This window comes from Jeotgalibacillus soli (genome assembly GCF_000829435.1).
Lineage (GTDB): Bacteria > Bacillota > Bacilli > Bacillales > Jeotgalibacillaceae > Jeotgalibacillus > Jeotgalibacillus soli.
In genome coordinates this window covers 115343-173013 of sequence record NZ_JXRP01000009.1, presented here as the reverse complement: position 1 = coordinate 173013, position 57671 = coordinate 115343, and the positions used below count along the sequence as shown (strand labels likewise).

48 protein-coding genes and 2 pseudogenes (1 of these 50 cut by a window edge) are annotated in these 57671 nt (G+C 40.2%); 8 read left to right on the top strand and 42 right to left on the bottom strand.

Going from position 1 to position 57671, the window contains the following annotated elements:
• The 14 genes from KP78_RS03905 to KP78_RS19530 form a co-directional block, all read right to left on the bottom strand.
• Positions 1 to 968 carry the 5' portion of a DegT/DnrJ/EryC1/StrS family aminotransferase gene (locus KP78_RS03905; RefSeq protein ID WP_041086478.1) on the bottom strand. 199 nt of this gene lie to the left of the window's left edge, so the window shows 968 of its 1167 coding nt (coding positions 1–968); the start codon lies at positions 966 to 968; its stop codon lies beyond the left edge, outside the window.
• 15 nt (positions 969 to 983) lie between these two features.
• Positions 984 to 1631 (bottom strand): acetyltransferase, encoded by a 648-nt coding sequence (locus KP78_RS03900; protein ID WP_041086476.1) that lies wholly within the window; start codon positions 1629 to 1631, stop codon positions 984 to 986.
• 1 nt (position 1632) lies between these two features.
• A complete protein-coding gene (locus KP78_RS03895; RefSeq protein WP_041086474.1) occupies positions 1633 to 2232 on the bottom strand; it encodes a sugar transferase in 600 nt (199 codons plus the stop codon).
• Positions 2233 to 2247: 15 nt separating this feature from the next.
• A complete protein-coding gene (galE, locus tag KP78_RS03890; RefSeq protein ID WP_052474530.1) occupies positions 2248 to 3330 on the bottom strand; it encodes a UDP-glucose 4-epimerase GalE in 1083 nt (360 codons plus the stop codon).
• A 260-nt stretch (positions 3331 to 3590) separates the two neighbouring features.
• On the bottom strand, positions 3591 to 4673 hold the full coding sequence (locus tag KP78_RS03885) for an EpsG family protein (protein WP_041086472.1): 1083 nt from the start codon (positions 4671 to 4673) through the stop codon (positions 3591 to 3593).
• A gap of 51 nt (positions 4674 to 4724) precedes the next feature.
• Positions 4725 to 5609, bottom strand: coding sequence for a glycosyltransferase family 2 protein (locus KP78_RS03880; protein WP_041086470.1), 885 nt, complete (start codon positions 5607 to 5609; stop codon positions 4725 to 4727).
• Entirely contained in the window at positions 5575 to 6723 is a 1149-nt protein-coding gene (locus tag KP78_RS03875; protein ID WP_052474528.1) for a glycosyltransferase family 1 protein, read from the bottom strand. Before KP78_RS03875 ends, KP78_RS03880 begins: the two co-directional genes overlap by 35 nt.
• Positions 6708 to 7859 (bottom strand): glycosyltransferase family 4 protein, encoded by a 1152-nt coding sequence (locus tag KP78_RS03870; protein ID WP_041086468.1) that lies wholly within the window; start codon positions 7857 to 7859, stop codon positions 6708 to 6710. The genes KP78_RS03875 and KP78_RS03870 overlap by 16 nt, the downstream gene beginning before the upstream one ends.
• Positions 7860 to 8016: 157 nt before the next feature.
• A complete protein-coding gene (locus KP78_RS03865; protein WP_041086467.1) occupies positions 8017 to 9849 on the bottom strand; it encodes a polysaccharide biosynthesis protein in 1833 nt (610 codons plus the stop codon).
• A 26-nt stretch (positions 9850 to 9875) separates the two neighbouring features.
• Entirely contained in the window at positions 9876 to 10025 is a 150-nt protein-coding gene (locus KP78_RS20260) for a hypothetical protein (RefSeq protein WP_162835570.1), read from the bottom strand.
• Between the two features lie 264 nt (positions 10026 to 10289).
• Entirely contained in the window at positions 10290 to 10877 is a 588-nt protein-coding gene (locus KP78_RS03860; RefSeq protein ID WP_235420830.1) for a CpsD/CapB family tyrosine-protein kinase, read from the bottom strand.
• A gap of 58 nt (positions 10878 to 10935) precedes the next feature.
• Complete coding sequence (locus KP78_RS03855; RefSeq protein WP_052474526.1) at positions 10936 to 11670, bottom strand: YveK family protein; 735 nt, start codon at positions 11668 to 11670, stop codon at positions 10936 to 10938.
• A 324-nt stretch (positions 11671 to 11994) separates the two neighbouring features.
• Complete coding sequence (locus KP78_RS03850; protein WP_041086463.1) at positions 11995 to 12621, bottom strand: hypothetical protein; 627 nt, start codon at positions 12619 to 12621, stop codon at positions 11995 to 11997.
• A 110-nt stretch (positions 12622 to 12731) separates the two neighbouring features.
• Positions 12732 to 12872, bottom strand: coding sequence for a paeninodin family lasso peptide (locus KP78_RS19530; RefSeq protein ID WP_106388527.1), 141 nt, complete (start codon positions 12870 to 12872; stop codon positions 12732 to 12734).
• 364 nt (positions 12873 to 13236) lie between these two features.
• Between KP78_RS19530 and gdhA the strand changes: the two genes are divergently transcribed.
• Both gdhA and KP78_RS03840 read left to right on the top strand, forming a co-directional pair.
• Positions 13237 to 14616, top strand: a complete 1380-nt coding sequence (gene gdhA / locus KP78_RS03845; protein ID WP_041086461.1) for an NADP-specific glutamate dehydrogenase — start codon at positions 13237 to 13239, stop codon at positions 14614 to 14616.
• A gap of 170 nt (positions 14617 to 14786) precedes the next feature.
• Positions 14787 to 15341 carry a biotin transporter BioY gene (locus KP78_RS03840; RefSeq protein WP_041086460.1) on the top strand — a complete coding sequence of 185 codons (555 nt, stop codon included), beginning with the start codon at positions 14787 to 14789 and terminating at the stop codon, positions 15339 to 15341.
• 78 nt (positions 15342 to 15419) lie between these two features.
• Here KP78_RS03840 and KP78_RS03835 read toward each other — a convergent pair whose 3' ends face one another.
• The 7 genes and pseudogenes from KP78_RS03835 to KP78_RS03810 form a co-directional block, all read right to left on the bottom strand.
• Complete coding sequence (locus tag KP78_RS03835) at positions 15420 to 15725, bottom strand: hypothetical protein (RefSeq protein ID WP_041086459.1); 306 nt, start codon at positions 15723 to 15725, stop codon at positions 15420 to 15422.
• Positions 15726 to 15964: 239 nt separating this feature from the next.
• Positions 15965 to 16120 (bottom strand): annotated as a pseudogene (locus KP78_RS19525) (MFS transporter); the annotation flags it as partial.
• A gap of 124 nt (positions 16121 to 16244) precedes the next feature.
• The gene (cobA, locus tag KP78_RS03830) at positions 16245 to 17018 is read right to left on the bottom strand and encodes a uroporphyrinogen-III C-methyltransferase (protein WP_041087450.1); all 774 of its coding nucleotides are present in this window, start codon (positions 17016 to 17018) and stop codon (positions 16245 to 16247) included.
• A 175-nt stretch (positions 17019 to 17193) separates the two neighbouring features.
• Entirely contained in the window at positions 17194 to 17514 is a 321-nt protein-coding gene (gene nirD, locus KP78_RS03825) for a nitrite reductase small subunit NirD (protein WP_041086458.1), read from the bottom strand.
• A 198-nt stretch (positions 17515 to 17712) separates the two neighbouring features.
• Positions 17713 to 17955 (bottom strand): annotated as a pseudogene (locus KP78_RS03820) (FAD-dependent oxidoreductase); the annotation flags it as partial.
• A gap of 569 nt (positions 17956 to 18524) precedes the next feature.
• Positions 18525 to 19496 carry a UV DNA damage repair endonuclease UvsE gene (gene uvsE / locus KP78_RS03815; RefSeq protein WP_041086454.1) on the bottom strand — a complete coding sequence of 324 codons (972 nt, stop codon included), beginning with the start codon at positions 19494 to 19496 and terminating at the stop codon, positions 18525 to 18527.
• 125 nt (positions 19497 to 19621) lie between these two features.
• Positions 19622 to 20722, bottom strand: a complete 1101-nt coding sequence (locus KP78_RS03810) for an NAD(P)-dependent alcohol dehydrogenase (RefSeq protein WP_041086453.1) — start codon at positions 20720 to 20722, stop codon at positions 19622 to 19624.
• A gap of 130 nt (positions 20723 to 20852) precedes the next feature.
• Here KP78_RS03810 and KP78_RS03805 point away from each other — a divergent pair, with 130 nt between their 5' ends.
• From KP78_RS03805 to KP78_RS03795, 3 genes are all read left to right on the top strand, one after another.
• Positions 20853 to 21035 (top strand): hypothetical protein, encoded by a 183-nt coding sequence (locus KP78_RS03805; RefSeq protein ID WP_041086451.1) that lies wholly within the window; start codon positions 20853 to 20855, stop codon positions 21033 to 21035.
• A 137-nt stretch (positions 21036 to 21172) separates the two neighbouring features.
• Positions 21173 to 23227: a methyl-accepting chemotaxis protein gene (locus tag KP78_RS18460; protein ID WP_052474524.1), complete on the top strand. Its 2055-nt coding sequence runs from the start codon at positions 21173 to 21175 to the stop codon at positions 23225 to 23227.
• Positions 23228 to 23474: 247 nt separating this feature from the next.
• On the top strand, positions 23475 to 24668 hold the full coding sequence (locus KP78_RS03795; RefSeq protein ID WP_041086450.1) for a DHH family phosphoesterase: 1194 nt from the start codon (positions 23475 to 23477) through the stop codon (positions 24666 to 24668).
• A 67-nt stretch (positions 24669 to 24735) separates the two neighbouring features.
• On the opposite strand, the gene KP78_RS03790 is transcribed toward KP78_RS03795, so the two are convergent.
• A complete protein-coding gene (locus tag KP78_RS03790; RefSeq protein WP_041086448.1) occupies positions 24736 to 26214 on the bottom strand; it encodes a BCCT family transporter in 1479 nt (492 codons plus the stop codon).
• 260 nt (positions 26215 to 26474) lie between these two features.
• Here KP78_RS03790 and KP78_RS03785 point away from each other — a divergent pair, with 260 nt between their 5' ends.
• The 3 genes from KP78_RS03785 to KP78_RS03775 all read left to right on the top strand — a co-directional run bounded on the left by KP78_RS03785 (position 26475) and on the right by KP78_RS03775 (position 28665).
• Positions 26475 to 26861 carry a VOC family protein gene (locus KP78_RS03785; RefSeq protein ID WP_041086446.1) on the top strand — a complete coding sequence of 129 codons (387 nt, stop codon included), beginning with the start codon at positions 26475 to 26477 and terminating at the stop codon, positions 26859 to 26861.
• A 179-nt stretch (positions 26862 to 27040) separates the two neighbouring features.
• Positions 27041 to 28003 carry a D-2-hydroxyacid dehydrogenase gene (locus tag KP78_RS03780; protein WP_106388537.1) on the top strand — a complete coding sequence of 321 codons (963 nt, stop codon included), beginning with the start codon at positions 27041 to 27043 and terminating at the stop codon, positions 28001 to 28003.
• Between the two features lie 302 nt (positions 28004 to 28305).
• Positions 28306 to 28665, top strand: a complete 360-nt coding sequence (locus KP78_RS03775; protein ID WP_157841437.1) for a PDC sensor domain-containing protein — start codon at positions 28306 to 28308, stop codon at positions 28663 to 28665.
• Between the two features lie 367 nt (positions 28666 to 29032).
• Here KP78_RS03775 and KP78_RS03770 read toward each other — a convergent pair whose 3' ends face one another.
• The 20 genes from KP78_RS03770 to codB form a co-directional block, all read right to left on the bottom strand.
• Positions 29033 to 29659, bottom strand: coding sequence for a hypothetical protein (locus KP78_RS03770; RefSeq protein ID WP_041086440.1), 627 nt, complete (start codon positions 29657 to 29659; stop codon positions 29033 to 29035).
• A gap of 12 nt (positions 29660 to 29671) precedes the next feature.
• On the bottom strand, positions 29672 to 30856 hold the full coding sequence (locus tag KP78_RS03765; RefSeq protein WP_106388525.1) for a ParM/StbA family protein: 1185 nt from the start codon (positions 30854 to 30856) through the stop codon (positions 29672 to 29674).
• 964 nt (positions 30857 to 31820) lie between these two features.
• Positions 31821 to 32066 carry a hypothetical protein gene (locus KP78_RS03760; protein ID WP_041086439.1) on the bottom strand — a complete coding sequence of 82 codons (246 nt, stop codon included), beginning with the start codon at positions 32064 to 32066 and terminating at the stop codon, positions 31821 to 31823.
• Between the two features lie 479 nt (positions 32067 to 32545).
• Complete coding sequence (gene pepT / locus KP78_RS03755; protein ID WP_041087444.1) at positions 32546 to 33769, bottom strand: peptidase T; 1224 nt, start codon at positions 33767 to 33769, stop codon at positions 32546 to 32548.
• Positions 33770 to 33941: 172 nt separating this feature from the next.
• Positions 33942 to 34739: an ABC transporter ATP-binding protein gene (locus KP78_RS03750; protein ID WP_041086436.1), complete on the bottom strand. Its 798-nt coding sequence runs from the start codon at positions 34737 to 34739 to the stop codon at positions 33942 to 33944.
• Positions 34740 to 34752: 13 nt separating this feature from the next.
• Positions 34753 to 35724, bottom strand: coding sequence for an ABC transporter permease (locus KP78_RS03745; protein ID WP_041086434.1), 972 nt, complete (start codon positions 35722 to 35724; stop codon positions 34753 to 34755).
• A 93-nt stretch (positions 35725 to 35817) separates the two neighbouring features.
• Positions 35818 to 36825, bottom strand: coding sequence for an ABC transporter substrate-binding protein (locus KP78_RS03740; RefSeq protein ID WP_041086433.1), 1008 nt, complete (start codon positions 36823 to 36825; stop codon positions 35818 to 35820).
• A 390-nt stretch (positions 36826 to 37215) separates the two neighbouring features.
• On the bottom strand, positions 37216 to 37878 hold the full coding sequence (locus KP78_RS03735) for a sulfite oxidase-like oxidoreductase (protein WP_084219689.1): 663 nt from the start codon (positions 37876 to 37878) through the stop codon (positions 37216 to 37218).
• A 204-nt stretch (positions 37879 to 38082) separates the two neighbouring features.
• Entirely contained in the window at positions 38083 to 41748 is a 3666-nt protein-coding gene (locus KP78_RS18455) for a chitobiase/beta-hexosaminidase C-terminal domain-containing protein (protein WP_052474522.1), read from the bottom strand.
• Positions 41749 to 41982: 234 nt separating this feature from the next.
• Positions 41983 to 42156 carry a hypothetical protein gene (locus tag KP78_RS20255; RefSeq protein WP_162835569.1) on the bottom strand — a complete coding sequence of 58 codons (174 nt, stop codon included), beginning with the start codon at positions 42154 to 42156 and terminating at the stop codon, positions 41983 to 41985.
• A gap of 103 nt (positions 42157 to 42259) precedes the next feature.
• Entirely contained in the window at positions 42260 to 44041 is a 1782-nt protein-coding gene (locus KP78_RS03725; RefSeq protein ID WP_041086431.1) for a S9 family peptidase, read from the bottom strand.
• 106 nt (positions 44042 to 44147) lie between these two features.
• Complete coding sequence (locus KP78_RS18960; RefSeq protein WP_268747506.1) at positions 44148 to 44474, bottom strand: STAS domain-containing protein; 327 nt, start codon at positions 44472 to 44474, stop codon at positions 44148 to 44150.
• Positions 44475 to 44693: 219 nt separating this feature from the next.
• Positions 44694 to 47360, bottom strand: coding sequence for an alpha-amylase family glycosyl hydrolase (locus tag KP78_RS03715; RefSeq protein ID WP_041087438.1), 2667 nt, complete (start codon positions 47358 to 47360; stop codon positions 44694 to 44696).
• A 309-nt stretch (positions 47361 to 47669) separates the two neighbouring features.
• Complete coding sequence (locus KP78_RS03710) at positions 47670 to 48590, bottom strand: AraC family transcriptional regulator (RefSeq protein WP_041086429.1); 921 nt, start codon at positions 48588 to 48590, stop codon at positions 47670 to 47672.
• 61 nt (positions 48591 to 48651) lie between these two features.
• Entirely contained in the window at positions 48652 to 49323 is a 672-nt protein-coding gene (locus tag KP78_RS03705) for a hypothetical protein (protein ID WP_041086428.1), read from the bottom strand.
• A 50-nt stretch (positions 49324 to 49373) separates the two neighbouring features.
• Positions 49374 to 50300: a carbon-nitrogen hydrolase family protein gene (locus KP78_RS03700; RefSeq protein WP_084219685.1), complete on the bottom strand. Its 927-nt coding sequence runs from the start codon at positions 50298 to 50300 to the stop codon at positions 49374 to 49376.
• A gap of 193 nt (positions 50301 to 50493) precedes the next feature.
• Positions 50494 to 53610 (bottom strand): MMPL family transporter, encoded by a 3117-nt coding sequence (locus KP78_RS03695; RefSeq protein WP_041086426.1) that lies wholly within the window; start codon positions 53608 to 53610, stop codon positions 50494 to 50496.
• Positions 53611 to 53778: 168 nt separating this feature from the next.
• Complete coding sequence (locus KP78_RS03690; RefSeq protein WP_041086425.1) at positions 53779 to 54348, bottom strand: TetR/AcrR family transcriptional regulator; 570 nt, start codon at positions 54346 to 54348, stop codon at positions 53779 to 53781.
• A 360-nt stretch (positions 54349 to 54708) separates the two neighbouring features.
• A complete protein-coding gene (gene codA / locus KP78_RS03685; RefSeq protein ID WP_041086424.1) occupies positions 54709 to 55977 on the bottom strand; it encodes a cytosine deaminase in 1269 nt (422 codons plus the stop codon).
• Positions 55978 to 55980: 3 nt separating this feature from the next.
• Positions 55981 to 57243, bottom strand: coding sequence for a cytosine permease (codB, locus tag KP78_RS03680; protein ID WP_041086422.1), 1263 nt, complete (start codon positions 57241 to 57243; stop codon positions 55981 to 55983).
• Between the last annotated feature and the right edge of the window lie 428 nt (positions 57244 to 57671).

Genomic DNA, 57671 nt, shown 5'->3' with positions numbered 1-57671 from the left:
TTCCATACTGGTCGTGCTTCGATATTGTTTTCATTGAGCACATCCAAAAGCTCCTTCACTGTTACCCCTGCTGTTTCTTCATTTAAGGTAAAGGCAGTCAACCAGCGATTTGTTCGCGTATTTTCCAATTCCGGCATAAATGTAACTCCCGGCATTTGGGCGAGTTCCTCGTAATAACGTTTAAAGATCACTCTTCTTCTCTCTACCCGGTCCTGCAATACCATCAATTGTGCTCTTCCAACCCCCGCCAAAATATTGCTCAGACGGTAGTTGTACCCTAGCTTGCTGTGCTGATAATGTGGCGCTGGATCACGCGCCTGAGCAGCTAGGAAGCGCGCTCTTTGAATGGCCACTGCATCATTTGAGATCAGCATCCCTCCGCCGGAGGTTGTAATAATTTTGTTGCCATTAAAGGAGTAGATGCCAAACCGGCCGAATGTCCCGCTTGCCTTTTCTTTATAAGTAGAACCGAGGGATTCCGCTGCATCCTCAATCATCGGAATGTTATACAAATTACAAAGAGCAACAATCTCATCCATCTTTGCACTTTGCCCATATAGATTAACGACAATGATTGCTTTTGGCAGGTTTCCTTCCAATTTCGCCTCTTGTAAGGCTCTCTCCAATGCCCCCGGTGACATATTCCATGTCTGCGGCTCTGAATCGATAAAAACCGGCTCGGCTCCCTGATAAATAATAGGGCTGGCACTTGCCACAAACGTTAGCGTGGAACAAAATACTTTGTCTCCTTTTTTGACATCCAACAAAGAAAGAGCCAAATGAATCGCTGCCGTTCCTGAACTGACGGCAATGGCTTCATTGACTCCTGCGTATGCGGAAAGCTCTTTTTCAAAAGCATCTACATTTGGTCCTAGAGGGGCAATCCAGTTTGATTCAAACGCTTCTTTTATATAACGCTGTTCCTCGCCGCTCATATGTGGTGCAGATAAATAGATTCTGGATGTCATCAAAAAACCACCGCCTTAAATAATAAATTTATCTTGTATCACGATTTTCTCAATAATTCTTGTTGGTGATCCTACCGCCGTGCAGTTTGCCGGGATCGATTGAATGACGGTTGAACCGGCTCCAATTACCGACCATCGGCCAATAGTGATATTAGGAATAACAGTAGCTGCTGCTCCGATATGCACGCCTTCACTAACCGTTACATTTCCGGTTAGCGTGACATTTGGTGAGAGATGGGTATAATGACCAATTTGATTTTCATGCTCGACAATGGCGCTGCTGTTAATAATGCAATGCTCCCCAATTTGTGCCTCTGTATTAATCACTGCATTCGGCATGATGACCGTTCCATTTCCAATCTTGGCATTTGAGCTCACAACTGCCGAAGGATGAATGAGTGTCGCATACTGATCTGATTTCAAAGCCAAGGAATGAACAATCTTTTTTCGTATCTTATTATTTCCTATCGCGATGACAACCTTTGTGTGTAAATACAGGTACTTCCTTATCAATGAAAGCGGTCCGTACTTGATTCCATTTTGTTCGAATTCGACCTGGTATTTATCATCTAAAATCGCAACAACTGAATCGTTTTTTAATGAATCAATCATGTCCTGAATGACTTTACTATGTCCGCCGTTTCCTACTATGATGATCTCCATGCTAGATCACTTCTTCTGAGCCTTTGAATTTATCCATTGATACATGTCCTTGCTGATGAATCCCTTCTTTTCTCACAACCTTTTTCAATGTTAAGAAAAGGATTTTACAATCAAGAAAAATGCTGCGATTTTTCACATACCATCCATCCAGATTAAATTTCTCATCCCACGTAATCGCATTGCGGCCATTGATTTGCGCCCATCCTGTTATCCCCGGTCTCACATTGTGTCTCGTCACCTGTTCTTCCGTATAAAGAGATAAATATTCCATTAACAGCGGTCTGGGTCCAACGAGACTCATTTCTCCTTTGGCCACATTCATAAGCTGTGGAAGCTCGTCTAAGCTGTATTTGCGAAGCACTTCACCTACAGCCGTTAACCTCATCTGATCAGACAATGCTTTACCATTTCGATCATACAAATCAATCATTGTACGAAATTTATAAAGATAGAACGGCTTCCCATGTAAACCAGGCCGCTGCTGTTTAAATAGGACAGGACCACCCATCTTTATTTTGATGACCAAAGCAACAGCCAGCAGCACCGGTGAGACCAAGATTAACAATGTCAGAGCAATCACAAAATCCATTGATCGTTTCATCACCCAACCCCTCGCTTAGTTAGACATTAAAAAGCCCGCCGCATCATTTTGCACCGGGGGTCTGCTTTGAATTATAATTTCCAGCTTTTCGCTATAGCCATTTGGGTTATTTAGCTGCCATTTCCACGTATCTTCACACATTTCCTTTAAATCTCTTCCTGCAACCCAGTTCAATTCATCTCTTGCCTTCGTAACATCGGCATAGCAAATTGCAGCATCACCCGGGCGACGCTCCACAATGGTATAAGGAATCTTTTTCCCAGATGCTTTTTCAAATGCTTTGACCATTTCCAAAACGCTGCAGCCTCTTCCAGTTCCAAGGTTGTAAGCTTCTACACCATTTGTTGACCGCACTTTATTTAATGCTTTCAGATGCCCCTCTGCCAAATCACAAACATGAATGTAATCCCTTACACCCGTGCCATCCTTTGTTGAGTAATCTTCTCCATAAATACTCAATCTCTCCAATTTCCCAACCGCCACTTGTGAAATATATGGCATTAGGTTATTCGGTATACCATTTGGATCCTCTCCAATTTTGCCGCTCTCATGTGCCCCGATTGGATTAAAATAACGTAATAAAGCAATGCTCCACGTCCGTTCTGCATGATAAACATCCCGCAAAATCTCTTCAATCATATGCTTTGTGCGCCCGTATGGATTGACTGCTCCAAGCAGCATTTCCTCGGAAATAGGAACCTGGTCGGTAGCCCCGTAGACAGTAGCTGATGAACTGAATACGAGCTTCGTCACCCCGAATTTCTTCATCGTTTCACAAAGAATGACAGTGCCAATTACATTATTTTGATAATATGTAAGAGGGACCGCAACCGACTCACCGACCGCTTTAAGACCGGCAAAATGAATGACAGCCTCAATTTGATTTTTTTCAAATACTCTTTCCAGGTCTTCTTTTTCCAGAAGGTCAACATCATATATCTTGAAATGCTTCCCCGTGATTTCAGATACCCTTCTTAATGATTCCGGCTTACTATTCGAGAAATTATCCACCACAATGATCTCATGCCCCTCGTTCAACAGCTCTACACATGTATGACTGCCAATATAGCCGGCTCCCCCAGTAACAAGTATCGCCATTTCACCATTCCCCCGTCTTTTATAAATTAAAGTCCATTGTTGATTTTTGCATGCGTTTATTGTAGCGCAAGGCGTGAGACTCCTGCGGGCCGAAGCGGGACAGATGATACCCCACAGGTGCATCTGCACCGAGGAGGCTCACCGCCCGCCCCGCGGAAAGCAAGAGCCTGAAGCGGAAATTAACAAACACGTTTAACAAAGCCTTAAATTAAAAAACGAACGTCAGCCTATGCCTCCGTTCGTTTTCATTCATCGTTGTCCTACCAGATTAAGTAATTGCTTTTATAGAGGATGCCTAAGCTTACGACACTCTCATAGTAATAATAAAATAAGTAACAAACGATGATTCCAAAATAAACAAACTTTTGATCCTTTTCCCGGAACAGCTTTACGACCCAGGAAATTAGAATTAATTGATAAAGCCCAAAATAAATGGAGAATCTGGCAAAAATCCAGCTTTGAGTTGATACGATCATAAAAACTAAATTGAGTAATGCAAGATTAACAATGATATCACTAAGCGGAAATATTCTTTTTAATTTTTCTCTTCCCAGATAGGCGATCAATAAAGGAACTGCTGTTACCGCCACCCTAATAGTGCTGGCTCCCCCTTCATCAAATTCCTTGTAGGCCCCGTATTGCGTATCTTCAATCGCCGAAAATAATACGGATGAGAATTGTTCAAAGCCGATAACAATGACAATGGACAATAACACAAGCGCAACGGTTGCCTTCGACCAAGCTTTGAAACGAACAATAAAATAAATTGGTATTAAAACGAGGGCACTTTGATGAAACAAGGAAGCGAAAATGACAGCTAGCATATATTTTTTCCAGCTTCCATCTATCAAATACTTTAAGGCAGTAAATGCAATTGCCGCCGCTAGTGTTTGTCTAATGCCATTCATAGACACTAAAAACAACCCGCCCGTGATATATACAAACAAGCTTAATTCAAACATTCTTGAATATTTATATAGAACAAATACAATAAGTACATTAGTTATCAAGGCAGAAGTGAAAATCATGATTTGCGGATCAGCTGATAGCTGCTTTAACAGCATTTGCAGAATGCCAAAGCCTATATCTTTTTCTCCTAAAACATATTCCCATGTAAATTCATTATCTACATATATATTTCTATAATTAAATGTATCTCCAATATTCGACCTGAGACCCGAGACTAAAACCAGCACAGCCATGGCACCCAGCATCAGCAAACGGTTTGGTTTAATGGTGGTGTAAGGCGCTGCTCCCACAGTTGTTACAGCACTCGTTGAAGCATATCTTGCAAAGAATGAAAAAATAAAGACCAGTGCCAGATTCATCCATAAAATCGCCATGTGCAGGGTCCTTTCAAAGCATAAACAAGGACTGCCAAGACGAAGGAAATTCTAAGCGATCCTTGTTTTTGCTGTAATATAAAAATATAACGTAATCCCAAGAGGCATTGCGAGAAGCGTCAAACCTTTACTTGGCGTTTCTTTTATAAATCGCCAGTTTCTGCTTAATAAACTGCTTGATACATAATGAATTGCTTGCCTGAATTTGAATGATGAGCTGGCAAAGGGCAATTTCATCAGCTCTTTACGATAAAAAGCGAATCCTTTAGGATTTTTGCGATATTGGTTCAGCATATTACGTGAAGAACCATCTGGCAGATACTCCACACAGCATAGCACTTCATTCATTAACAGCATTTCATATTGCTTGCCGATCATATGATACTTGTAATCGAGTCCAACATACCGCTCATTTGTAAAAAGAGGATATGGATATTGCCTTGTTAGCTCCGTTCGGTAAACAAGCTTTTTATCGCCGGTTACACCATGCTTTTCATATAGATCAAACAAGGTGGAGTGTTTGATCTGCTGCGGGAATTTCGTTCCTATGATGCTTTGATCTGTATAAGCGTCAAGGCCAATCAGACCTGCCACTTTATTACTGCCGTATCGCTCCCAAAAGGTCAGGATTTTTTCAACTGCATTGTCCGGCATATAGTCGTCAGAATCAATACAAACATTTAACTCCGTTTCAATCAGCTCGTAGGCGGTGTTATGTGCACCATGCATGCCTTGATTTTCCTGCCAGTGATATTCTATTTGGATGAACTTTTCATTGATCCATTTATCAACAAGTAATTTTGTTTCATCTGTTGAACCATCATCAATAATGAGCCAAATGAATTCCTTACTCGTTTGCCGTTTCATGCTTTCATAACATATATGAAGGCAGTACGCCCGGTTATAGGTTGGGGTGAAGACCGTTAACATCTTCAAATAATCTACCCCCTAACGCTAAATATGAGATTTGTGTAAACTCTGCTGTTTTTCGTATATTATATCCGTTTTGGTCTAACGCACTTTCTGCAATCTCTCTAGGTGATTTTTTTAACACGGTATTATAAATAGCTTCTATCCAAACGCTTTTATCATCAAGCGAGAGATATTGAACAAGCCCTGCTCCCATATCTGCTTCCTTTGTAATTGAATTGGAAATGATGCATGGCAGACCTGAGCCTTGAGCCTCGATCAATGTCACAGGGAGACCTTCGTGCAGTGACGGAAATACAAACAGATCAAACGCTTGCAGGAGCATGTGGATGTCTTCCCTTACACCGAGCAGCTTTACGTGATCTTCCAATTCATATTCTTTTATTTTTTCTTCAATTTTTGTTCTCAATTTTCCGTCTCCCGCCAATACAAGGATGGCATGAGGCACAACTTTAAGCAGATCCATAAACACCTCCAACAAAAACAGGTGGTTTTTTTGATGATTAAATCTTCCAATATGACCAATCACAAGCGACTCAGAACCAAGCCTCAGCTCATTTCGAACCCTGCTTCGCACATCCAATGAAAATTGATATTTTTCACATTCAATCCCATTCTTCAACACATATGTTTCTTTTGAGCGCTCGTTGAATAACCATTTCGCAGCAGCATCTGAGCAGGCATATAAATGGGTTGCGGAGAGATTGATTTTGTTTCCTACATACCACTTATACAGTTTTTGAGCTAATCCTCCCTCACTTTGAGTGTTATGACTATGCGCAATCCGCACTGGAATGGCTGCTTTTTTTGCTGCCTGAAGGACCAGCCCGCTCATTTTATCCATATGAGAATGAATGATTTGATAAGTGGAGTGTTTTTGAAAAAAATGATTTAACTTCTTAACATAAGCCGTATGACCAATTTCTGTTACATAAGGAATGCGATGAATTCTTCCGCCCATCTCCAATATTTCCTTATCAAAAATCCCCTCTTTACAGGTCAAAAAATCAAATTGAATTTTTGAACGATCCACATTTCGATATAAATTCATAATGAGCGTTTCCGCTCCACCACGATTCATATTAACTACAGCGTGTAAAACCCTTAATGGATTGCCCACTTGATGTCCTCCGTTTCCGCCATATATGATCGATAAATCCTGCTTTTCTCCACTAAAACTTTATCAACGCTGTACCTCTTTAAAATCATACTCCTGCCATTCATACCCAGCTTTTGTTTCAACTCTTCACTCCCAGCCAGCACCTTGATTTTGTTGGAAAATTCTACTTGATTGTGATCCGTAATAATCCAGCCGTTTTTGTTATTATGGACAAGCTCTCTATGCCCTCTATTGTCAATAGCCACGATAGGCAATCCACAGGCCATGGCTTCCATAATGTTTACAGGAAGTCCTTCCCTGAGGCTTGAAGCGACCGCGATGTCACACATTGGTACAATTTTCTCGAGATCTTTTCTGAAGCCCAAGAAATCCACCATGTGGCGAATGCCCAGGTTAACGGCTTGTTCCTTGCAGTGCTTCAGCAAAGGCCCTTCTCCTGCAAGCAAAAGTTTGGCATTTGGAATATCATCCTTAATTAAGGCTAGCGATTGAAGCAAAAATTCCTGGTTTTTATTTGTGTTAAACTCTGCGGCGTAAAATAATAAAAAGTCATCCGGCTGATAGCCAAATGACCTTTTACGTTCTTGTTTCGTTTGTTGGTCCAGCAATTTAAATCGGTTTGGATCGATTCCGACACCGGGAACATGTTCAATCTGCTTTGCTTTAAGACGCCGGGCTGCCAGCGCGTAGTCCTCTTGATTAATCGTAATCATGCAGTCTGTATGGCGTGCAAGGATTTTTTCAATTGGGTAATAAATGAGCCAGTTAAGAAGAGGTGCTCCTTTGCAAAAATGAAAGCCATGAGCGGTATAGATTACCTTCGTTCCTTTTTCTCTCGCTTGTCTTGCTGCCATTCTGGCAAGTGCTCCTCCCATTGGCGTATGCCCATGGATGATTCTGTATTCATTTTGATCAATTATGGCTTTCAGCTCTTTATAGGCATTGATGTTTTTTACAGAAAGCGGTGACCGTTGAATAGGAATGTTGAATTTTTTATCTGTATATGGAAGCTTTATTTCACCGCTTGCAGCCACATGAACGTCCCAGCCCTGCTCCTTGAACCATCTCATGTATGGAAGATGAAAAGCGTTAAAATGATAATCCACGGTTGCACAAAACAGTATTTTGTTTGCCATATCTATCACCCATTTACTTTTATTTCGTATCGAACTATCTTGTTAACTCTGTTTCTACTACAAAGAAAAGATCATCTAATAGATTCCTTTTGCTTGAAGAGTTAATTCAATGGTTATCTGGACGTAACGAACCTAACTATTCATAAACAGTTTCCTATTATCCTGAAATGGACATAATCGGCTTCGGTTGAGGACTGACATTATTATTGGCAAGATTTACGAGTCTTGTCCTCAGTGTCTGCCTATCTAATGAAGAATAGGTTGAAAGGATTTCCTCTATTTCTTCTAAATAAAGTGTGGCTGTTTTTCCAATATGAATTTTCGGATACACTTGATCCTCATGCACTTCATCGTCCTTCAGCAATTCTTCAAATAGCTTCTCTCCCGGTCTCATACCTGTAAATTCCAAACCGATCTCGTCAATGGAATATCCGGACAGTTTGATTAAATTTTTTGCAAGATCAACGATTTTCACTGGTTCTCCCATATCTAATACGAAGATTTCACCGCCATTGGCTAATGCTCCAGCCTGAATAACAAGTCTTGAAGCCTCTGGAATCGTCATAAAGTATCGAACCATATCGGGATGGGTAACAGTCACCGGGCCGCCTTTTTCGATTTGCTTTTTAAACAGCGGAATGACGCTGCCGCGGCTCCCTAAGACATTGCCGAACCTGACCGCTACAAATCTTGTATCACTGTGTTTATCCATATTCTGTACAATCATTTCTGCCAGTCTCTTCGTGGATCCCATGACACTAGTAGGATTGACTGCTTTATCTGTTGAGATCATGACAAAGGTACCCACCCCGCACCAGCTTGCGGCATTTGCAGCATTCATTGTTCCAATCAGATTATTTTTCACAGCTTCTTCCGGATTGCGTTCCATTAATGGGACATGCTTATGAGCTGCAGCATGGTAAACAACATCGGGATTATACTGGCTCATGACTGACATAATTCTTTTTGCATCCTGAAGATCGGCTATTTCTGTTATAAATTCAATGTCCGTATTTTTAAAACGATCTTTTAGTTCCATTTCTATCGTATAAATACTGTTTTCACCGCGGCCGAGCAAGATTAATTGTTTCGGTTTAAAATTAGAGATTTGCCTTGATATTTCAGAACCGATTGACCCACCTGCACCCGTCACCAGTACGACTTTATCTGTAATCGAATCAGAAATACTCTCAATGTCGATATCAACCTGGTCTCTGCCTAACAAATCCTCTACCTGTACATCACGAAACTGGTTTACTGAAATCTTCCCTGTTACTAGATCTTCCAGCATAGGAAGAATTTGTGTTTTGGCTTTTGTTTTAGCACATTCTTGAAAAATGGTATTCAATTCTTTTTTACTAAGTGATGGGATCGTAATAATAATTTGCTCAATCTCCAGTTCCTTCACAATGTTCTCTATTTTTTCCACCCCGCCAATAACAGGGATGCCGAATATATCCAGCTGATGTTTTTTGACATTATCATCAATAAATCCAATAGGCAGTAGGTGCCCGTCCTTATTCTTTATCAATTGCCTTGCCACCATTGTTCCCGCTGAACCTGCCCCAATGATTAATGTTCTTTTCTTGTAAACTTTCTTGTTAATAATAGAATCACGGTACATTCTCCACACAAATCGTGAACCGCCAATTAAAAGCATATGTAGGAGCCATGTCACTGCGAGCAGCCTGAAATGCAGTTCCTGAAAAACCAGAAGCTGCACACCTATTGCAGAGAAAATAGAAAAGGATACAACCTTAAAAATAATTAATAATTCACCAATGCTTGCATATTCCCATGCTTTTTTATAAAGCTTATGTCTAACTGAAAAGAAATGATGGCATAATAAGATGGTTATAGAACTTATAAGCAGTGGAAGTGTAATTACGTGAATGGTTGCATTTACGAGAAATTGGCTAATATAGATCGCCGTTAAGACAATAATTGAATCTACAATGATAAATAAGGAAAGCCGCTGTCGGTAGGTCACGTACATCCTCCTTTCTGGATTAATGTTCAGTTCTCTAATTCCAGTGATTGAATTCGTCGTTGAATGGCTTGATTTACTAACTTCTTAATCTCAATAAGCTGCTCTTTCGATGCATCTTGTTTAATGTAACGTATGGCTTTTTTAATTGATTTAGGATGACGGTCAAAATTCCCCATTCCCTGCCCACTCCCTTAATTAATAATAAAGTTCTTATGTATAAGGTCTATAGAAACCACATACATAAGAACTCTATAATAATAAAATGGGCATCCAACCCATCCTCACACCACACTTTCGACGACTTGCGTCTAAGGTATCTTTCAACCCACAGCATGACCGAGTGCCTACTTAGATAAAGGCAAGTAGGCTTCACCAATTTCATTTAATCTTATAACGAACATAATTGTTCTTTAAAACGAACAATCAAGCCGAAAATTACACTATTTACTTTCATTAATAATGGCGCCCACCAGTTTGGCATGTGCCAGATCAAGCACTCTTCTTGATTCTGCGGTATGTTCAAGCTCCGTTCTTTCCCGATGCAAGACGAGAACAACACCATCACATTGGTTAGCTAGCACTCTCGTTTCTGTGTAATGCAATACAGATGGAGAATCAATTAGCACAATATCGTACGAATTCACTACTCGCTGCAGCAAATCGCTCATCAATTCATTTCCCAGCAGTTCTGCAGGGTTAAATGATATAGAGCCACTCGTCAAAATCTCCAGTTTCCCTATTTCTGTGCGGCAAACCGTTTCTGCAAACGATGTTTTGCCCGTCAATACATTTGTTAATCCAATCTCATTTGGTACTTTAAAGATAGAATGAATGATTGGATTTCTTAAATTAGCATCAATCAACAGTACTTTTTGCTTTTGCTGTGCCATTGAAACAGCTAAATTTGCGGTTGTCGTTGATTTCCCTTCTCCTTTTCCTGGAGAAGTAATCAGGAATACCCGATTCTTTTTCTCTTTTGTTAAAAATTGAATATTGATCTTGATCGTTCGAAATTGATCAGAGATCATAGAATCCGGATTCAAATACGTAACGAGATTGCTTTTTTGTATTGTTGTTCGATTCCTCTTATTTAAGATCAACCGTCTCACCTCGCAGTTTTAAATCGGGTTGTTTATTTCTTTGTTTTATAAACTTCTTCTTATTCATGTTTGAAATAACACCAATTACCGGTACGCCTAAAATTTCTTCAACCTCACGTTCCCTTTTAATCGTTCCATCTAAGGAATCCAGCAGGAAGGCAAGTCCTAGTCCCAGAAGCAGCCCGAAAACAAACGCAAAAATGACGAATCGATTTCCCGTCTCATTAATTGGAGAGGGATTTGCTGCTGCCGGGGATAACAATTGAACATCCTCAAACGCCAACAAATTGACAATCTCACTTTTATAGATTCTGGCTGTCGCATTTGCAATATCCGCAGCAAGGTATGGATCTGTATCAGTGACTAAAATTTCAACGATACGTGATTCATCAATTCTATTAGCAGCAATTGATCCGGCAATCCCGCTGGCTGATCTGTCCAGCTGCAGCTCATCTCGCACTTTCTCCATAATAATCGGATCTTTTATCATAACCATCAGCGTCTGCATGTCCGGCGCTTCAGGACCAATAATTATTCTAGTGGAGGTCTGATACAGCAGTACTTCATTCTGACTGTTATAAAAGTAACCTGCTGTTGTTGCAATTATAATAAGGGCAACAATAAGCAAAATACGTTTCTTGATGACTTCGTAATACTCTTTTAAATTAATATCTTTCCCCTTCGTGTTTTCAATATAGTTTACGGGGTTGATTCTAGTCATAGAAACCACCTTTACTTAATAAATTTTATAAATGAAAGTTCACTAGAGTAAAAATAACGTTCTATATAACGAACAAAATGATCCCTATTACCCTAGTTAAGCTAACTCTTGCGCCAGCTTATAAAATTTAGAGTATTAGGTTCTTTATTATATTAGTTCTTTATAAAGAACATGTCAATAGAGTTTTAGATTTTCGTGATAAAAAGTAACTGCCTTTTATCTATTCATTTAGCAAACACAGTATTAGCACCCTAGATTAAAATTTCTACTGGAAAGAATTTTCATATTTTATAACGAACGAAACATGCAAGATTATTTACAGACTCAGACCATGCTGAATATCTTTTTTAAAAAACCTTTATTGCTGCTCTTTTTTTGTAGATGATTGCTCATTTCTAATAATTTCCTTACTGTTTCCTCATCCTGCATCATTTTCTCTATATCAAAAACGACTGGGACGAGCGTCGTACCCGGACCAGTAAGCTCTTCACCTTTTTGTTCCACACCTAGACCAAAAGAAATCTTAAGCATTCTAAAAAACTTCTTTTCCACTAAAGCCAAATAGTATTTGGGAGAGTTGGTTTTCGCATGATTATGAAACACGTGCATGAAAATGTGGAAGAAGCCACGGCGATGATATTCTTTATGAAGACAGAGTTTATCAATCTCCCATGTACGATGCTGATGGAGCCTGATCTCTTCATAAGTAGAAAATCCAAACCGATTTGGTCCTTCAACTGTGCTGTGAGGATTCGTTGGATTATAGGGGATAAATTCAATGGTTCCAATTATTTTTTTTCGTCTTTTTGTTTCTGTTCCAGGTAACAGCAGATTATACCGAATCCCATTTTTAGCGTACGGATCATTGTACCAGTTATATTTGTTGCAGAAATATTCCCACGTCTCTTCAAATTCCTTTTGCTGACGGGATGTTCTTACGATTTCGTACATGTTTATAACCACCCTGTATTATATGGAATAAGCATTATATTTCAGCTGTTAAGTCCAATCTGACCAAACCCTTATACGTCTTGTTTGTATAAGGGTTTTGATAAACAATCTTAACTTCCCAGTTCAGAGTCCTCACCTGGATCTTTATTTTTCCACCAGTCATCCCAGTCTTTTTTCGGAGGACCGAACCCTTTCATCGTCATACTAACATCAAGCACTTCCAATTCCGGCTTCTTCCATGTTTTTTTCATTTGTTCACCACCTTTCATATGTTGAAAAAATTTCTTATTCTTAATAAAGAACGAATTAAGCAAAAAAATAGATGTTTTTGAACTATGTAAACTAAAATGAATTATAACACAGAATACTTTATAAAGAACAAAAAAATATATTATTACCTAGTAATTTAATTGTCGAATAATACCTAAAAATTAAAAAAATAAATTTTTATACATAATTTATAATACTTACCCACAGTTTTCCAAGCTTCTACTCTCTCAAAAAAATTTATTACTGTGCTAAAAAAAGTATTTTCAAACTATTATAGAATCATGTACAATACTCATCAATATCCACGCAATTGAATTTATATTTAGAGGAGCGAATGACATCACGATGACCACTGTACAAATCCAACAAGATGCCATGCAGACAGCAAAAGATTATGTAAGTGAAGTATTTGAAGCAGTAAAAAAGCGTAATCCTAATGAAAGCGAGTTTCATCAGGCTGTTAAGGAAATTTTTGATTCACTTGTCCCAGTATTTGCAAAGCACCCTAAATATATGGATAACGGTATACTTGAAAGAATATCGGAGCCTGAGAGAATTATTACCTTCAGAGTTCCTTGGGTAGATGATCAAGGAAAAGTAAGAGTTAATCGCGGATTCCGTGTTCAGTTCAATAGCAATATTGGACCTTACAAAGGCGGCTTGCGATTCCACCCGTCCGTTAATGCTAGTATTATTAAATTTTTGGGATTTGAACAAATCTTGAAAAATTCTCTTACTGGTCTTCCAATTGGTGGAGGAAAAGGCGGCTCTGATTTCGATCCTAAGGGAAAATCAGATGGCGAAGTGATGAGATTTACGCAAAGCTTTATGATGGAGCTAAGCCAGCATATCGGCCCGGATATTGATGTACCAGCTGGTGATATCGGCGTAGGTGCAAGAGAAATCGGCTATATGTTTGGACAATATAAAAAGATGCGCGGAAGCTTTGAAGCTGGCGTATTAACAGGGAAAGGGCTTGGCTACGGCGGAAGCTTAACCAGAACAGAAGCTACAGGATACGGTACCGTCTACTTTGTTGAAGAAATGCTGAAAGACAAAGGACTTGGCTTTGATGGAAGCACAGTAGTTGTTTCCGGCTCTGGTAATGTGTCGATTTATGCGATTGACAAAGCAAATCAATTAGGCGCTAAAGTGGTCGCTTGCAGTGATTCCGGCGGTTATGTTTACGATCCTAATGGCATTAATCTTGCAACGGTTAAACGAATTAAAGAGGTTGAAAGAGGAAGAATCTCTGAATATATTCTTGAGCACCCTCATGCACAATACCATGCAGGATGTGAAGGCATCTGGTCGATTCCTTGTGATATCGCGCTGCCATGTGCAACTCAAAATGAACTCGACTCAATGGCTGCTCAGCTTTTAATTGCCAATGGTGTAAAAGCAATTGGTGAGGGCGCAAATATGCCATCTACACTTGAAGCAATTGACGTATTCTTGGAAAACAACGTTCTTTTCGGTCCTGCAAAAGCAGCAAATGCGGGCGGTGTAGCCGTTTCAGCATTAGAAATGGCTCAAAACAGCATGAGACTGTCATGGACCTTTGAAGAAGTCGATGCAAAGCTTCAACAAATTATGACAAATATTTATCAAAACAGCATGAAAGCAGCTGAAGAATACGGCCATCCAGGTAACTTAGTCGTAGGTGCCAACATTGCTGGATTCATCAAAGTTGCAGATGCTATGATGACGCAAGGCGTGATTTAATAAAAGGGATGATGGCGGTTGGGAGTCCAATCGCTATCATTTTTTTTGTTTTCGTTTTCTCTACAAAATCTTTCTGTATCCATTTTTCTAGCTATTTTTAAAATATAATAGTCAACTTCCACCATTTGTGTTAACTTAATTGATATATAAGTTTACAAAAGAGGTGTGTTATGGAGAGACAACGATTAAGAATGTTGATTAACTGCGGAATTTTTGCTGCAATCACCGCGATTTTGGCCCAAGTGGAAATTCCGCTTCCGCTTATACCAATTAGTGGACAAACGCTCGCTGTAGGCCTTGCAGCAACCATTTTAGGGAGTCGCTATGGAGCGATTTCCATGATTGTGTATATGCTTATTGGTGCAGCAGGTGTTCCCGTATTCGCGGGCTTTAGCGGAGGAGCTCATGTTCTTGTTGGGCCAACAGGAGGGTATATTTTCGGCTTCATCGCGGCCGCTTTTGTCACCGGCTGGATACTGGAGAAAACATCCTATACTCTTCTACTAGCACTTGTCGCCAATATCGCCGGTATGATCGTAACGCTCGCTTTCGGTACTATTTATTTAAAAATTTTACTTGAAATGAGCTGGCCTGCTGCGATGGCAGCTGGTGTTTATCCATTTCTTGTTGTCGGGCTCATTAAAGCATTTCTAGCTGCTTGGATCGGTATTGCGGTTCGCCAACGCTTGGTTCATGCAAGGCTGATTCATCCGATTACAGAGTAGCCATTGGTATTAAATTCATTTTTGACATCCTTTAACCCTCGGCTTCCATAAAAAGATTGCCGAGGGTTAAAGGCTCCATTATTTTTGCTCTTCTTTCTCTAATTCTTCCATTTCCTGATGCGTTTGCGGAAAACCATTCGCCTGCCAGTCGGCTCTGTATGCTGAGTCCAATTTTGTCAGACCTGCTTCCTCCGCTTCTTGAGCTGCATTCACACTTTCTTCTTGATCGACTTTTTCACTGTTTCTCATATCTGTATCTTCAAGCACTTCAAAGCTTTCACGTGATGACTCACCTTTCTTTTTCTTTTGATAGGCAGCTACCGCGACCGCTGCACCTGCAGATAAAATAGATCCAGCCATTATATTTTTTGTTGATTTTTTCATTGTCCTTCCTCCCTTTACACTTAAAATTCTTTCTTGTTATGTAGTACCCGGTTTTCTATCATTCTAATACCATTCATAAAAATTCCATATTTTGACCTATAAAAAAGCAATCTAGCACCTAGATTGCTTTTTTATTTAAGACTCTGTTAAACTTGCCTGTTGATTTCCGCTGCAGGCGTTCGCTTTCCATGGGCGGTCAGACGCTCTGCGTAGGCTGCTGAAAAAGTCGCTCATTTTTAAAGTCCTTTTTCTGCAGGAGATAGACCAAAATCGTTCGTAATATACACACCAAGTGCACCTGGCAAAACCCAAATCACAAAACTGACATCAAAGTATAAAAAGGATGCAAATAATGATGGTGCGTGACCGTTCTTTTTTAAGTCTGCCAGCTTCATAACATCTCTCCTTTGGAAGGTTTATTTTTATGTAAAAGTCAGTGAAGTATTGTGCAGGTTAATTTGCAGCCTTATTTCAATAACGAGAGTCCATCGCGGAAGATGGACCCCTATATTTACCCTTTTACCTGATTAATGCCTTATCAATTATATTTTTTTGAAACCACGATAAGGTTGGAGATAATTTCACAACCTCACCTATAATGATCACGGCCGGATTAGAGAGTTGGTTTTCCTCGACGATCCCTGCAATGGTTTCCAGCGTTCCTATAACCGTCCGCTGATCTCCTGTCGTTCCTTGCTGAATAACGGCAACAGGCGTTGCTGGATTTTTACCACAGGATTTGAGCTTACTGCATATATAAGGAAGATTTTTTATTCCCATATACACTAAAATCGTGTCTACTCCGCGCGCCAAATAAAACCAATTGACATCGATCGGTTTACCATTCATACAATGACCCGTTACAACAGCAAAGGATTGACTTAACTCACGATGGGTAATTGGGATGCCGGCATATGCAGGGGCAGCAATTCCAGAGGTAATACCCGGAACAATTTCGAATTCAATGCCATTTTGAGCCAATGCACCTGCCTCTTCGGCTCCACGTCCAAAGATGAAAGGATCACCACCTTTTAAGCAAACGACCGTTTCTCCTGCAAGAGATTTTTCAACCAAAAGCTGATTGATCGTTTCCTGGGAAATACAGTGATCCCCCGTCGCTTTCCCGCAATAGATAAATTCAGCTCCCTCCTTGCCATATTTCAGCAATTCAGGATTCACCAGCCGGTCATAAAAAATAATATCTGCCCTCTTCAGACATTTCATCGCTTTCAGCGTTATTAGCTCCGGATCCCCTGGACCAGCTCCCACAATATAAACTTTTCCCTTTTTTATTCCCATACTTAATCCTCGCTCCTTTGTGATACCTAAATGAGTTATAACAGGCTTCCCCCAAAGCCAAAATCTCGTACAAACATAAAATAGACTCACAACGGACCATATACTTTGTAACCGTCAATCTACCGAGGATGGGATAATCTATTTTTAGGCCATCCTATTTGTTGGTGAATCAAAACAGAAAATAGACATTTTCTCCTTCTACCTCTGTTTTATACGTTTTAACACAGCCCTTATCCGGCGCCTGTACATTTCCGTCATCTAGGCATATTTTCCAGTCATACATGGGACAGAATACAAACTCACCGCTTACCATACCTTCGCTGAACACTCCCCCTTTATGGGGACAGCGATTTTCCACTGCACGAAAGCGTCCGCTTGATAGTCTGAAAACAGCCACTTCTTTTTCTCCGATACGAACCGTTTTCCCTAAGCGTTCCGGAAGATTGTGTACGGAACCGATCAATAATCTCGTGGTATCTTTGCTCACCATATGATCATTCCCCCTTTTCGAATTGTTTTTTATGACGTAACGACATTGAACAACTCATTTTTTGTTTTTTCATTTTCAACGACTTCTTTCCATGGATCCTTATAGACAGATAAAGCCTCATCCATACGTGCATTTAATTCATTGCGTTGAAATCCCCTCCGCATACATGCGTTCCGCCGTTACCGCCGACATAAAGCCCGTTTCTCCCGTATATAATTGAATTTTATTTTCTTCATACCAGTCCAAATTATTTAAAGTAATATCTTTAATATTTGTATCTCCTTGGAGCACCTTGGAAAGTAAAATTCGGTTATAGTTTGGATGTGGTTCGCTCCCGAAAATCGTGATCTCAAATGATTCCTTTGATACTTTCAATACTTCTTCAATTGTCCTGACACCAGCCATACCATTCCCGATAAGAACCAATTTTTTCTTTTTCATTTGGTGTTCCTCCTCTTTAATTCAACCAAAATGGTATGTAATATTTACTTACATAAACATTACTTTAAATAGCGGAAAATTCTGAACAAAATATCCTTAACTACACTCAAAAACCCTCTAAAATACTGCTATATTAACGATCATCAACCTTTAAAAGACGAGTAATCGTTTCCGTTGGTGTTTTACATGTTATTAATGTAAACATATCCTCCGTAATTACACAATAGTTTATGTTATATTTCCTTACATAAAATAATAAATATTTGAAAAATTAAGATTAATAACCTTTTATGTTATATTATCTAACATTAACTAAGAATGCTAGAGACAAAAGTATTGATCTATGCCATGATTGAATACACAATTCGTATGGTTTATTTTGTAAACGCAATCATTGTTGACACATCTATAATCGTTACCAATAAACCCATATTTTTGATTAATAATGAATTTAGATCGTTGGTCCTGATTATGACCGTATCCACTTTCCATACGACAAATTAAAAAACAGTCAGAATGAAACACAAAGTCCCATTCTGACTGTTTTTAGTAGCTCTCATTGCTATTTTTTATCTCACATAAAAGCTTGCCCCGCTTATCGGTTCAACTCCAGACTCTTGACACAGATCCCTCATCAGCTCGAACAAAGCATCATCTTTTCTTTTCGCTTCAATCATGATATCGATTTGAGAGACACTTCCTTTAATTTGGTTCAAAAAATCCATAAAATTCTTAGCATCAATAAAATCAGCGTGTGCTCTAAAAGCTTTTTCTGACCTCGGACTTGAAATATGCATCTTCAGGGGAAGCTTCGACCCCTTCCATGTATCCACCACACGTTCCCAGTCCTTCTCCCAGGATACTCCTTCTTCATGATGCGCTAGATGGTGATGGTAATCAAACACCAGGGGAATGCCAAGTTTTTCACACAGATATAGAGTTTCTCTTAGCGTAAAAGTCGTATCATCATTTTCCAGCAGTATCATTTTCTGAAGCCGGAAGGGGATAAGTCCCCAATTATGAATGAATTGCTCTAATGCTTTCTCTTTATTACCATAACCACCGCCCACATGGAGAACACAGCGGTGCTCAGGGTCAATTCCCATTCCTTTTAGCAGCTGATGATGCATTTTTAGCGTTTTTAACACAGTTTGAAATGTATTTGAATCCTTTGTATTCAAGACGACAAAATGATCAGGATGAAAATCAATCCTTATAGAAGGATGTTCCAAAAGATACGTACGAACCGTATTAAGAACCGCATCTAAAGGCAGCATATAATTCCAGCCCTGAAGATCAGGATGGTTTGCGAGCGGAATCAACCTCGAGCTTAAGCGAAAAAAATCAATGTCATGGGCAGCGTTATGACGCAGCAGCCTCAAACAGTTTGTTAAATTCGATCCGGCAACTTTCTCGAGCTTATTCATCGCAGCTTCTCGGTCCTTCATTTTCATAAATTGGGCATACGTTACCGTTTGTGAAGGAGAACAATTTTTCACATTCATACTCATTGCCGCATAGCCAAGCCGAACTAGGGTCATTCCCTCCACCTCTTCACTATTATGCCTTGAAGTATCCTCAACCTTTTCTTGGATATGTAAAGATCTATTTCATGCAAGCCTTGATAAATACGAGCGATGAACACGCCATCGCTCACCACGCTTGTTTAAACCTCTCCTAATTTTAGAATCGCTTTAATGGTAGTACCGTTTTTTGTGTCCTGGATTGCATCATTAATTTGTTCTAGGGTGTAGTAGTTAATCAATTTATCAAAAGGGAATTTCCCTTGCTTATATAGCTCGATCAGCATCGGAATATACAGCTGCGGGACACCTTCCCCCATCAAAAATCCCTTATAGTTTCTTTCAAACAAAATAGTATTTATATCCAAGCTGACTTCAGTGCCTAGCGCAGCGCCCGCTACCTGCACAGTTGTTCCTAAGACAGCAAGAGAGTCAACGGCAAAACGTGAATTTTCAGGCCGCCCGCTGCTTTCAATTGCATAATTGACACCATTTTTTGTAATCTTCATAATCTCTTCCACTACATTCTGGTCTTTTGCATTGATCGTATGGGTTGCACCCATCTCCTTTGCTAGTTCTAGACGGCTTTCTTGAATATCAACGGCAATAATGATGCCGCAATGAGCTACATTTGCTCCCATAATTGCACTCAATCCGACTGTGCCCGTTCCAAAAACAACAATGCTTGTACCCGGACTTGGCTTCAGCTTGTTTAATACGGCCCCGCTCCCCGTTTGAACTCCACACCCAAGCGGTCCAAGCATTTCAAGCGGAACATCCTTCGGAACCTTCACAACATTGCGAACAGATGCAACAGAATAATAAGCAAAGCTCGATTGACCGAAAAAGTTCGAAAGATCCTGATCATCCTTATGCAATCTGCATGTGCCGTCCTTCATTTTGCCGCCAAAGTTCAAATCATAAAAATGTTCGCAAGCGTAAGCTTTACCGCTAAGACAGCCCCCGCACGTCCCACAGGAGCTGTACGTTAATACAACATGATCACCTACTTCAATATGTGTTACACCCAGTCCCACTTTTTCAATGACACCAGCCCCTTCATGCCCTAAAACAGCAGGAAGAGGAACAGGGTAGGCTTGGCTTTGTGCAAGAAGATCAGTGTGGCATATCCCTGTTCCTACAAGGCGAACCAATACCTCCCCAGGCTTCGGATCGTCAATTTTAATATCTGTTATTCGAAAAGGCTCTCCTTTTCCAAATGTTACAGCAGCCTTAGCTTTCATGCATATTCCTCCTTGGCAGTGAAATATCCTTCCCATCCTAGCGTAACCATACTTATTGTTTTTAATTAAATGACACCGGTTAATTTTTTATCTTCAGGACAAGTTAATACTGATAAGGAGGATGTACAGAATGAAGGACAATAAAGGATTTGATTTACACATGTATAACACTGAAAATAAATTTTCAGGGACAAATAAAGAACATCCAGATGGGACCGATAAAAAAAGAGGAGAATATTTGGTATGCAGCGAGGAATTGTTTCAAAAGGAATTAAAGGCAATTGTTGAGGATACCTTACATCAGGATGAATAAAACAAAACCTATTCCCAACCGCTAATTTACTCGTTATTCGTTACCGCAGACTCCGCTGCTTGAAATATGTTTAATACAGTATCCAAAATTATTTAATTAACAAAATCTCGCGTAATGAATAAAAAGGAGGTTATAAAATGAAGCAACAAAGACACTTAAGGTTAAACAGTCTTTCCATAAAAATATTTCTCATCTGTCTTTTCTTTATTGTCGTTCCAATGCTGATTAATTTAATTTATACGAGCTATTCAGCTTCTAATGCGCTGGAGAAGGAAGCGAGCAGCTCTTTAACAAAAATTGTCCAGGAAAAGAACAAGCAAGTGAATTCTGTTTTTGATTTACAATTTCAAATCTCTGATTCTACTGTAAATGAAATATTTTTAGCAGATTTTTTTAACGATATCTCTGCTGTCAATGAAATTAATCCAGCAAATATAAGTAGGATTGCTCAAAACCTGGAGACTCGATTAGCCAATTCCAACGGACTGTATGAAAATATTTTTCTGTCATACGATGATCGAATATTTATTGATGGTGTAGGCGGCGGCTCAGTCGATCACGTTTTTGATAAAGAACTAGAAGCCTATTATTATGAGCAGGTTCAAAACCCTGGCGTAGCAGCCAGTCCTTATATGTACTCACCTATTACCGGAAGACCTGTCATTGCTGTTTCTAACTCTATTGTAGATCAATCGACTAATGAAGTGCTTTCCGTTCTCGGAATTGCCGTTGACATTAGCAGATTGACAGAAGGATTAGTCGAAGGAACAGCAGATCAAAATGTACATACGATGATCCTGGATCCGTCAGGCCTTGTTATTGCATCCGATCTTACCGAGCATACACTCACACTAAATTTTAATGAGCATGCTGAAGACACAAAAGATTTTTTCGAACAGATGAATGAAGCAAATTCAGGGACAGGTTACTTCACACTGAACGGAGCAGAAAACATGGCTTCCTTTGTTCAAAACGAAAACAACGGATTATACATCCTGACCTACATACCAATTGACCAATATATGGGCGCTGTGGATTCTCTTCAATCAGGAATCATTCTCGTCATTTTGTTAAGTGTTTTAGTTTCTGCTATTTGTCTGCTGTTCTATATTTTCAAACTGATTAAACCCATTCAGCTGCTCTCAAAAACAGCACAGCAAATTGCTCAAGGCGACCTGACAGCTGAGCCTCTTAAATTAAGAAACAAGGATGAAATTGGAGACTTAGCTGCATCTTTTAACAGCATGCTTTCGAGCTTACGAGAAATGATTACACAAGTACGAATCACTTCCGAAAAAGTGGCCTCAGCATCAGAAGAATTATCGGCAGCATCAGAACAATCTTCAAGAGTAAGCGAAACCATTACACAATCTATGCAAGAAGTCGCGGCAGGCTCTGAGCAACAATCCTTAAATGCTTTAAATAGTTCTGATTTGATTAAAGAAGTTACCGCCGGTGTAAAGCAGGTAACAATTAACTCACAAAACGTATCAAACGCTTCAGTGGAGACGACTCATAAAGCAAAAGACGGCGCTGAAATTATCGATTCTTCTATTTCTAAAATTGAAGGAATTAATGAAAACATCCAAGAGGCAGCAGGAAAAATAAAACATCTTGGTGAACGATCTAAGGAAATCAGGCAGATCGTAGAGGTCATAACCCAAATTGCAAACCAAACTAATTTACTGGCTTTAAACGCTGCAATCGAAGCCGCTAGAGCAGGCGAGCACGGACAAGGTTTTGCCGTAGTTGCAGATGAAGTGCGTAAATTAGCTGAGCAATCGAAGCAATCATCCGAACAAATTAAGGAACTAGTCATGGCTATTCTAGGTGAAACAGAACAAACCGTCGTTTGGATGGACGGTACCGTTGAACAATCAGCAAAAGGCATACAAGCCATCAAATCTGTTGAACAGACATTCTTAGATATTCAAAGCTCGGTAGTGGACGTAACAGGGCAAATTCAAGAGGTATCATCCGCTTCACAGCAAATGGCAGCATTCATTGAACAAATCGCTTTAAGTGTAGATCAAATCAGTAATATAACGAGCGAAACAGCCGCTCAGACTCAGCAAGTATCAGCTTCTGCCGAAGAGCAGTCAGCTTCTGCCGAGGAAATTACAGCTTCAGCAGCCTCTCTCGCTAAATTAGCTGACGAGCTGCAGGAATTAATTCAAAAATTTAAGATTTAATGCAAGAGTAAGCACCTGCTGATGCAGGTGCTTTTCTTTTTGATTTTGTTAAATGTGTCTGTTGATTGGGGCCGAAGGCGCTCCAATCAACGTTGTGCAAAAATCAACATTGGATTTTAACATAGCTTTCTTTTTAAGCAATCCTCTCCCTTTTACATTGACACCAAGAAAAAAATAAACCTTCAAACCTGTCTTCCTTTCAATACTTTTACCCTTATCGATCCATACTATCTTCTGAGGTGAAAAAATGTATAAGCTCCTGTCTCATAGTGATTTGGATGGAGTTGGATGCGGTATTTTGGCAAAGCTTGCATTCGAAAATCAAGTCAAAGTCCGTTATAACTCCATTTCAAGTCTCAACCATGAAGTGGAATCTTTTCTAGAAAAGAACGATAAAAATACGTTCTTGTTTATTACTGATTTAGCTGTAAATGAGGAAAACGAAAAGAAACTCAATGAATATTATCAAACAGGCGGAAAGCTCCAATTGATCGATCATCATCAAACGGCGCTTCATTTTAATGATTACGACTGGGGACATGTCGTGGTTAAACGTGACGAGGGAACACTGACTTCAGCGACGTCCTTATTTTACGAATACCTTATTAACCACAATTTACTTGCACCTTCAAGCTCCATAAATGAATTTGTTGAGCTAGTAAGGCAATACGATACATGGGAGTGGGAGAAAAGGAATAATCGAGAAGCACAACGACTTAATTCTCTCTTCTTTCTTGTAGCCACAGACGAATTTGAAGAGAAAATGATTCATCGCCTTAAAAATCATCAACATTTCTTCTTTGATGAATTAGAGGAAAAAATACTCGACATGGAACAAAATAAAATGGAACGATACATCCATAGAAAAAGACGCGAGCTAGTCCAGGCACCTATAGGTAAGTTTTTAGCAGGAATCGTCTATGCTGAGTCCTACCATTCAGACCTTGGAAATCAACTTGGGAAAGAATGTTCTCACCTTGACTATATTGCCATTATCAATATCGGCGGAAAAAGAATTGGCTTCCGTACCATTCACGACCATGTTGACGTGTCAAAAATCGCTTCCCACTATGGTGGAGGAGGACATGCAAAAGCTTCTGGTTGTTCATTAAACAAGGAAACCTTTAAGCACTTTGTGACTAGTACCTTTCATCTTGAACCCTTCCGAGAAGACGAAAGGAAAAACAAATATAATATAAAAAGCTCTCCTTCCGGTTCCTTGTATTCCAACCGAAAGGAAGAGACATTTTTCCTTTTCCCAAACCAGAATGATCAAAAATGGGTGATTGAACACAATCGAAAAAAACTGAAAGAAACCTTCTTGAATTTTGATGAAGCGGAAAGATTTTTGAAACGAAAACATGCAGCATGGTTAGTTAAGGATGAGCTTTTTGAAAGCTACATCATGAATTCCATAAAAGACAACCCCATCCTGCTGTAATGTACTAATGGGCTTCCATTCAATCCCTCATCCAAAAAGAAAGCCGAACCTGTCCTCCCATACGAGGTCAGGTTCGATCCATTTTGACTGTTTTATAGAACGAAGCACCCATCAATAGAATAACGAGAGAGAACGGCAGTGCCGCTATGATGAGTATATTTTGCAGCCCTTGTGTTCCACCGAAATAGACGATAATAGCAGCGACTGCTGATTGTATAAGGCCCCATGTGATTTTAACGGAGTTAGGCGGGTTGAGAGAACCACCTGTTGATTGCATGCCAAGAACAAATGTGGCAGAATCCGCTGAAGTGATAAAGAAAATTGCTACGACTACGATAGTTATTAGTGACATCAGTGTACCAAGCGGATAATGCTCCAGCATGCCGAATGTAGCTGTCTCCAACGAAAAGTCTGAAATTTTTGCAATACCGCTTTGTTCAAGATGCAGAGCAGATACACCGAATACAGCAAAAAAGATGAAGCAGACGATAGATGGAACGAAGAGAACGCCAAGCATAAACTCCTTGATTGTTCTCCCTTTGGAAATTCTGGCAATAAAAATCCCTACGAATGGAGACCAGGAGATCCACCATGCCCAATAAAAGATGGTCCAATTATTAACCCACGTTCGATTCCCCTCGTTTAACGGTTCTAAATGGAAGCTCATATCAAAGAAATTCGAAATATAGCCCCCCATTGTGCTTGTAAACATATTGATAATATACAAGGTAGGACCGACGATCAGCAGCATTAGCAGCAAGATAAACGCAATCCCCATATTAATATTACTTAAGTATTTAATTCCTCTTCCAATCCCCGACCATGCTGAACCAACAAATAGCAAGGTGGCCACTGCCAAAATTAGCAATTGAAAACCAAATGTGTTAGGAGTACCAAACAAAAAGGATATCCCTTCGTTCATCTGAGCTGACCCAAAACCAAGAGTTGAAGCAACACCGACAACTGTTGCAAAAACAGCCAGAGTATCAATTAATTTCCCGGGCAATCCTTTCATGCTTTTTTCTCCAAACAACGGCACCAGCGTGGCACTGATTAAACCGGGAGAACCTTTATGAAATTTGAAATAGGCAAGTACAAGTGCAACGAGCGCATAGACAGCCCAAGCATGAACACCCCAATGGAAGAAGGAATATTGAAGAGCCTCCTCAACGGCTCGATCTGTCCCTGTTTCAGCACCAGGTGTGCTAATAAAGGCGTGAGAAATCGGTTCAGCTGTTGTCCAAAAGACCAACCCCATACCCATTCCTGCGCTAAATAGCATCGCAAACCAGGTAAGCAAGCTAAATTCAGGCTGCTCCCCCTTTTTTCCTAACTTAATCTTACCGAATCGAGAAAAAATCATATAAATACAAAAAAGCAGCATTATAAAGATAATAATTAAATAATACCAACCAAACAGTTCTGAAATCGTACCAGTCACTGTAGATGTAATACGTTCCAATTGATTCGGGGCAACCATTCCCCATGCGACCAACAGCATACAAATGATGATGGACATCCAAAATACTAATGTAATATTTTTCACGTTTTCACCTCTCGTTAAATCAGTTGTCTCAAAAAGACATACAGAATTGTCATACTAGCATTCACATATTCCCTATTTAAATAACACTAAACTTGATTTTCATAATTCATCAGCATACATAATATTCATTCCAAAAACACCAAAGTGTAGTTAGTGCGTAAAGATGTTATTTGTCAGCCTGCAACTATCTTCAAATTATCTAAAGTATGATATCTTTTAATCAATGTATAATTGCCTGAAACCTAAAGGAGCTGACCATTTTGATTAAGTATGAGGCCATCCATCACGTTGGATTGACTGTAACAAATTTAGAAGAAGCTAAGCGTTTCTATAGTGAAGTCCTGTGTTTAAAAGAATTAAAGCGTCCCCCTTTTGACTTTGAAGGCGCTTGGTACGAAATTGGAAAGCAACAGCTTCACCTGCTTGTGCTTCCGACCTCACAAACCATTCGTTCAAATAAAGGGTTAAATAGCCGGGAAGGACACTTTGCCCTCAGAGTCGAAAGTTATGAGGAAACCCTAAACTGGCTAAAAGGACATCATGTTGAAGTTTTAGAAAAACCAAACAGTGTAAGTGGGTTTGCACAGATTTTCTGCGCCGATCCGGATGGAAATCTAATTGAACTGAATGTTGATCAAAAGCGGTAAGGAATGATTCTTTTTCATAAGCTATGTTAAAGTCCACAGTTTATTTTTGCACAGCGTTGATTGGAGCGAAAATCAACAGACCAGTTTAACAAAACCTTTTTATAAGATGCTTTATTATAAAATTCACCATACTCAGGACCGATTCTCTTTTACTATCAAAGTAATGAAAGGAGCAAGTGATCAATATGAAAACACTCGTTATCACTCAAAATATCGAACAACGCTACCTTCAGCAAATACAGAAGATGATCCCGGAATGGACCATTATCTCCGGCAAGGACCGCGCAATATGGCAAGATCACCTACAGCAGGCAGAAGTGATTGTTGGATGGAAAAAAGAAATTGAGGCAGCCTGTCTTCACGAGAAATCAACGCTTCGGTGGATTCAGAGCTGGAGTGCCGGGGTAAACAGCATGCCGTTAGATAAACTTGAATCTAATAACATTCTCTTATCCAGCGCAAACGGCGTTCATGCTTATCCCATTTCCGAGACAATTTTCGCTCTCATGCTCAGTTTAACGAGAAATATCCATACCTACGTCAGACAACAGCAAACTAAAACATGGCATCACGCCAGCTTAAGCTTAGAAATGCATGAAAAAACAGTAGGAATTATTGGCGTTGGCACAATCGGAAAAGAAACAGCCAAAATAGCCAAAGCGTTCGGCATGACCGTATTGGGAGTACGGCATTCTGGTCAGCCGGAAGAGCATGTAGATGAAATGTTCACAACTGATCGTTTACATAAAGTGCTGCCACGATGCGATTATGTGGTGGTTGCCTTGCCACTTACGAACGATACCCATCATTTATTTGGTTCCGAGCAATTTAAGCAGATGAATTCCTCCGCCTTTTTTATTAATATCGGCCGTGGTGAAACGGTTGACGAAAAAGCGTTGATTAACGCCTTGCGTGAAGGACAAATAGCAGGAGCAGGTCTTGACGTTGTCGAAAACGAGCCTTTAGATGAAAACAGTCCTTTATGGGAAATGAATAATGTTATTATCACTCCCCATACTTCCGGTTCAACTGAACATTACACACAGCGTGTCATTGAAAATATCTTTATTCCAAATTTAAGAAATTATTTGGCTGAAGCAGCGCCAACGATTAATGTTGTAGATTATAAAAAGGGATATTAATATAACGGCCATGAATAAACAAAGTGACTAGCTTGAAAAGAACGTTTTCAGGCTGGTCACCTTGTTTTTAGACTAAATTTCACCCATATAAATTTACAGAACATTCTACCTGGTAATAAAGCCTTGGTTTATATGTTAATAATTGTTTAATTAAGTCGAAAAAATGAATAGATTACTTTTTTCGTTAAAAAAGGGTGCCAGCTTTGAAAAGTATTGGGAGAAAATTATTACTATTATTTGGAAGTTTACTGCTTTTAGTTAGTGTGACCCTAGGCGCTATCGCGCACATAAATACATCCCAGATGTTGACCGAAGAAGTAGAGTATTCATTATTAAACAAGGCTCAAGACAGCGCTTTATTGGCAGAGGAGAGATTATCAACCAGTTTATCCGAAATCAATGCGATCGCTTCTCGAAATGCCATTTCAACGATGGATTGGGAAATACAAAAAACAGCACTGGAGCAAGACTTCGAGCGGCTAGATTATTTGGCCTTCGCAGTCGTTACACCTGATGGCATTGCCAGATATTTAGATGAAAGCACGATATACCTCGGTGACCGGAATTATGTTCAACAGGCATTAGAAGGCAAATCAAATGTCTCTGATGTGATTATTAGCCGTGCTACCAATGAATCTGTTGCTACGAGCGCGAAAGAGTAAACAATGGAATAGAAAAGATTAATAATGTTGGATCAAGATTTTACGAGATTTTACGTGCAATTGAAGAAGTTACAATCAAAATTGAGGAAATGTCAGCAGGAGCAGAGGAAATCTCCGCATCCGTCTAAGAGATGGCCAGCACATCACAAATCTCTTCTGATAGCGCCCAGCGTGTAACCAATGCTTCAGAAGAGCAATTAGCCATCATTAATGGCATTAATGATTTGCACAATCCTTAACGGATATGTCGAATAACCTGGATGTCTTGGTTCGCAAATTTAAAGTGGAGTAAAGACTAAAATCAAATATTAATTGTTAATGTTAAAAAAACGACACCTGCATCAAAAAGTGTCGTTTTTTTACTGCTTTATTTATTCATTCGGTCAAGAAACCCTCCAAGAAGGTCATCCGTACTCTCTTCGTCATCTAAATCATCTTCTTGTGAAGAAGTATTCTCTTCCATTGCTTGTTTCCAATCAAAATTCATTAAATCATCTTCAAAGTCATCAGACTCTTGTTCAATTAAAGCATCTTCCGTCTCATCTGCCACATTTTCACGATTGATTTTGTCCTGATTCAATAAACGCTCACTATTTTCTATATTGGTACTGTCGCTTTCTTGCAGGTATAACGCATCGTTTATATCCAATGCGTTACTGTTAAGTGAGGCTAATACAGAGGTTGCTCTTACCGGATCCGCCAGAAGCTGATAAATGATGCTTCCTAATAGTGCTTCTGAATGTGCATGCCTTATCCAGTTGCGCTGTTCCTTGCTTAGTGGCTTAGGAAGGGGGATGGTGACAGTTTCTCTTTCTTTTGATACGGCGTTGCTAACCCCTTCTAAAATAAACTGTGCTATTCTACTGGAAAAGTTTCTTCTTTCTGTTTCCTTTAACTTTTGCAGTTCTTTTAAAATATGATCAGGTGTATCAGACGGCAGACGAAATGTAATCGCCTGCCCTCTCTGAATGCCTGTCTTCCCCTTTTTGTCCATGGAATCACCCTATTATTTTTCTACAGCAGCTTTCTCATGCTTTTTTTCATGTGTTTCTTTGCTGTTTTTTCTGTGATAATCTGAGATTAGCTTGTAATAGGCGTTTGCCATCATCCAAATACTTTCTTTTTCATCTTCAAAAAACTCAATATTATATCCGTCTAAGCTATTATTCAATGTTTTAAGATATTCCTTTAGAACCATAGAACCGCCGCCTACAAAATAACAAATCTCGGATTGTGAGTTCTTTTTCCAAACATTACGAAGATGACGATATTCCTTCTTCGCTAAATCCATAAGAATGCGGTCCGTTATATCATGTACGCTTGTCCGACTTCCTTTTACCATAATATGATTACGATCGTTTTTCTTTGTAATAATTTCAACGACATCTCTTCGGCTATCCAGCTCCACACCGTGTTTAGATCTAATTTCTTCTCTAATCGCTTCAAGAGATTCAGAAACACCAAGATTAAAGCCTTGAGCCTTATCATCGTCTACATTGCGGTTTTTGATAACCGCTATATCAGTAGATAATCCGCCAATGTCTTGGATAAGGATTCTCTTATCAATGAGATCCCGGTTAATAATATTCAACTCATTATCCATTACCAAATTAATATAAGCAGCGAACCCTTCAGGATAGATCTTGACTTGGTCAAATTTGATATTAACCTTTAAGCCTTGATATTTCGGCGTTACTAGAAACTCCACCTGATGAACAGAGCCTAATAGCTGTGAACGATAGCCTACGTCTTTCCCTTCCTTAACTTCACGAAGAGGTAGCCCGGTTCCAAGCGTATAGCTCGCATCCACTACATTATTGTTCTTCTTAAAAATCCTTGAGTTTTCTTGTCTCACTGCATCCAATGCTAAAGAAGCAAAAAGCATTACAAGCGTTTGATCTTCCTCTGATTTACTGCTTCCAGGATCTAGTTCTGCCGCATTGTCACTTTTTGTTGCCAGATTTCCAACCCGGTAAATCGCGTTATTTTCCATCAGGGCAGGAGAGTGTACACGAATATGGATACCATCTAGAGGATCCTTTTCATTCAACTCTTCGATTCCAATTACAGGACGGTCTTCCGTGTCTCTTGCCATAACATTTGGAATGTTTATTTCATAATCCATTTTTCCAAACAAAGCTTTAATTGAATCGTTTCCTACATCTATTGCTGCAATCCTCGTGTTACTCAATCTTACCATCCCTTTCAAAATATGTAGTAAATACTAATGTTTAAACTGTTACCTTTTATACTAAATATTAAAGAAGGAAATAAGATACGTCAATGATGCTTAAGTTGTGTTCAAAAAAGAAAACATGTATACAATAATGTATGCATTAGATATATTTTGTACACATGTTGATATTAAAGGATGTATACTAATTTGTATACAAGTATACGTTATTGCAAACAAAAAGAAAACATATTGTTTACTTGTGTACATAATTGTATGCATGTAAAAAGAACCTTTCTCACCCTGTCCTTATCCTCTTCTAAATAATTTTCTATACTTCCTAATACCTATCTTCTGCCTTTCTTGTAGTCCATTTAGTAATGGGGCTATATACGTCACCCTCAAAAAAATAGGCAATGCGCATAAAAACTTTCTACGCATTGCCTATTTTAAAAAATCGTGTAACAATGATTAGTTGGAAGTTATATTATTAAGCAAAGACATTGACAGGCGCTAGTCCGTAAACACCCCAATGCTAATGCCACTCAATTTGATTACTCCTAATAAGAACAATACTGCATAATGGAGTACATCATATTAAAGAATGTACTCTATTAACTGCTTTCACAAAGATATTCCCACTAAAGCATTAAACAATTCACGTTATAAGCTTCTTCTCTAGACCAAAATGATAACAGATACCCTTCTCAGTTTTAATTCTAACCAAAGTGTGATATGTGATTCAGTAATGGTAAACCCCAAAGAAAATTAATTAAATTAGATTTTATATTAACAAATATACTTGTTAATATATTTAATATATTTGTAAAAATGTTAAAAATTAAACCATGTGTAAATAATTAATATTTTTATATATATTGGATTTTTATTAAAAAATTTATCCTCATGCTCTTCTTCTATCCACATCATAAGCTTTAAAGAAAAATCTTCGCCGCTAATTCTCTTAAATAGTTCATTGTATTTATAACGGCCAGAACGGCTTAATCACCTGCTCAGTTAAGAACTCTCCGAACTCTTTAGGCTTATCTGTCATGTCTCCCCCGTATTTTTGCTTAAATACCTTTGAAAGCATTTCGCCTGTAACATCACCCATAAAATAGTTATGAAGATAAATAGGATGTGTAGTGAAATGAATCATACAGACCCACGGAGGTTCAGTTCCAAAAGGCTGTCCATTTAGCGCTTCTTTATGGTTTCTCCAATACACTTCGTATATATCATCTCACGACTGTTGATTAGCTAATTATTACCATAAAAAGATCAACGATTGAAACTTCGACGTGGTGCCAAAATAGCGCGTGTTGCGATTGCCCGTACCTTATTGGTTATCATATATCATCTGTTGACCAAACAAGAAATGTATCAAGAGAAAGGCACCACACAATATAAGCGCTTGAAGCTAAAAAACAAAAAGCGCTCAAAAGTCTACAGCGCTTAGGATATACCGTCGACTTATCGCCACAGTCGGCCTGATACCATACCCTTGAATCACGAACGGATAAGGCAAGGGGCTTTTTAAAAAGTCAGTAAGAGCCCCTCAATTTAGTTCGGCAAAAACCGGAGTTTATTGAGGGGTAGCCTTTATTTTAATAACCTCCCATCTCATTTTATAAGAATTTTATAACTAAAGATGATTATAAATAAAACCCATTTTTGTGTTCAAAAACGGGTTTTTATTAATGCGATTTATTTAGCTAAACGAGCGATTTCTATGATGACATTCGTTGCCTTCTCCATATTATCAACCGATACATATTCGTATCGACCGTGGTAATTTTCTCCACCGGTAAAAATATTTGGCGTTGGAAGCCCCATATAAGAAAGCTGAGAACCATCGGTACCTCCTCGAATCGGACGGATAATCGGGTCAATTCCAAGATTCGTCATGGCTTCATGGGCAGTATCAACAATATGCATAAAAGGTTCGATTTTTTCACGCATATTATAATATTGGTCATTCAATTCTAGCTTGATCCGATCTTCTCCATATTTTTGCTGAAGATCTATAGTGATTTGCTCCATCAATGCCTTTCGCGCTTCAAACAGCTCACGATCAAAATCTCGAATAATATAGGATAATATCGTCTGCTCTACGCTGCCATTAAAGGACAATAGGTGATAAAAGCCTTCATATTGTTCTGTGTGCTCTGGTACCTCATGCTGTGGAAGTGCTGAATGAAATGTCATAGCGATTGTTTGAGCGTTAATCATTTTTCCTTTCGCAGTTCCAGGATGAACGTTTGTACCGTGAACTGTGAGCTTTGCCCCCGCTGCATTAAAGCTTTCATACTCAAGCTCTCCTAACGGACCACCATCCATCGTGTAAGCATATTCGGCGTCAAAGGCTTTTACATCAAACAAATGCGGACCGCGGCCGATCTCTTCATCCGGCGTAAACGCGACACGAATGCGCCCATGTTCGATTTCTGGATGCTGAATTAAATACTCCATTGCTGTCATAATCTCACTAACCCCCGCCTTATTATCAGCACCTAATAGCGTTGTTCCATCTGTTGTAATAAGGGTATGTCCGTGATATTCGGCAAGCTCTGGAAATTCAACAGGGGATAAAACAATATTTAGCTCTTTATTTAATAGAATGTCGCCGCCATTATAACGTTCAACAAGCTGTGGATTTACATTTTTTCCGGTAAAATCTGTAGCGGTATCGACATGTGCTAAAAATCCAATGGTTGGTACCTCTTTATCAGTATTAGCTGGTAATGTCGCCATCAAATAGCCATTTTTATCTAACGTCACTTCTTCCATGCCAATTTCCTTTAATTCCACCTCAAGCAGACGCAGTAAATCCCATTGTCCCTCTGTTGACGGACAAGTATTGCTCGCATCATCTGATTGTGTATCGATCTTTACGTATTTCGTTAAACGCTCGATCAATGCTTCTTTCATCATTCTTTCTGCCTCCCAATATTGTATGTATGTTTTTTACCATGATTATACAGGCTTCACAAATAAGTATACGTGTATTTTACAATCTCCTCAAATTGGGACCAATCGCTGTTCCTTTTTTCTACAAAAAAAGAGCAGGTTCTACCCCACTCCTTAGCATTCCATCTATCAATCATCCAAGCAATGTACGATCCGATAATTCTGCTCCATCAGATTTCATTTTTGAAAATTCGTTTAGCAAGTCAGGCACCGTGAGCTTTTGTTTTTCCTCTCCTGCTGCCTCATAAATAACTTTACCTTTATCCATCATTAGAATACGATTACCAAGATCAACCGCTTGCTGCATATTATGGGTAATCATGATGGTCGTCAGCTGTTCTTCCTCAACGATTTGTTTCGTTAAGCGTGTAATAAGTGCAGCGCGCGATGGATCAAGTGCCGCTGTGTGCTCATCCAGCAATAGAATCTTAGGTTTTGTAAATGTAGCCATCAGGAGGGAAAGCGCTTGTCTTTCTCCTCCTGATAATAAGCCTACCTTCGCCTCCAAACGATTCTCAAGACCAAGTCCAAGCGTTTCAAGCTTCTCTTTAAACAGCGTTCGGCGGGATGAGCTGACGCCAAGTCGAAATGAACGCGTTTTGACACGGTTGTACGCGATCGATAGATTTTCTTCAATCGATAAAGTTGGGGCTGTGCCTGCCATTGGATCCTGAAATACACGGCCCATGTAACGCGCTCGCTTATATTCTGGAAGATTCGTCACTTTTTTATTTTCAATTAAAACATCCCCAACATCGGGAAATAGCTTTCCTGCTATAATATTAAAAAGTGTGGATTTTCCAGCACCGTTACTCCCAATAATGGTAATGAAATCACTTTGTTTAACCTTTAAATTAATATGATCGATCGCAATTTTTTCATCAGGAGTTCCTTCATTAAAAATCTTATGAATTCCATTTAGTTCTAGCATGGTCTCCCCCTCCTTATCCAGCTAAACGAGCTCTTCGCTGTTTTTTCCGTTTCGCTTCTTTTTGCTTCGCAATGACCTGCGGCATAACGAGAGCTAGTATTACGATAACCGCGGTAATAAGCTTCAAGTCGCCCGTTTCAAGAAATTCAACGCGAAGCGCCAACGCTACTATGACGCGATAAATAATAGCCCCAACAATAACTGCAAGTGTTACACGAACAATGTTCTTGGTGCCAAAAATCGCTTCCCCAATAATCACGGATGCAAGACCAATTACGATCATACCAATTCCGCCATTCACGTCCGCAAAACCGTTATACTGTGCAATTAGGGCTCCTGAAAGTGCAACCAGCCCATTCGACAAGCCGAGTCCAAACACCTTATAAAAATTGATATTGCCAGAGAAGGACGTAATCATTAAATGATTGTCACCGACTGCACGCAGCGCAAGACCAACTTCGGTTTTTAGGAAATAATCAAGCAATACTTTTATTAACAGAACAAAGATGATCATTACGATAATAATAACCCATGTTTTCGGAATAAAATCGGACAGCCCGATTGATGTAAAGAAGCTAGCCATCGCAGCATCAATACCTGTATTGCCCCACGCTTCATTTAATTTTGTGAAAATATGGTCGTGCTGAAGCAGGGATAGATTCGGAGCATCCATAATACGTAAATTGATCGAATATAGAGCAATCATCATTAAAATACCGGATAATAGTGCATTTATTTTCCCAAAGGTATGCAGAACACCTGTGATTGTGCCCGCAATAAAACCTGCTCCAAAAGCAAGAGCCGTTGCTAAAAAGGGATTTGTGCTGTTCACAATTAAAATGGCACCAACAGCCGCTCCTGTCACAAAGCTGCCATCTACCGTTAAATCAGGAAAATCTAATATACGAAAAGACAAATAGACGCCAAGCGCCATGATTGCAAACATAAGTCCTACTTCAACTGAACTAAATATGGACGTAAACATCCTTTAGCCTCCTTTACTTCGACATTATTCAATCAATGTTTCCAATAAGAACAAAAATGAGCGGAAAGAAAGCCGCTCATTTTTGAACTGTTGCTATTCAATATATTCAGCAATATCGTCCCATTCAGGTTTAATCTCAATGCCCATTTCTTCTGCTGCTTGTTTATTTATCAACAGCTTCAAGTTCCCAGGATATTGTACTGGCAGATCTGCAGGTGCAGTTCCATCCTGTAGAATTTGAATCGCTAATTGTCCTGCTTCGTAGCCAATATCTCCGTATTCAAAGCCGTAAGCCGCAAAACCGCCGCGCGCGACTGAATCCAGCTCCCCTACAAACAATGGAATGTCTTCGTCATTGGATACGCCAATAACAGATTCTAAGGCTGATACAACTGTGTTATCTGTAATGATGTAAAATGCATCTACTTTTCCTACAAGCGATTCTGCTGCTTGCTTCACATCAGCAGAAGTAGATACAGCCGCCTCTTCAACCTTTGCATCTGTTCCTTCAATCGCTTCTTTCACCATTTCAACCTGTGCGACAGAGTTTGACTCCCCTGCATTGTAAACCATCCCAATCGATTTAACGCCAAGCTGCTCAACCATAAAATCAACTGTACTCGGAATTGCTTCAGGATGTGTGTCTGTTGTTCCCGTTACGTTTCCACCAGGTGCTTCCATGCTTTCTACAAGATTAGCGCCAACCGCATCCGTTACCGATGTAAAAACAATCGGAATATCCGTTGTTGCGTTCAAAGAGCTCTGAGCGCTTGGTGTTGAATTAGCAAAAATTAAGTCCACATTATCACCTGCAAACTTCTGTGCAATCGTTAGGCTATTATTTTGATCATTTTGAGCATTTTGTTCATCAAAGGTTACATCAATCCCTGCATCTACAAATGCTTTTTTGAATCCATCTGTAGCTGCATCTAATGAGGGGTGCTCCACAATTTGTGTAATCCCAATTGTGTATGATTCTTCCCCGCTTGCCCCGTTATCAGTAGCATTTTCTTCACTGGATGTATCATCGTTGCCGCATGCAGCTAATAGCAAGACAGCTGTCATTGATAAAGCAGCACCTATTTTCAATGGCTTTTTCATTTTCATACCCCCTATGTTTATTCGTCACTTTAACACTTTTATGCTTTTGTGTACTAAATTATATAACAAAATTATAATTAATCAATCAATTTCAATCATATGTCTATTTTATTTATATTTGAGAATTTTTCAACTTTTATTTAATGCCGTTATTTGAAAATTGAACCAATTGAAAAAGACAGGGATACCTTCCCTGTCTCAGTGTGTAGACAAAGTAAAATTGTTAGCCTTTCAGACTGAATTGAAAACGCTTGTCTTTCGAGGCACGAACCCTTGTGAGGAGCGGAGTTTCCGGGGATGGTAATGAGCACCGCAGCAAGGCGATTAACGAAGAAAGCGAGCGTTTGTCAACAGTCTGAGACAGGAATCCTTTCCCTGTCTCTCTGTCAATCAATCATATTCCTTCTTTGTCCATTCATCTTCCGGCATCTCGTAGCCTTCTTCTGAAAACCGTTCCTCTGTATACGGGTCGCCTCTTAGGTGGAATCCGTTTTGCTCCCAGAAACCTGGTGCATTCACATCAACAAATTCAAATCCACGCAGCCATTTCACGCTTTTCCAAAAATAAAGATGCGGAACGATTAGTCTCAGCGGCCAGCCGTGTTTGTCCGTTAACGGCTTGCCTTCATAGGAATGAGCAAGCAGCACATTGTCCATCATTAAATCCTTCAGCTCAATATTGGATGTATAATCAAAATCTCCGTACAGCATAACAAATTTGCTTTCTGGTTCAATCCCAAGCTCCTTCACAAAATCCTTAAAAAGAACGCCTGTAAAGGTCGTATCGAATTTCGACCATCTCGTCACACAATGAATATCACATAACACGTCCGTTTGTGGCATCTTTAGCAAGTCATCATAGCTAAGCGTGATTTTTTTGTTTACTTTTCCAGATACTTTTAACGTCCATTTTGTCATATCATAGTCCGGGATATCGCCTTCATGCAGAATTGGAAATTTCTCTGTCAGCACCTGTCCTGGCGGGAGACGCCCTTCATGTGCACCCTTTGCATTTGGTACCCTCATTTTCTTTATTCGGTCTGCTTTGTTCACTCTATTTCCTCCTTTAACAGGAACCATGTTGACGGAATTGACATCGCTCTGCAATTTTTCCTTCTAAGAAAAACATTACCATAAGTACCAGCAAAGAAGAAATAGACTTTTCGTACAAGTAGTAAATCTCAACCAGCTGCTATTAAACACTTCACGAAAACCGGTCTGGCACATGCTGTACCAGACCTTGTTTCGTCTCAGCCGTTAAGCTGCATTCTTTCCTTTAGATTTTCCTTTTTCAAACGGATCGATTTCATTTCCTTCTGAATCAAAATATTGAATGTCAGCCTTTTTAGCACTTCCTTTAACCTCAAGCTTTTTAATATTTTCTGCTCCTCTAACAATGGAAACATTTTTATGCTTTACTTCGACTTCTTTTACCTCAGCACCTGTAAAGTCATATTCTCCGTCTTTTTTAAGTGTGTGTAAACTAACTTCAAGCTTTTTCAATCCTTCACCTGACAGCGTCACATTGGTTCCTCTTACGGCGACTTTTTTAATCTTAACGTCTTTATCCGCTACTATGTGGACATTATCTTCAAAAACATTGATTTTTTTGCCCTTGTAGTCACTAAGATGAATCACCTTTTGCTCCGGATGCGGTGTTAAATCCACCTGCATAAGAAGCGGGTCATGATCACTCGCACGGCCATGCTGTTCCATGAAATCAGAATTAATGTGGACAATGTCAATTTCGGAACGATCTGCCAGATTATTCGTCACTAAAATATGATCAAGAACCTGCGCATTTCCTTCATAGTTATACGTATAACGCTTTTCTTGCGGTACCATTTCGACTAAGTTAGTCATCTCCTCGCCTTTTAGTACCTCAAGCGGCTTAGAAAATTCGAAATCATTGAAGTCTCCTAACACCACAACATTTGCATCATGGGTATCAGCCTTTATATCCTGAACAAAGCCATTCACAATGCGAGCAAGCTCTATACGCTGCGCTTCACTGCTTAGTACCGGCGGCTGATTTTGACCAAACAGCGGCTGATCCCCGCCCTTTGAATTGAAATGATTCGCTATTACAATGACGTCTTCCTCATTAAAGGTAAACTGTGCCGCAAGCGGCTTACGTGTATTCATAAAGCCAGCAGGATCAATTCTTCCAGGGTTTGAGGTTAGCTGTCCACTTTCATATCCTACAGCCTCTGATGGGCTTCCAGGCGCTCCTGCCGTCAGTTCAACGCGATCAGGGTTGTACAGGAAGCCGTTTCGAATATTTCCTCCTGGCTGTCCGCCATCTTGCTTATCCTTGGGCGCAATTTCAGTAAATGTATAAGCTGGACCGCCAAGTCTTGCAATTTCGTCAATTAATCGCTGAAAGCTTTCATCACCAGCCACTGTTCCATCATCCGTTGGACCGCTGCCATCCTGTACCTCAACTAGCCCAATAATATCAGGTGAATGTAAATCTGAAATGATGGACTGGGCAATGCGGGTTACTTTCTCATCACTTGTATGCGACGCATTGGCTGAGAAATTTTCAATATTGTAAGCTCCAATGGTCAGCTGATTCTCATCTGGTGTAATCGTTGTAGCCCCAGGCTGCAGACCTCCATCTTCAAACGTTGGTACCGTTCCTTCACTCGCTAATACTTTATATTTTCCAAATCCATAGCTCATTACTCCTTCAGCGGGTGATGCCATGATGTCTCCTGACTTTACAACTAATCGCTCGTCATTAAGATCGAGTGTCAAGCGCTCCGGATTGAAGTCATCTGCTTTTAGCAATGCACCGCCAGCACGAGAGTAGATCTCGTTTTCTCCGTGATTTGCAATAACAGCCACTTCACCATACCTTTGAGGACCGCTCACTGTTGCCCCGTCTACCGTGACAAGCATTCCTTCAATACTTTCATAAAAGTCAATACCATCCTCTTCTGGTTCAAAGGCTGTCAGACCATCATTATCAATAATTTGTGTTGGAATATCCACGCCATCTGGTCCGCCAATGACAATTGGTTCCGAAAGCGGGACAATGTCCGCAATCTTTTGAACACCTGTTGCATTAATTTGCGTCACTGGCAAATCATTTTGCGCCCGGTCTGCATACCCCTCAACAAAGTACTCCATTACCGTACCGCTTGCTTTTACATGATTGCCTTTTACCATGCCATGATTTGGACGGTATATGAGGAGGCCTTCCGATGTGCGAGGGTCGTTATCCGGCTCAAGCGATTGCATATAGAAACTGTTTCGGTTAACTACATAAGTGACCACACCTTGAACATCCGCTACCGAGAGACCCTCATAAGGTGAATAGTGGTCTGCCCCTTGAATGTCATGGATGCGCACTTCGTCCTTTTGAATAATGAACTGGAAGGACACTTCTTTACTTACTGTCATACCTTCTTTTACAGCAATTGCTTGAATTACTGTGTTTTGTGTAATCACTATGCCATCTTCATACAAAGTGCTTGATGGAGTTGGTCTTGAACCGTCTATTGTATAATAAATAACAGCGCCTTCTGTTTGCGTCGCAAGCTCGACCTTATCGCCTGATGCAATGAACCCTCCTGCTGGTGTTGCTGTAACGGCGCTCACTTGATTCGAGTCTTCAATGATGTCATTAATAGAACGCGGAACGATTTGATATGTTCCTCCAAACTCTCCTACCACCCCCACAACGGACTCGTACGTGCTTCCTGTATCAAACGTAATGGAAGGATCAACCGGACGAATCACAATCGGCTGTCCATTTTCATCCTTTCCACTGTAATTACCGCTTGCAAAAGATTCAATCGTCACGTTTTTCGCCTCAACAAGTGTTCCTTCCTGTGCTTCAGCTAGCCCAGTTGCAGGCACTGCAGCCGCCGCAGGCACCTCAGTCTGACCTTTCACCGTTACATCTGAAGGCAGCGCGCTAATTTGTGTAAGGCCATTATAGTCCTCGATCACACCAGCTGCCTGAATCTGGTCCCCTATCTCAACAACAGCTGTTGAACGAACCACGACACCCGCTGTACCATCCTGCATGTAAATATTATTTGCGCCGCCTTGGGCGAACACCGCTGTTACAATACCTGACGTTGAAACCGTTGAGCCTGCTGCCTGTTCTCTAGCCTCTGCTACAGTAGAAAGCTTTACAACCGTATATGCATAGGCTGCTGGAGCGCTATCCTCTAAATCAGCTGCACGTGCGACAATGGTAAACGATGCATTCTCTGTCATTTCAATTGGACCTGTGTAAAGTGTCTCTTCGCCACCGTTTAATGAGTAATAAATTTCCGCCTTCGGTGTAGATGTAGAAAATTCCACCCTTTCCCCTGAGATCACCTGTCCGCTTGGAATGCTCGCTGTTACAGGAGAAACTCTCGTAGGATCCTCTTCATTAGTAGTCCAGGTTATGTTATCTAATACAATTTGTGAACCAGAGCCGACTTTGACAAATTTTAATGTAAAAGGCCCTGTTACATTAATATTTTCGAAGGTAAAGGTTGAAGCTCCCTCTCCTGCTAGTACATTTTCAGTTATACCGATCAGTTGATCGTTTATATACACTTCCAGCTGACGGGTATTTGTCGATGTAAATGCAGCCTTTGTAGCAATGCTTAAGGAAGAAATGCCGCCATCAATAGCTGAAGATAAGATGCCTGCTCCAGGATCGCGAAACATGATTCCTTTTCCATCAATGTTGTATGATGCATCACTGTTTGAAATTCGTCCTCCTGTGTAGGTCCACGTGATGTTATTTACGCCAGTAAATGATCCATTTACATAGCTTGAACCGGTTAAATCGAGTGTATCAAAAGTTTCTGTTACGGCTGCAGTTGCTTTTGAAGCTTGCATGTAAGGAAATGCTAAACCGAGAACAAGCAACACCACGACAAAACGAGAGACTTGCTTCATTAATCGACTCATAATCCTTCTAACCTCCGATTTTTGTAGTTGTGAAACACTTATTATGTTATAAGAAGGAAATCGCTATCACCATACAAATTTAGAAAATTTACCAATATTTAAAACTATTTACCTGTAATTAAAAATTTTTTTGCACCTATTGACGCATAATTCAATTCTTATTTGTATATCATTCATCCTTTTGTCTGATATGCAGTGATTGTCAAGGTGAGAATTGTCAATTTTTCGCCTCATTTAAACTGTTATTTTCTCTTCAGGTGTTCGCTTACCGCTGGCAGTCCGAGAGGTTCCTTGGCTCATGTCGTGAGTGTTGGGTCTTCCTTTGACAAACTTTACTAAGCAGGATTCTCCCACATCAGCTCCAATCAACCCGGCGCTAAAGCCAGCCATGATCGTTAGCGTAGCCAAACCGAATGGACCGCTGCAAAAGCTGTTATTTTTTTATCATTTCCCGGGCAATCAAAAATAAAATCAGCCGCCTAAGCTTTGCTTAAGCGGCTGATTTTACCATTTAAATATGCTGATCAAAGAACTCCAGCACCTTGCGATACACTTTGATTTCATTTTCTTTTTTGGAGAAGCCGTGGCCTTCATCATCGAGTACGAGGTAGTCCACTTCTCTTTCTTCATCTTTTAATGCTTGAACGATTTGATCTGATTCTGCCTTAACTACACGAGGATCCTTTGCTCCTTGGATGACAAGCATCGGCTTGGTCATTGTATCAAGGTAGTTAATAGGAGAATCTTTCTCAAGTCTTTCTTTATCCTCAGCTGGATCACCAACCCACTGCTTCATAATCGGTTTCCAATGTTCCGGCACGGATTTGATAAAGCTAAACAAGTTGCTTACACCAAAAATATCAACGACTGCTTTAAAGTATTCAGGATGTCTTCCGTGCAGCAGCAATGCCATATATCCGCCATAGCTTCCACCCATCAGCAAAACTTTATCACGATCAGCATAGCCCTGTTCAATAAGCCATTCCAGTCCATGAATGTTATCCAATCTTGGTCCGTGTCCCCAATCGCCTTCTACCATTTTTGTAAAGGCGAGCCCGTATCCTGTTGACCCCCGGAAGTTAGGCGCAAAAATACTGTATCCACGGTGCACTAAAAACTGGAATAGCGAGCGAAAGAAGGCTCGTTCCGCATGCTGCGGTCCGCCATGCGGCCATAAAATGACATGACCATTGCTATTTTCTTGTTTCGCTTTAAAAAACAGTGCTTCAATTGTTAATCCATCAAATGAAGGATAGGAAACGACCTCAGGCTCTACTAAATCCTCTTCTCTTACACCCGGAACCCCATAGTTTGTTAAAGAAGTCCATTCACCATTTTTGCGCTGATAAAGATTAAACGGACGAGTTGCAGAGCGGCCTAATAAATACAGATTGCCTGACTTGGAAACTGACAATTGTTCAATAACACTTATAGGAGCATCTATTTTTTCAATCGTTTCATTTGATAATTGATAATTAAATAAATTGTCCTTAACACCGTTTTGACTGACAATATAGAGAGAGTTTGTTGATTTATCAAATTTCAAGTCAATGAAGTCTTCATTCTCAAGCTGGGTTATTTTTAAAAATTCCTTTTTGTCTAAATCAAATTTAGCTAAGTAAGAGTAATCCTCTTGGTAATTCGTAATCAAATAGATTTCTGTCTCAGAAACGAAGACTGCATCTGAGACCGTATGCTGCGGATTTGTATTTGGGGTAAGAAGAATATCCTCACCCTCAAATTTTACGTAAGCTAGGGCATATGTATTGGCATAGGTCTTTATGTAAGCAAAGCTTTTTTCCTCCGGGCTTTTTGCCAGCAAAAAAGTAGCTGCGTCTTCTCCGTGGATGAGTACCTCCTCTTCTCCAGATGCAAGGCTATAAATATAGCTTTTTAAGAAAGTGGCATCTTCCTTTGTCGACGTGTAGTATAGTTTACTTCCATCTTCAGAAATCATCGGATTCATATGGCGAGCGCCTTCCTGTATACGAATCGGCTTTAAAACCCCACCCTGTGGCGGCAATGCATAAATCTGCCCGTTTTCGTCGCCATCCTTATCCATAACAGCAATAATAAATTTCCCATTTTTATCATACGCCAGCGCCTCGCAGCTTTGGTTATGAAAGCTTAATGGGTATGGAAAAACATTTGGCAGGTCCATCGCCCATAGATTGTACTTACCGTTTAAATTTGTACTAAAAACGATTTGTGACTCATCGGGACTCACGGTAAAAGTCTGAATACCAAACGTCTGGAAAAAATTCTCTACATCAGGCTTAGAAAATGTTAGCATTGGTGTAAAACCTCCTACTGCATTTATTTCGTTCTCCTAAGTATTTCGATATCATCGGAGAAAATTCCTACTAGTTTGTTAGATTTTTCATAAAATGATAAGCTTACTACCTTTCAATACTTTCTAATGCTTGTTTAACGTGGGCAAAGGTGTTTATAGAAGACATATCAATACCAGCATCCACAACTGTTCGAGCCAGCTCAGGACGGAGACCGGTCACAATTGTATCAATTCCTAATAAAGCTAGAATAACCTCGATCTTATATAAATAATCTGCGATCTCTATATCAAACATTAATATGCCTGAAAAATCTGCAACAAGACATGTAAGGTCTAATTCAGCAATTTTTGGAACAACCTTTTCTAGTATATATGCGGCTCTATCATGATCGATCGTACCAATTAACGGGATAACCGCAACACCATCTTTAATGGATACAATAGGTGCAGAAACTCATCTATTTGTCTTTTTGCCTCTTCCATCATCTCGTTCCTATGCGGTTCGTATGCAAATAGAGTTTCATTGAGACTTAGATCAAGCATAGCATTTACTCGCTTAACTATAGAGGCCGTTTTCTCAATTGAAAGTTTGTACTATAAACTGCAACAAACCAAAAAGAAGCACGCCGCAAGGACGCACTTCTTCTTTTGTCTATTTTTTACCCTTTTTATCGCTAGTGTGCAGCACTGTGACTTTCGTTGGTTTTTGCGGGTCAAAAATGAATTCATAAGGTCCGCCTTTTTTTGGTGTGAAAATTAATGAACCTGTCGAATTCTCACCATTTACTACATACTCGAATGTTACTTTTTTCTTGTTTTTCAGGTGAATGCGCTCCGAACGCCACACCCCTTCTTTTTTATCAAAATAAAGCTCAGCATCCTTGCCCACTCCTCTAAGTGTAACAGATTCGATTTCTTCATTCATTACTTCATACGCAGCAAATGAAGCAGCTTCGAGGGTAAGCTCGCTCGTTTTAATTTGCTCTCCTGTTTGAATGTTCTCGAGCATTAATTCCTCATCCAACGCAAGTGCAGCTGCTGTACCTTTATTAACAGCCACAATCACACGCTCATCCTCAATGCTTCGTTCAAAAAGAAGCACATCATGATTGACTTCTAGTACACTAAAATCACCATGTATCAACGCCTCATATTCTCCTCGAAGCTCAATCATTTCCTCGTAGTGGGCATAGAGATCAAGATTTTGCTTCTCTTCCTCCCATATCATCATTTCTCGATACCAGCGGTCCCTCCAATCAGAATAATCATTATGATTGGCACTTTGCGTCATACCGATCTCCGTTCCATAATAAATAACGGGTGATCCCGGAAGCATAAACTGGGTAAAGGAAGCAAGCTTAAGCTTATTTGGATCATTTCCAGCTTCATATAGAAAGCGCGGAACATCGTGGTTATCCAAGAACGTCGTCGGAACAAATTCAGGGTGGTATGTTTGTTCATTTTCCAGTACATAGTTCGCCACTGACTCCATGGAACCGCCAAAGGCAAAGGTTCCTTTAAATGTGTCGTGGAAGGAAAAATCAAGCGCGCCATCCAGCTTGCCTCCATAAGAAGCAATCGTTTTGCGGCTGTCCCACACCTCACCGAATATATACATATCAGGGTCAATCGACTTTACTTTATCGCGGAAGTCCACCCAGAAGCTGAAGCTTGGACCCTTCGCATAATCTAAGCGGAAACCGTCAAATTCCAGCTCCTCCAGCCAAAACGGCACCACTTCATTTAGCATATAGTCACGCGCTTCTTCATTGTCATTATTAAACTGAGGCAGCTCACCAATGCCGTAAAAGGTTTCATAGCTTCCATCCTCATAAAACGTATACCAGTCATAGTACGGGCTATTTACCCCATTTGCTAATGCATCCTGGAAAAATGGATGCTGACTGGAGGTATGGTTAGGAACGAAATCATAAATCACTTTCATATCGCGGTCATGCGCCTCTTCTATTAGCTCTTCCATTACTTCTACCGTACCAAAACTCGGATCTATCGCTGTATAATCAGCAGGGTGATAGCCGTGCGAATATGGACCTTCAAATACCGGTGACAGCCACAGCGTGTTCACCCCAAGATCCTCAATGTAATCCAATTGTTCTATAACGCCTTCAAGATCTCCACCCATCCAGCCTTTTAATCCTTCCTCCACAGGCAGATTTGGGTTTACGTCATAATTATTTTCTTCATTTCCATCAAAGAAGCGATCGACAAAAATGTGATAAATGACTGCTTCCTTCGCCCATTCAGGTGAAGAATAATCCTCTACGTAATAGGCAAATTCTGTCGCTTCTTCAGACGTCAGGCTGTTCGTGTCCGCATACTGGGACCCTGCACCGTCTGCTGCCCATACGTCTGTTACGTATTTAACCGGTGTCCCATCCTTCTGTCCAGGAATAATCCCAGTCAAGACAGAATGCTTCAATCCGTTTTCTTCACTCGTTTCAATCAATGTTAAAGGTGAAAATGTTCCAGTAGCAGCTTCACCCCGCGCACCTGCAGGACTTTCTCCATTTGTCGTATAGTAAATACCGCCTTGATCAATCGGGCCATAATGCTCTACCTCAACTCTTACGGTCACGTCCTCATGTGGTGACGGTATGTAAGGGTCATGATTAAATTGATGCGTTACATTTTTTGCTACGGGCAATCCTGTCCACTCTGTGACCTTATCATGAATCACTTTGCCTTCTTCAGCAAAAACCGCTTTACGATTTTCCGCAATGACTTCGCGGTACTTTTGATCACCCAGCCCGTAGACGTATTCGAGTTCTTGTCCAGCTTCACCAAACAGCTCAATTGTATAAATGTCTCCATTGCGCTCAAGCGGCGCTACACTGTAGCTAAAGCCGTTCTCACTCGTTGCCACTGTCGGCACCACCCATTCAGGCGTTTCATCTGGCACGGTCAACTGTAAGGTAAGCGATCCAGTATATTCAGACGCTAAACGCACATCCACTTTCCGCTCATCAGATGTGTCAAAAACAAAGATGTAGTCCCCTGTTTGAGGTACAGAAAAACGCAAGTTCTCTCCATCAAGCCAGCTGCCGTCCATAACAAATTTGTACTCAAACGTTATACCTCCATTTAACGTAACCGGGCCGCTTTTCCATACACCTTCTGTCTCATCATAGGTCAGCGGGTTATTGCTGCCATCCCAGCTTAACGGCGCCTGCCCTCGCAGTACTACATTCTCATACACTTTTTCCCCTGCGGCTTCCGCATTGCGAGTTTGCGCAAACGGTTCCACAAAAGCCCCTAATAAAAGTACCAATCCCAGCAAAAAGATTATACTTTTCCTCATCACGTTCTCCCATCCTCCTTCATTATCAAAATATTGAAAACGCTTACTTATACTATATTAATCTGCTGCCATACAAAAGCTCAATCCTTTTCTAAAAAATAGGAAATCTGTTGCATTCCTTGTTAAATCAAGATTTAATGCAACATCTGTGCAACACTAGATAGGGTGCTACAAACGCCGCATTTATGAAGAAATACGAAATTAAGAGAAGTGATCTAGCCCTCTTTCAAAAGACCTATACAAAGAAAAACCCCACAATCCATGTTTTGGCATCGCGGGGCAGAAATTTATAATTTTTGCGGGGAAATGTTATTTTTTCCCCGCATTTGATTGAAAATCCTTTGGAGAGACACCAAACATCTTTTTGAACTGATTTACAAAAGCAGACATACTTTGATAGCCGACTTGTCCAGCTGCATTTGTGACCGTCAATGAGCGGTTGCGTAAAAGAAGAGCAGCCTGCTCCATCCGGATCGTTGCTAACCGTTCCATTGGCGACATCAAAACATATTTATTATAAAGGCGGTTCAAATGTGACTCGCTTACCCTCGCCACTTCTACAATATGCTCTTTTCTAATTGGCTGATGATAGTTTTCTAAAATATAGCTCTCTACCCTTCGAACCGGATCGGGGTAGTAGTAATTATCCATAATATAAGAGATTTTCGATAGCATATGTTCATTCGGGAAAATATAATACAGAATCTCACTTAGGGCGAGATGGCTAAAGTAATCATTACCATCAGCATGAGAACGGAGAAGCTTAAGCAATGCTTCCTCGATGGACTCAGACCATCCTTCCTGCATAATACATACGCGGTTTGGAGCCTCCAATAGTTCAGGAGAAAAATTGCGGTATTTTCGCAGTAAATCTACAAAATGCTCCGTCAGTTCTTTCTTTAACGGAACAAGCAAGCTGCTTGTTCCGCTTTCTACTTCAATGTGAACCGTTACTCCCTTTGGAAAAAAGAGATATTCCCCCTGTTTCAGCGTACGCAGCTCATCGTCACCAATTTGGTACTCCTTTTCTCCTGATAAAACAAAGAGAATACCCGGTTCTTCACTGAAAAATGAGTATTCTTCATCCGTTTTATAATATGAAAAATGAACCAAATGAGATGGCTCTATCAGTTTAGCATGCGTTTCTTTCATGCGTTCGATCATTGCTGCAAACTCATTTGATTTCATCTTCATCCCTGCCTTTGTAAAAGTGTCGATTATACGTTTCACTATACTGAACAACCCCCCCTAATTCAATAGGGAGGGTTTGAAGGCAGAGTTTATTTAGCTTTTACAGAGCGCGAAGCTGAATGTCATCCATTTCATCCAGGTTATCGACCATATCATGCCACGCCTGCGGTTTATTGGATAGGACTGAATAATAGGTTGTGATAAAGTCACGAACGAAGCTTGCTTTTAAAGAAGTAATCTCTTCTTTAAAAGGCAGGAAGCAAAGATCCAGCTCCATTACTGCTTCTCCTTCGTTTGTCCACGCTGGGTGAACATAAGAGAAGTCAAGACGCTGATAGCCAAGGTGTGACAATACCTCGCGGCGAACGAACGGATCCATTACTTTAATCCCGCCAAAGTCATGGTCTTTCGCACGATATGGATCATAAATTTCAGCAAACATTCCTATCAGATCAAGATCATGCTCTATTGCGAGATTCATTAAATCTTCTTCGCGTTTTTTAGCCAGAAATGGACCGACACCTAAGCCTTCTTTTGTGATAATCGTAAAGTCCGTCATGGCAACTTGAAGCTCTTTATTATAACGGTACTCGGTTACGCCGACAATTTCATCCTCATGAACAGCTAAAAAGACACGGATAGTTGGATCTTGCAGAGGCTCTTCCCAAAGTGCAAATTCAAGCACCTCTTCAGGAGGAAAAACCTCCTGCATAAGGGTATGAAGCTTAGCGAATAGCGGATCATGGATGCTTTTAATTTGAACGAATTCCATTGGACATTCCCTCTCTTCTTGTTTACTAGACTGCTTTTATTTAATCTTATTTATACAGTTATCGGGTTATTAGGAAGATTAATTTCAAAAACCTTTTTTTCAAGCGCTGTTGTTGTCTTTTCAACACTCAAGTCAGGATATAAGTCAAAGCGGCGGTCTCTCCATGTTGTGACGGAACCGTGCTGTCTTACCTCATATAAAAGGGCCAAATCAAGATCAGCCGTAATAATCATATCGTTATTTATTTCACCTTCAATTAAAATTCCATTCTGCGGGAACGGAATATCATTCGGCGTGATGACAGCAGCCTGCCCGAAGTTTGATCTCATAAAATCAACGGTTGGCAATGAACCAACAGTGCCTGTTGTTACGACATACACTTGGTTTTCAATCGTTCTTGCATGAGCTGTATATCTCACTCGGTTGAATCCATGGCGGTCATCTGTACATGATGGGCAGAAAATAACATCTGCTCCCATTCCGCGAACCATGCGCACCACTTCTGGGAACTCAATGTCATAGCAGGTCAGCATGGCAATTTTGCCCTTAGACGTTTCAAAAATTTGAATGGATTCACCTGGCGTTAGCTTCCAATCCTCCACCTCTGTCGGTGTCAAATGCAGCTTCGCTTGCTCGCCGATTCTTCCATCCGGATAAAATAAATGAGCCACATTATAAAGTCGTCCTTCTCTTTCGATCACATGTGTTCCACCAATCAGGTGCATGCCGGTTTCCTTAGCAAGAGAGGTAAAAAGCTCGTAATAACGCTCCGTATATTTAGGTAAATCACCAATTGTTTGAGATTCATTGTTATATGAAATCGACATTAATTGCGTCGTTAAAAACTCAGGAAAAAGAACAAAATCAGTTTTATATTCAGCGGCATTGTGAACGTAGTGGGTAACTTGAGCCGCAAATTCTTCAAAGCTATTAATTGTGTGGAGATGATATTGAACAGCAGATACACGAAGTTTCATGTAAATGACCCCCTTTTAACAAAATTCATATTTCACCTAGAGCATCTTATCATAAAAAAAATAAGAAATTATACGTATTTCGTTCAAAAAGATATGTATTTTTATCATCTGTCAGAAATCATACAAATTTTTATCAAAAAAACTTAAAATAAGCCCCAATGATTTCACCTGAATGAATTCATCGGGGCTGTTGCTACATATTTTTAATCTCTTCTTTGTTAGAGCTGTTTAATTTATGCGTTAGTCCCATTAAGGCCGGAATTAAGATTGGCAGCATCACAAGACTAAGGATGAACAGTCCGATGATAACAACCATAGCGACCTGTATGAGGGTTAGCACACCTGAAGGGATCAACGCTGCAAACGTCCCTCCGAGTATAATGGCTGCTGAAATCACGACGCCTCCAATATGGCGAGCTGCGTCAACAATCGCAGTCAAAGCATCGCCCTCCAGCTCACGATAGCGCATCATTAAGAAAATACTGTAATCCACTCCTAAAGCAACAATCATGATGAAGCTGAAGAATGGAACATTCCAGCCTAGAGCATCCACCCCAAGGAAATTTGTACTAATGATTTCACTTATACCAAGCGATGTATAGTACGCTAACACGAGCGAGCCTATAATGAAGATCGGCTGCCAAAATGACCGGGTAATAAATATGAGCACAAGCCCGATTCCAATGAGCATGATGGTTGCTGTACGAGCAAAATCATTACTCGATATATCTTGCAGATCCGTATTTTGAGATGTTTTCCCGCCAATGGCAACGGTCGCATCACTCAGTTCACTGCCTTTTATGGCTGCGTCCACATGATCATCCAGATCTCGTATAATCGTCATAGCTTCACGCGAATACGGATTAACATCTAAAATAACCGTCATTTGCGCTGTTTGACGATCATTTGACATATACATATCTAATGCTTCCTGGTAATCGCTTCCTTCCAGAACATCTTTCGGAATATAGAATTTTTGCGAAGCCTGTGATTCACTCAGACCGCTTAAATAATCTTGTGCACCGTTTAATCCTTCGCTTACTTCATCCAACCCCTTTGTGCTTTCCGAAATTCCTGATTGCAGAGTGGCCATTTGTTCTTCTAAATCAGCGAGCCCTGCCAGCAGTTGTTCTTGACCACCATTAATTTGCGTTAAACCTGATTCAAGGTCAGAGGTTTTGCTGGCGATTTGAGCAGAGCCTTCAGCTCCTTCTGTTAAACCACTGTTTAAAGAAGATGCTCCTGTCTGCAGTTCACTTACTCCACTCTGCACCTGAGCTAAGCCATCCTTCACCTGTGCAAGGGATGTGTTAGCCTCTTGGAATGAGGCAATAGCTAGATTATATTGCGGTGTTAGCTGATTAAGCTGTGTCGAAAGCTCGTCCAATTGCTGCTGTGCTGCTGAGGCAATTCCGATCGTTTGCTGTACATTCGGGTCCTCCGCTAAATCCGGATTGGATTGAATTAGACTCTCCATAGAAGCTTCGATTTGTTCAAATCCTTGTCTTGCTCCCTCAATTGCCTGCGCAAGACGATCAAAATGCTGGCTAAACGAGCTTAAGCCTGCTTGTAATTCGGTGTATCCAGTGGATAGCTGTGAAGCAGCACTCGATAATGTTCCTACATTTTCATTTAATGAAACCAAACCATTTTCTAATGCCTGAGCTCCTTGTGCACCATCATTCATTCCATCCGTTACCTGATTCAATGCGTCCTGTAATGACGAAACCCCTTTTTTCACTTCACTCGTTCCATCAATGAGTGTTTGAACATTGTCCAATCCGCTTGAATCCCTGCTGCCCATTTGCCGTTCTGCTGAGGACAAGCCATCATTGATTTGCCCAATACCGCTATTGGTATCACCTAGACCGGTATTTAATTCCTGTGTTTGATCGTTAATATAGAGATCATTAATTTTTTCACCTGACGGGCGTGTAGGTGAGAACACATTTGCAACTCCATCAACCTTTGAAATCTCTTCTGCTAATTCATCCAGCGCCTGTAAGTATTGCTGATCATCCATTTTCTCATCGGATTTAATAACAACGCTTGCCGGTGAAGAAAATCCGGGTGAAAAATGGTCTTCAATAATGTTAATTCCTTGCTTAGAGGTAAAAGCATCATCTACTTCCAACAAATCGTTATAGCTAAGATCACCGCTATATTTCATTAAAAATGGCAGACACAACACAATAACTAAAATAATGGATGAAATTGGTCTTATTACTGAATTTTTTGAGAGAAATGCCCATATACGGCTATCTCCATGTCCTTCAAAGCGTTTAACCGGCCAAAACATTTTTTTACCTAACAGCACCATAAAAAATGGATTTAAAGTGTTTAAAACTAGAATTAACACCGCAACACCAATCGCTACTGCAGAGCTTGCCTGATAAAGCTTGAATTCTGCGAGAAAAAGAGCCATAAAACCAATAAAGACTGCGATTCCACTATATAAAACTGTTTTACCAGACGATTTAAAGGTTTCTTTCACAGCTAGAAGCGGGCTCTCTTGCTTACTTAGCTCTTCTTTAAAACGCGTATACAGCAAAATATTATAATCTGTCCCGATTCCAAACAAAATAACGACGAGAAATACCTGCGTAAAGTTAGAAAAAGGGAAATTGAACAGATCAACCAAGTGAGCGATAATCCCCATCGAAACAGCATAGGAAATGCCAACGGTCAAAAGTGAAACAACCGGAACTATTGGGGATCTGAACACGAGAATCAACACGACAATAATGAAAACAACCGCAATGATTTCGGTTTTTTTCACGCCTTCTTGTGTAGACTGAACAAAATCCTCCATTACAATATCATTTCCGGTTAAATAGGTTTCTACACGATCATTCTGTACTGCTTTATTTAACTCTTCTGCTACCTCAGTAATTGTTCCTTGATTTTTATCAATCGATATTTGTGTGAGAATGGTGGTCCCATCCTCAGAAACTAATTGCTTTTCCGTTTCTTCACTATCCAAGTGGGACATCATCCCTGTTATCCCAAGCTCCTTTTCCCGAGCTTTTAAATCAGTAATAACCGCTTCTATTTCTTCTTTTTGTCCATCTGTTAAAGCCTCATCATTGCCGCTGTTAAAGACGGAAATAATTTGATACCTTGCGCTTCCATCTTCATCCATATTATTAATCATGGACTTTGCAACTTCACTTTGTGCACTATCCGGGATTGTAATCTGTCCTTTATCCCTGACCAGCTGGTCCATATCAGGCATTGTAATGACCGTCAGGACCGTGACAATGATCCAAGCCAGTAACGAGAGTGTTCTCGTATTTTTAAATTTTTTCATCTGTGTCACCTTTCTTTAATTATTCTCTTTGTTAACCATGTCTGTTGAATTCCGCTGCACCCGCTCCAATCAACACTGTGCAAAAATCAACAAAAGATTTTAACATCGCTTAGATTTTAAATCGGTTCCGGAATGAATATTCATTCCATTGACAGCAATGGAATAGAATCAATAGACTCTAATCGCATTCCAACAGCTTTGTTCGACACCTTCTAAAAGAGATGGCGTTTCTTCTATTACACCCAATCGGATTATTTTAAATAAATGACTAAATGCTCCATAAACAATACTGATTAATGCATCAGAAGGCAATGGAGAAATGATACCTTGTTTTTTTCCATCTTCTAGCAGCTGACGAAAAAAATCCAGGAATTCCTCAAACATCTGATTGCTTTTATCATCCAAATTATATGTATTTGAATGAGAATCGATAAATTGCAAGGCGTGAACATGATTATTTGCAAACTCAATCATCCGATAAAAAACATGGCGAAATTGCTCGCGAATATCTGTTGTTGTATAAGGAAAATCCTGCTTCAATGTATTTGAAAACTGCTGCACAGTTGTTTGAAATAAAGAGTTAACTAGAAATTCTTTATTCTCAAAATAACGATAAATGGTGCCAGCCCCTACCTTTGCTTTTTCCGCAATCATAGGCACAGTCGTCCCATCAAAGCCGCGTTCTGCAAATAAAATCAAAGCCGCTTCCAAAATATCCTCTCGTTTGTTTTTCGTCATTTTCTCGCCTCCATTTGTCGCGGAATGAACATTCATTCCATTTTCATTCTATCTTCAGCATTTATAAAAATCAAGCGTAATCGTCATAACTTGGTGCGGATAGATCATATTCTAAATTTTATAAGCCGTGCTCAGAGATTTGCAGGCCGTCGAAATAATTTTAGAAGCCGTCAGCAGCAATTTACAGGCCGTGCCCGAACATTTGCAGGCCGTCAGCTAAATTCCCTACAAAATAAAAGTTTTGCCCCGTCATCAAACAGGACAAAACCTCTATAAGATTTCTTATTTATGCTTTGTTAAGCGTCTCTGCTGATTGCGCTCGCGTTCCGCTAAAAACAATGGACTTTACCATACCATAGCCTATTTATTAAACGTAACGTTCTCCACCTCGCCATTAAGAGAAATCACCGTTTCACGTGGCTTTGTTTCCGCAATAATTTGGCCATTTCGTACAGAATAGCGGACATTTGCCTGCTTGCGGATTGCTTCATACTCGTTTTCTGCATTTAATACGATAAAGTTTGCCGGTTTTCCTTCTTCAATTCCGTATTGATCTTCAATATTTAGGGTAATGGCGCTGTTTTTCGTTATAAAATCAATCGAATTTACAATTTGCTCATAACCCATCAATTGTGCAGCATGAATTCCCATATGCAGAACCTGCAGCATATTTCCTGTTCCAAGCGGATACCACGGATCAAAAATATCATCGTGGCCAAAGGAAACATTTAAGCCCGCATCCTGCAGCTCTTTCACTCGTGTAAGTCCTCTTCGCTTTGGATATGTATCAAATCTTCCTTGAAGATGAATGTTCACAAGCGGATTGGACACAAAATTAATGTTAGAAAGCTTTAACAAACGGAATAATTTTGATGCGTAGGCATCATTATAAGAGCCCATGGCCGTCGTATGACTTGCTGTTACACGTGATCCGAGCCTTCTCTTATAGGCTTCTGCTGCTACCACTTCAACAAAACGAGATTGTTCATCATCAATTTCATCGCAATGAATATCGACAAGCTTGTCATATTTTTCAGCCAGATTAAATGCTTTGTTCATTGATTCTACACCGTATTCACGAGTGAACTCATAATGTGGTATCCCGCCAACAACATCAGCACCCATTTTCAACGATTCTTCTAAAAGCTCTTCGCCGTTTGGATAAGATAGAATCCCTTCTTGAGGGAAAGCAACCAGCTGCAGATCGATAGAGGCAGAAAGCTCTTCCTTTACCTCAAGCAGCGCTTTTAATGCGGTTAATTGCGGGTCTGTTACATCTACATGCGTACGAACGTGCTGAATTCCTTGAGCGATTTGCCATTTTAAAGCTGTTTTTGCTCTTGTTTTCACGTCTTCCATTGTTAATGTTTCTTTTCGTTGAGTCCATCTATGGATTCCTTCAAACAGCGTCCCGCTTATGTTCCACTCCGGTTCACCAGCTGTTAATGTGGTATCTAAATGAATGTGCGGCTCAATAAATGGAGGCAGTACTAAGGAGCCGTGAACATCAATAATGATCAGGCTGCTTTCCTCTACTTTACCTTGCGAAATTTTTTCAAACTTGCCGTCTCTTACTGTTATATTCCAGCGTCCTTCTTTTCCTCTAAGCGTTGCATTTTTAATAATCAATGATTAAACCACCTTTTTCATTTCTGTTGTTGCGTTTGTTTCGGATACTAATACTGTTACTTTCGATACGACAACATAGACAACGGCAGAACCTGCAATGGCATTAATTGGCGGTATACCCGGGACAAAATTTGCAACCGCAACGCCTGCCACCCATGCAATTAATGCAATCCAGTTCACCGCTTTAAAATTCATTTCTTCGAACTTCTTGTATTTTCCTTTTCGCACAAGGAAATAATCCGCTAAAATAATAGCGCCAATTGAAGGCAGTGTGGATCCTAAAAGAGTTAGCCAGCCTACAAAGTTGTTATATAACCACATTGCTGCGATGGTTCCAAGGAGTCCATTAAAAATAACCAGCTTGCTTTTAGCAATTTTCGTAATGTTTGAGAATCCCAAGCTTGAAGCATAAAGCGCATTATCATTGGTTGTCCATATATTTAAGCCAAGTACTATAATTGCCGGTAGAATCAGCCCTTGAATGAACATGACCTCCGAGATATCAGCCTGCCCTAATGCGATCGAGCCAATTGCGCCAAAAAAGAACATTAAGGAGTTCCCGATAAAAAAGGCAATCACTGTGGTCACAACCGCAGATCGTTTTGTTTTCGCGAAGCGTGCAAAGTCAGGGGTCAAAGTTCCACCGCTGACAAATGATCCTACACAAATGGTTAAAGCAGCTGCAAGTCCCATCGTTTCTAGCGGCTGATACTGCAGCAGTCCTGCGATTCCACCTGCTGTTTCTGTTGCTTTAAAAACGGAAAATCCTCCCAATATCGTAATTGCCGGTACTGCAATAAAGCTTAAAATTGCCAGTGCTTTCATTCCGAAAAACGCAGTTGCTGTCATTAAGATTCCTGCAATACCAATTAATAAATATGTATCAAGCCCTGTAACTCGTTGAACTGGAACAGCAAACATGGCCACCCCGACGCCAAACCAGCCTACCTGTGTTGCACCTAATAGAAGTGATGATAGATACGATCCCTTTTCGCCAAACGCATAGCGTGCAAGCAAATGTGTCGATAATCCCGTTTTGGCTGCAATATACGCTAATGCGCCCGTATAAAGTCCAAGAATTAAATTACCTGCTAAAACAATTCCGATGAATTGTGTAAAGGTTAATCCAGCACCTAACGCTCCGCCAGACCACATACTTGCTGAGAAAAATGTGAACCCCAGCATAACAACAAGCATTTTCCAAAATCCATTACGATTTGCCTGCGGCACAGGCTGCAGCGAAAATTCCGCATCTACTTTTTTCATTCCAATTCCTCCACTTACAGTTTGTATGAAACTGGTACCGAAGAAAGCTTCGATGGCTGAAGACGAGTTGGAAACAAAAGAGGCTTCTTGTCATTTCTGACAAGAAGCCTCTTTACACTATGAAGAACGATGGCAATACGCATACACGTCACCCCATGCTCTTCATAATTTCCGCTGTCCTTGTCAGCCTCACGGGACTGAATTAAAGGTACCAGTATTTAGTTAAACCTATTATCTCAATTGATTAGAAAATTGTCAATATAATTCATTTTTCGACTGCCCTTTACCCGCCTCTTTCTGCCGGTTCGAATCCCTCTGAGAAACGCTCTTAAAATCCTCATTAAATAGATACTAAGCGTAAAATAAATACGCTATTTTATGTTTTTACAATAAACTCAAAAATTATCAAAATATCACTAAAACAATAA

Coding starts and splice junctions, on each gene's coding strand:
- KP78_RS03900 (WP_041086476.1), bottom strand. CDS start 1,631: ATGGAGATCATCATAGTAGGAAACGGCGGACATAGTAAAGTCATTCAG.
- KP78_RS03895 (WP_041086474.1), bottom strand. CDS start 2,232: ATGAAACGATCAATGGATTTTGTGATTGCTCTGACATTGTTAATCTTG.
- galE (WP_052474530.1), bottom strand. CDS start 3,330: ATGGCGATACTTGTTACTGGGGGAGCCGGCTATATTGGCAGTCATACA.
- KP78_RS03885 (WP_041086472.1), bottom strand. CDS start 4,673: ATGGCGATTTTATGGATGAATCTGGCACTGGTCTTTATTTTTTCATTC.
- KP78_RS03870 (WP_041086468.1), bottom strand. CDS start 7,859: ATGGCAAACAAAATACTGTTTTGTGCAACCGTGGATTATCATTTTAAC.
- KP78_RS20260 (WP_162835570.1), bottom strand. CDS start 10,025: ATGGGGAATTTTGACCGTCATCCTAAATCAATTAAAAAAGCCATACGT.
- KP78_RS03860 (WP_235420830.1), bottom strand. CDS start 10,877: ATGATCTCTGATCAATTTCGAACGATCAAGATCAATATTCAATTTTTA.
- KP78_RS03855 (WP_052474526.1), bottom strand. CDS start 11,670: ATGACTAGAATCAACCCCGTAAACTATATTGAAAACACGAAGGGGAAA.
- KP78_RS03850 (WP_041086463.1), bottom strand. CDS start 12,621: ATGTACGAAATCGTAAGAACATCCCGTCAGCAAAAGGAATTTGAAGAG.
- KP78_RS19530 (WP_106388527.1), bottom strand. CDS start 12,872: ATGAAAAAAACATGGAAGAAGCCGGAATTGGAAGTGCTTGATGTTAGT.
- gdhA (WP_041086461.1), top strand. CDS start 13,237: ATGACCACTGTACAAATCCAACAAGATGCCATGCAGACAGCAAAAGAT.
- KP78_RS03840 (WP_041086460.1), top strand. CDS start 14,787: ATGGAGAGACAACGATTAAGAATGTTGATTAACTGCGGAATTTTTGCT.
- KP78_RS03835 (WP_041086459.1), bottom strand. CDS start 15,725: ATGAAAAAATCAACAAAAAATATAATGGCTGGATCTATTTTATCTGCA.
- nirD (WP_041086458.1), bottom strand. CDS start 17,514: ATGGTGAGCAAAGATACCACGAGATTATTGATCGGTTCCGTACACAAT.
- uvsE (WP_041086454.1), bottom strand. CDS start 19,496: ATGACCCTAGTTCGGCTTGGCTATGCGGCAATGAGTATGAATGTGAAA.
- KP78_RS03810 (WP_041086453.1), bottom strand. CDS start 20,722: ATGAAAGCTAAGGCTGCTGTAACATTTGGAAAAGGAGAGCCTTTTCGA.
- KP78_RS03805 (WP_041086451.1), top strand. CDS start 20,853: ATGAAGGACAATAAAGGATTTGATTTACACATGTATAACACTGAAAAT.
- KP78_RS18460 (WP_052474524.1), top strand. CDS start 21,173: ATGAAGCAACAAAGACACTTAAGGTTAAACAGTCTTTCCATAAAAATA.
- KP78_RS03795 (WP_041086450.1), top strand. CDS start 23,475: ATGTATAAGCTCCTGTCTCATAGTGATTTGGATGGAGTTGGATGCGGT.
- KP78_RS03775 (WP_157841437.1), top strand. CDS start 28,306: ATGTTGACCGAAGAAGTAGAGTATTCATTATTAAACAAGGCTCAAGAC.
- KP78_RS03770 (WP_041086440.1), bottom strand. CDS start 29,659: ATGGACAAAAAGGGGAAGACAGGCATTCAGAGAGGGCAGGCGATTACA.
- pepT (WP_041087444.1), bottom strand. CDS start 33,769: ATGAAAGAAGCATTGATCGAGCGTTTAACGAAATACGTAAAGATCGAT.
- KP78_RS03750 (WP_041086436.1), bottom strand. CDS start 34,739: ATGCTAGAACTAAATGGAATTCATAAGATTTTTAATGAAGGAACTCCT.
- KP78_RS03745 (WP_041086434.1), bottom strand. CDS start 35,724: ATGTTTACGTCCATATTTAGTTCAGTTGAAGTAGGACTTATGTTTGCA.
- KP78_RS03740 (WP_041086433.1), bottom strand. CDS start 36,825: ATGAAAAAGCCATTGAAAATAGGTGCTGCTTTATCAATGACAGCTGTC.
- KP78_RS18455 (WP_052474522.1), bottom strand. CDS start 41,748: ATGAGTCGATTAATGAAGCAAGTCTCTCGTTTTGTCGTGGTGTTGCTT.
- KP78_RS03725 (WP_041086431.1), bottom strand. CDS start 44,041: ATGCTAACATTTTCTAAGCCTGATGTAGAGAATTTTTTCCAGACGTTT.
- KP78_RS03715 (WP_041087438.1), bottom strand. CDS start 47,360: ATGAGGAAAAGTATAATCTTTTTGCTGGGATTGGTACTTTTATTAGGG.
- KP78_RS03705 (WP_041086428.1), bottom strand. CDS start 49,323: ATGGAATTCGTTCAAATTAAAAGCATCCATGATCCGCTATTCGCTAAG.
- KP78_RS03700 (WP_084219685.1), bottom strand. CDS start 50,300: ATGAAACTTCGTGTATCTGCTGTTCAATATCATCTCCACACAATTAAT.
- KP78_RS03695 (WP_041086426.1), bottom strand. CDS start 53,610: ATGAAAAAATTTAAAAATACGAGAACACTCTCGTTACTGGCTTGGATC.
- KP78_RS03690 (WP_041086425.1), bottom strand. CDS start 54,348: ATGACGAAAAACAAACGAGAGGATATTTTGGAAGCGGCTTTGATTTTA.
- codB (WP_041086422.1), bottom strand. CDS start 57,243: ATGAAAAAAGTAGATGCGGAATTTTCGCTGCAGCCTGTGCCGCAGGCA.